Raw genomic sequence first — 56541 nt, forward strand, 5'->3', positions numbered from 1 at the left:
GACACCGAAGAGCATGTGGCCGGCCGTGAAAGCGATGCTGCATTCTGTTTACGACCAGCCTGATGCGGGGTCCGTGCACGCTCAGTTCGATCGGCTGCTGGACTACGTCGAAGGGAAACTTCCCGATGCTCACGAACACCTCGACGCCGCCCGCGCGGACATCCTTGCCTTCACCGGCTTCCCCGAAGGGCTCTGGCAGCAGGTCTGGTCGAACAACCCCAACGAACGCCTCAACCGCGAGATCCGCCGTCGCACCGACAGTGTCGGGATCTTCCCCAACCGCGACGCAATCATCCGCCTCGTGGGAGCCGTGTTGGCCGAGCAGACCGATGAATGGGCCGAAGGACGCCGCTACCTCGGCCTCGACATTCTCGCCAAGTCCCGCCTCACACTTCTTACCGACACCGGGACGGAGGAGCCCACCGACACCACACTCGAACTCAGCGCCTAACAAAGAAAAGGATCACCGACCGCTACACCACCACCAGGGACTTGACCGCGCGTGCCGCACGACGCGGTGGTCCGAGCGTTCGAGGCCGACGGTGCCGCGGCCACCTGACACACCCCGCGAATAGCACACCGACACCCGTGTGCCGAAATCGGCTTTTACGCATTCCCCACTGAATAGGGAATTCCGAGATTTCTTCCGCCCGCACCCCCTCCCGGGATATAGTCGAAACAATGGGGCTGACTATATTGACTTCGAACGACGTAGGAGAAAATGATGGCCCAGCGGGTACAGGTGCAATTGGTCGACGACCTGAGCGGTGAAGAAGCACAGGAGACTGTCCGATTCGCCCTCGATGGCACCGATTACGAGATCGACCTCACATCACAGAATGCAGAATCCTTGCGTTCTGCTTTGTCGACCTATGTGGACAAGGGTCGTAAGGCGTCCGGCAAGCAACAGTCCGGCAGCCAGAAATCTGCGTCCTCCCGCTCGAAGCGCGAGGACACGCAGCAGATTCGCAGGTGGGCACAGGAGAACGGGTTCAATCCCAGCTCACGCGGGCGGATCACGCAATCGATCATCGACGCCTACAACGAGAGCCGCTGAGGCAATCCCCCACCCCGGGTGATGCCCGAAGGCAGGCCCGGGGTGCGCACGTCGCGGCGAATCGTCATCAGTGTTTGTCCCCGTCCTTCCCGGACCCGGGAAACGCCGCGACTATGGCGACGGCCGCGTCACGGACGACAGGCCTCGGGCCCAGGCTTCCGCATCGGAGGCGTTCTCGAAATAGTGCGTCTCCGACCGCGCGTGTGCCAGGAAAGCGGCAATGACCTGATCCACCGGACCGGTGCCGACAAAGGCGATCCGTGAGGTCAGCGACCCTTCGACAATGACCATCCGGGCGGCCGGCGAGATCCCGCGCAGGCCCTGCAGGTGCACCACCATCGGCAGGACGTAGCCGTCGGACAGGCCACGAATTCCCTCGTAGGCCGCCAGGACGTCGGCGAGGGTCAGGCGCGAGCCCGGCGCCCACCACAGACCGAGCAGCCCGGCGGACCTTTCGACGCAGTGTTTGCCGGCGCAGTGCCGACGCGCGCGAGGTGCATGGCCGGGTCCGGGACACAGCCGCGACGGCGCGGGGTTCCCGAGGTCGATCTGACGCAACGGTGCCTCCAGGGTGTGATATCCGCTCCCCAGCGACCGCACGATCCAACTCTGGCACAGGGCTACGATCGGTCCTTTCGTCTGCGGAAAAAAGGGGTAGCCGGCCCTGTACAAAACGAGTGGCCGATGGCATGGTCCCAAGTGACACGCATCACACGCGCGGTCGTTCCGGCCGCTCTCATGCACCGGGGGAAGCCATGCCAGCACCAGGAACGACACTTCTCGCCATCGGCACGAAAAAAGGCCTGTGGCTCGCGTCGAGCACCGATCGGCAGCAGTGGACACTGTCCGGACCGATGTTCCTGATGGAGGAGATCCCGAGCGTCGCGATCGACACCCGCGAGGGCCGTACCCGCCTCTTCGCCGGCCGGATGTCGTGGCATTTCGGCCCCTGCATCGCCCATTCCGACGATCTCGGGGAGACCTGGGCGGAACCCGTCGAGGGCGGCATCCGGTTCGGGGAGGATGACGGCACCGCCCTCGAGCGGGTCTGGCAGATCCAGCCGGACGCGGAGACCCGTCCCGGTGTGGTGTGGGCCGGCTGTCAGCCGATCTCGGTCTGGAAATCCACCGACCACGGGGAGACGTTCACTCTCAATCGCGGCCTGTGGGACCACCCTCATCGCAGCGACTGGGGTGCCGGCTTCGGCGGCGCGGCAGCCCACACCGTCCTGCCGAGCCCCGCCGACGGTACGCTCCACGTCGCGATGAGCACGGGTGGCGTCTACCGGTCCGACGACGGCGGGGCGTCCTGGGAACCCCGCAACAAGGGCATCAGTGCGTACTTCCTGCCGGATCCCGACCCGGAGTTCGGCCAATGCGTGCACAAGGTGGCGCGCGACGCCGTCGACCCCGACCGCCTGTTCGCCCAGAACCACCACGGCGTCTATACGAGCACCGACCGCGGCGACTCCTGGCAGTCCATCGCGGAGGGACTGCCGGCCGACTTCGGCTTCGTCATGCTCACGCACCCGCACCGCAGCGGCACGGCGTGGGTCATCCCCCTCAAGGCCGACGGAGAGCGCATCCCGCCCGACGGGCGACTGCAAGTGCATCGGACGGACGACGGCGGGACCACCTGGGAGGCCGGCGGCGCCGGACTACCGGAAGCGGAGTACAACGCGGTGCTGCGCGATGCCGCCTGCGTGGACACCGCGGAGGTGGCCGGTGTCTACTTCGGGACGCGCGGAGGATCCGTCTACGCGAGCGCGGACGAGGGGCGCACCTTCCAGGAAGTGGCGAGCCACCTGCCCGACGTGCTCTCCGTGCGCGCCGCCGTCCTGCCCGGCTGACCGTCGTGGTTCCCATTCCCGCGACGCCCCCCATGCCGTCGGTCATCGTCCTCGTTCCCACGCTCCTGCGCCAGTACGTGGACGGGCGCAGCACGGTCAGCCTGAGCGTGACCGAAGGAGGCGACGTGGCATCGCTGCTCGACCGGTTGGGCGAGGGTCGCCCCCTGCTCGACCAGCGGATCCGCGAGGAGACCGGCGCGCTGAGGCGATATGTGAACATCTACGTCGACGGCGAGGACGTGCGCCGGATGAACGGCCTCGCCACGGCGGTTCCGGCCGGCGCGACCGTCATGATCATGCAGTCCGTGGCCGGAGGCTAGCGGTTCCGGCCGGCCTCGCAGCGCCACGCCCGGCATGCACGCGCGTCAGGGCTCGGAGCGGAAACCCGTCAGCTTGTGGGAGCCGTCGCAGTAGGGCTTGAGCACCGACGCACCGCACCGGCAGAGGGCTACGGTGCGCCGGGTGCGGGGCAGTTCCGCCCCGTCCGCGCCGAGGAGCGTGAAGTCACCGCGGACGAGCAGCGGTCCGTTGGGGCACGCGACGACGGATACGGGCGCTGCGGATCCGGAGTTCAGCGGGGGGTCGGCGCGTGCGTCGTCGGCGGCCCGGTCCGCATCCATCAGGCCATCACCTGCGCGGCCCGCAGTGAGGATCGTTCCGACTCCCACGCGTCCATGATGTGCACCGCCATGAGGGTGTCGATCGCCAGACCGGCGGCAGCACCGAACAGGACGTCCTCGAGCAGGCGCGGGTCCGACTCCACCAGGCCGCCGGCCATGTCCCGTCCGGCGATCTGCTCGTGGACGGCGTCGGCCTCGACGTGCTCGTCGAAGTACTCCGTGACGTCGGGGCCGTACCCGTGACGTGTGAAGCCGCGGGAGTACAGGCGGTTGGGCTGGGAGGAGGTCATCTCGTAGGCGGCGAGGTGCCCGACGATCGCGCCCCGCAGCCGCCGGTGGAGGCCGAAGAGTGACATCAGGTTGTTGACGGCCAGCGTGATGGCCGGCACGGCGTCGAGGTAGCCCCCGTAGGTGTCGTCCAGGCCGACTCCGCGCATGGTCCGGGCGAAGAGCGCGGAGTGCATGCGCGCCAGCAACCCGTTACCGTATTCGTCGGCCTGAATCTCCACCAGTGCTGCCTTCGAGCGGCCGGACAGGCGAGGGATCGCGAACGTGTGCGGATCTGCTTCCCTCAGCTGACTGATCGACTTGTGCACGAGGAACTCCCGCAACTGGTCCTGCGTGGCCGACTTGGCCGCGAAGCGGGACATGCTGGGCCCGCCGGCCTCCCCGGTCAGCCGGAACAACTCCGCGCAGACCGCTTCGCTCGTGGGCTCGGGAAGGACTCCGACGACGGTCTCGTCGCGGACCCTCCGCTCGAAGGCAGTTTCGAGGCGGTGTCGGACCCGCAGGAGGCCCGGATCCCATTCCCAGTCGTCGCCCGCCCCGTCGATCCCGCTGTAGTGCAGTTCGTACAGGCAGAAGAGGGAGAGCTGCAGGTCGTCGTCCTGCAGGATGTCCGGCGTTCGGGAGATCACCTCCGCGGCGAGGGCGTCGAGCCGGGAGAGGGCATCCTGCCCGGATTGCACAGTGCCTGCGATCACGGACAGGACGAGGGCGCTGAGTTCTCCGCGCGGGGAGGGCTGCTGCATCAAGGGCCTCTTCTGTAGGCGGACCCGCCACGGTGGGCTGGAACGGGTAATACTCAGCATACTTCGCGTCCGCGGTGGTGCACGGTGGCGGCCCCTGCCGACACACGACGACGCCGACCCGGCCGGCGCCCGGGGGCCACCCGCCGATCCGACGTCGTCGTTTCCTGTCTTCAGAGCACTATGCCCTTCCGGGCGGAAGAACGCGCTCAGACGCGCTTCGTGCCCGCCCGGGTGTCGCGGCTGAGGATCAGTGCGAGCGCGATCATGCCGATCGCGAGCACGAAGTGCAGCCAGTTGTCGGCGCTGTTGACCGGGACGAAGTTCGCTGCCGACTGCTGGTCGATGATCAGCCCGTAGATCCACAGGATCGCGTAGACCACGCCGCCGCCCAGCAGGTAGGTGCGGGCGCCCGAGACGGTCTTCGCCATCGCGAGGCCGGCGATCCCGAAGAGCAGGTGGACGATGTTGTGGAGGATCGACACCTGGAAGATGCCGAGCAGCAGGGCCTCCGACTGGTGTCCGGCGAACTGCATCGTGTCGTAGCGAGTGGTAACCCCAGGGATGAACCCCAGGATGCCGACCAGCAGGAAGACGACGCCCACCGCCTGGGCGGCGCGCTGCAGCGTGGTACGACCGTGGTCGACCGTACGGTTGTTCGTGTTCGTCATGGGAATACCCTCTCTTTCGGTAGGCCGCGAACGCCTATTCGCGGTTCAGCTTGTCCTGCACGGTGCCCGCCATCTTCTCGACGGAGTTCGGGATCTCGGTGGTTCCGTAGAACCGCGCGTCGGGGTGGGTGGCCGGCGGCATGGGAGCTCTCGTGGTGGGGCCGTCGTGGTAGGTGAACTGGCCCTTTCCGTCCGGCGTGGGACCGGAGGCCCAACTGCCCGTCGATGCCGCCTCGCCGTCGGAGAAATTGAGGTACTGGTACGCGACGCTCCGCTCCTCCTTCTTGAGGGGGAAGTTGCTCGGTACGGGGAGCTCCTCCATCTTCGACTCCTGCAGTTCCCTGGCGGCAGCCAGCCACTGGTTCTGGTGCATGGTGTCGCGGGCGAGGAGGAAGGAGAGCATGTCGCGGATCCCGTGGTCATCGGTCATGTGGTACAGACGCGCCACCTGGAGCCGGCCCTGCATCTCGGCGTTCGCGTTGGCCGTGAAGTCCGCGAGGAGATTGCCGCTGGCCGTGACATAGCTGCCCTGCCAGGGGTTGCCCATGCTGTCCACCGGCCGCGCCCCGGCGCCGGCGACGATGGCGTGCTGCATGTCCGTGCCACCGAGGACGGCGGCGACGGCCGGGTCGGACTGCACGGCGTCCTCGGTGATCCCGAGCGGCGCCTTCTCGAGGAGCTGGGCGATCATTGTCGCGAGCATCTCGACGTGGCCGAACTCCTCGGCGCCGATTCCGAAGAGCAGGTCCCGGTACTTGCCGGGGATGTGCGCGTTCCAGGCCTGGAAGCTGTACTGCAGGGCCACGGTGATCTCGCCGTACTGACCCCCGAGGACCTCCTGGAGCTTGCGGGCATAGACGGCGTCGGGCTTGTCGGGCGTCGCTTTGTACTGGAGCTCTTGCTTGTGGAAGAACACTGGGCTTTCCTCTCCGCGTGGAACCCTCCGGGTGGATCCGCTCCTTCTGGAAGCGGCCGCTGGAGGTCCTCTCGTGTCGACGCTAGCGGCGCGCCTGCTCGTTCCGTAAGATGCTAAGTCTACTTGTGTTTCTCGTGAGTTTCTGTAGAAAGAGCTTGCGGGATTGATGCTAAGCATGCTTAGCTTCAGGGAGAAGTCCAGCACGAACTGCCGGACTGTCGCATCGAGAACACGATGGAGCATCCGCTTTAACGGCAATATCAACGTTAGGAACAACCATGACTACGCAGAATTGGCCGCAGGATCCCCTGGTTCCCTCCACGACGGGTCCCGAGTCGTCCACCGCGGACCTCGGCACCCACGAGCTCGGCACCTCGGAGTTCTCCGGCGGCACCGACTCCAGCGACTCCAAGAAGTCAGCAGCGAAGGACCAGGCCAAGAAGGTCGGGCAGGACGGCAAGGACGCGGCGAAAAACGTCGCCGGTACCGCCGCCTCCGACGCCAAGGATGTCGCCGGCACCGCCGCTTCCGAGGCGAAGAGCGTCGCAGCCGAGGCCGGCTCGCAGGCGAAGAACCTTCTGGGCACCGTGACGTCCGAGGTCAAGAGCCAGGCCGGGAGCCAGCAGCAGAAGATCACCGAGGGAATTCGCGGCGTCTCGGACGAACTGCGATCCATGGCCGACAAGTCGGACAACAAGTTCGTTTCGGGCATCGTCGAGCAGGCATCGCAGCGCACGGGTTCGGCAGCAAGCTGGCTCGAGAACCGCGACGCCTCCGACATCCTCGAGGACGTCAAGGCATTTGCCCGCCGCAAGCCGGGGACCTTCCTCGCCATCGCGGCAGGCACCGGCCTCGTCGCCGGTCGCCTGACCCGCGGAGCCAAGGGCAACAACAGTTCGGCCGACACTTCCGGCCGCGGTCAGGACCTTCCCTCCGGCAGGACCTCGACGGGCACGTACACGCAGGTCGGCTCGGATGCCTACAGCGGCACCCCCGCCTCGACGGGCTTCGGGGAGACGACCGGTGGACAGCACGTCGCCGGATCCAACCCGGCCTTCGTCGACCCGACGGATGACTACCCGACCATCCCACCGGGAACTCCTCCCGTGGGCACCCTTCCGAAAGACGGGGGCCTGCGCTGATGAGTGAGGCATACACCGGTGGCGCCCACCAGGCCGCCGCACCCCTTCCGACGGAGGCAGAGCAGCGCTCCGCGAACTCGTCGGTCGGAGAACTCCTCGGGGAGGTGACGAAGGACCTCTCCAAGCTGATGCGTCAGGAAGTGGCCCTGGCCAAGGCCGAGGCCACCGAGTCGGCAAAGAACGCCGGCAAGGGCGCGGGTATGTTCGCCGGCGCAGCCGTCGGCGGCCACTTCGTCCTCCTGTTCCTCTCGATCGCCCTCATGTGGGGTCTCGGAGCGCTCATGCCTCTCGGCTGGGCCGCCGTGATCGTCGCTGTTCTCTGGGGCATCATCGCCGCAGTGCTGGCAGCAATGGGCAAGAAGGAAATGAAGCAGGTCAAGGGTCTCCCCCAGACAGCGGAGACCGTCAAAGAAATTCCGCCGACACTGAAACCAGGTGAGCACACACGATGAGCCAGACGCCAGATGAAATCCGCGCAGATATCGAACGCACCCGCCAGGAACTGGGAACCGACGTCGACGCCATCGCCGACAAGGTCAACCCGGCGAACATTGCGCAGCGCCAGACCGACAAGGTCAAGCACAGCTTCAGCAACGTGAAGGAGACCGTCATGGGCAAGGCCGAAGACGTCAAGGATTCCGTGCTCGGAAAGGCCGAGGATGTGACCGATTCGGTGAAGGAGAAGGCCGGTCACGCCAAGGACAAGACCGGCAGCGGCTTCGACAGCGGACTCGGCAGTGCACACTCAGCCGCTGGATCCGCTCGTGACAAGCTGCAGCATGCGGGCCAGACCGTCCAGGGGGCACCCAGCCAGATCTCGAACAAGGCCGCGGGGAATCCGCTTGCCGCCGGTCTGATCGCCTTCGGCGTGGGTCTCCTCGCGGGATCGCTGATCCCCGCCACCCAGAAGGAGCAGCAGGCCGCCGCTCAGCTCAAGGAGCAGGTTGCACCCCTGAAGGAAAAGGTCACCGAGGCCGCCAAGCAGGTAGCCGAGGAAGTCCGCGAGCCTGCTCAGGAAGCCGTGCAGTCCCTGAAGGAATCGGCAGCCGATTCCGTGCAGACCGTCAAGGCTGAGGGCCAGGACGCCGTCAAGGATGTCAAGGGCGAGGGCCAGAAGGCCGCCGGTGATGTCAAGAACAGTGCCCAGGGCGCCAAGCAGAACGTTCAGCAGCGCTAATCGTATCGGGTGCAGCTGACGGTGGCCATCGGATCTCCTATCCGGTGGCCACCGCCGTCGTTCCACCCTGCACCAGGCGGTGGCCGACCTCCACTCGGACCTGCAGCATCAGGCGAACAGCGCCTCGGCCTCCACCCGGCCGAGGACGGGCTGCCGATACCCCACGGAGATGATCTCCAGCATGGCGTCGGCGTACTCCTCGTTGGTGCTGCCGATCGCGGCGCGAGCGTACGTCACGTGGAAGTCGTGGGCAAAGGCGTCGGCTCCTGTCTGCGCAATGCAACTGTGCGTCGACACCCCTGCGAGGACGAGCCGGTCCACGCCTTCGTCGTGGAGGCGAGCGGCAAGATCGGTGCCGAAGAAGGCACTGTCGCGCGTCTTCGTCACGACGTCCAGTTCCCCTGCGTGGAGGCCCGCGACGAACTCCGCCTGATGGCTGCCCCGGAAGATGAAGCCCTGGCCGTCCTCGAGCATGGACCGGGTCCAGGTGGATCCGTCCCGCAGGTGCTCGGTACGGATCAGGAACACGGGAGCGTGGCTGCTCCCTGCGGCATCGATCAGTCCGTTGCAGGCACCTACGAGACGCTCCTGCTGCCCTGCGAGGGCCTTGTCCTCGAAGAAGGCGTTCTGCATGTCGATGATCAGCAGCGCGACCCTGCCCCCGTCACCGGTGGCACCGGCATCCACCTCAGATCGCAGCATCCGACTCCCCGACCGCGTCCGCGGTCAGGTCTATGAAGGTTCGTCCCTCATGGCGGTCCAGGCCGTGCCCCAGGGACGGGTCGAGACTGATCAGCGAGGCCTCCTGGACCTCGACGGGCGGGGGCGGCAATTCCACGCCGCCAAGGACATCGGGTCCCGCAGCGGGAGCTTCAGCGAGTCGTCGCACCTCGACTTCGGTGAGGTTGGCCGCCAGTCCTATCTCACCGTGCGTGAGGCCCGTGGCAAGTGCCTCACGGATCGCCTCGCCGCAGGCGATCACCAATCGGTCGCGCTCGAACTCGGCGTTCTCGAGGTCCGCGGCAGCGATCATGACCTCATGGATGTATGGGGGACGCGGTGCTGGCATGAGTACCCTTTCACGGGGTCTCGTCGAATCGGCCGGCCGCAGGGCGATGGGTGCTCAGGATCTCGCTGTGCCATCCAGGGCTCGGGAGTGCCCGACCGGCGCCCGAAGCTGACGACTGCAGCGGATTCTTCGCATCGCCCGCGCGCGGGTCGAGTCGAGAAGTGTTAGGCCGGTGGCTGGACCCTCGTCCATCATACGGAAGCCGCCGCCGCCGTGGAAGCTGCCACCCGCCGCGGCCATCCGGGAGAACAGCGCCCTGTACCGGCGGATTCGACGGGAACGCTAAGCCTGCTTCCCATTTGGTACTAAGTATGCTTACTCTAGAGGCCGGTGGTCTCGGAGGCTCTTGCCTCCGGTGGAACCTCCCGGTGGAACGCACAGCCGAGAAATCCATACCCTCACAGTGAGATTACTCAGAAGGAGAAGGAAATGATTACTCAGGAAAACATCGACACCATGCTCGGCAACGGCGGCAACGTGCTCGGTTCGGATGGCGAGAAGATCGGCTCGATCGGCCAGGTCTACCTCGACGACCAGACCGGCGAGCCCAGCTGGGTCACGGCGAAGACGGGCCTGTTCGGCACCTCCGAGTCCTTCATCCCGCTCCAGGGCGCAGACGTCGAGGGACATGACGTCCGGGTTCCCTACAGCAAGCACCAGGTGAAGGATGCCCCGCGCATCGAGTCCGACGGCAATCTCAGCCCGGAGGAAGAGGACCGCCTCTACCGCCACTACGAGATCGGCGGCGGCACCAGCGACTACACCGACACGACCCGCACCACGACGGGCACTGCAGGCACCAACGACCGTGACGTCGACCTCGACACCACCGGTCGCCACACAGGCGTCGATGACACCGACCGCGGAACCGTGGGCCACGACACCTCCGGCCCCACCACGGACGATGCGATGACGCGCTCCGAGGAGCAGCTGCGCGTCGGGACCGAGCGTCGTGAGGCCGGCCGTGCCCGCATGCGCAAGTACGTCGTCACCGAGAACGTGACGAAGACTGTCCCCGTCAGCCACGAGGAAGTCCGCGTGGAGCGCGAGCCCATCACGGAAGCCAACCGCGGCGACGCACTCAGCGGCCCGGCCATCAGCGAGGAAGAGCACGAAGTGACTCTCCACGCCGAGCGCCCGGTCGTCGACAAGGAAGCGGTTCCCGTCGAGCGCGTGCGCCTCGACAAGGAGACCGTCACCAGCAACGAGACCGTCAGCGAAGAGGTCCGCAAGGAGCGGATCGAAGTCGACGGCGAAGAAGGCACCCGCCGGGGCAACAACCTCTAGCATGTGCTGAGCCAGGAGGGCCCGGGGCATCGCCCCGGGTCCTCCTGCCGTTCGGCCCACCGCGTCGGACCGTCCGGAGATGAACGGACGAAACTTGCCCGGTGTGCAGCAATTATAATAAGCCTGCTGTCTATTTCGGGTATTGTTATCTACAGTAAGTAGCAGGAACGGGCGGATTCGCCGCTGACGAGCGAGGGAAGGACACCCAATCGTGCCGGAATTGAACGACTGGTCGACCAGTCGGCTGTTGACGACAGCAGCCCGCATCGTCGAGCACTCCTGGAACGAGAAGCTTCTGGGAATCGGCATCACCCACGCCGGACTCACCACGCTGGGAGTCCTGGAGCGGGAAGGCACCCTCACCGGTGTGCGGCTCGCCCAGCTTGTCCACGTCCAGGCGCAGACCGTGGGGCGGACGCTCGACCGTCTTGAGAAGCGCGGCCTCGTCACCCGGCTGCGCAACTCGGCAGACCGTCGCAGTCAGCGCATCACGATCACGTCGGCCGGATTGAAGGCGCTGGAGCGGGCGAAGAACATCGAGAACGAATTGATGGCCGAGGACGGCCTCGCGTCCGAGGACCTGCGTAATCGCCTGAAGACAGTCATCACCGAGCTCGGTCCCAAGAAGGACTAATAGCCTCCACCGTCCGCGGCCATGTTGTTGAAGCGCGAATAGTGGCCCTGGAATCCGACGACGAGAGTCTTGGTAGGACCGTTACGGTGTTTGGCGACGATGACGTCAGCCTCACCCGCCCGCGCCGACTCCTTGTCGTAGACGTCGTCCCGATGCAGCAGAATGACCATATCGGCGTCCTGCTCGATCGATCCGGACTCACGCAGATCCGAGACCTGCGGGCGTTTGTCGGTCCGTTGCTCCGATCCGCGGTTGAGCTGCGACAGGGCGACCACGGGTACGTTGAGTTCCTTCGCCAGCAACTTCAGGGCTCGTGAGAACTCCGAGACCTCCTGCTGACGTGATTCCACCCGCTTGCCGGAGGACATGAGCTGCAGGTAATCCAGCACCACGAGCTTGAGGTCGTGTCGCTGCTTGAGCCGCCTGCACTTGGCCCGGATCTCCATCAGTGACATGTTCGGGCTGTCGTCGATGAACAGCGGGGCATCATTCATGCGCCCCATCGTCGTCGCGATCTTTCCCCACTGCTCGTCCTTGATCGTGCCCTTGCGGAGGTCCTGCAGCCCGATGGTGGCCTCGGCGGAGAGGAGGCGCATCGCGATCTCGTTGCGGCCCATCTCCAGGGAGAAGAAGACCGTGGTCATGTTGTGCTTGATCGCCGCCGAACGGGCCCAGTCCAGGGCGAACGTCGACTTGCCCATGGCGGGCCGGGCCGCGACGACGATCATCTGGCCGCCGTGGAGGCCCTGCGTGAGTTCGTCCAGTTCGTAGAAACCGGTGGGCACGCCCGTCATGCCCTCGCCCTTGTGCCCGGCGGACTCGATCTCGTCGACCGTACCCTCGATGATGTCCTTGAGCGCCACGTAGTCTTCCGCGGTGCGGCGTTCCGCGACCGCGTACACCTCGGCCTGCGCGGCATTCACGAGGTCGTCCACCTCGCCGTCGTTGGAGTACCCGAGCTGCACGATCCTGGTGCCGGCGTCGACCAGTCGGCGCAGGACCGCACGTTCCCGGACGATCTCGGCATAGAACCCGGCGTTGGCGGCGGTCGGCACGGACTGGATCAGCGTGTGGAGGTAGGCCGGGCCGCCGATACGGGAGATCTCGCCGCGCTTGGTGAGCTCGTCGGAGACCGTGACGGCGTCGGCGGGCTCGCCTCGCCCGTAGAGGTCGATGATCGCCTCGTAAATGCTCTCGTGGGCGGGCCGGTAGAAGTCCAGACCGCGGAGGACCTCGACACAGTCCGCGATCGCATCCTTGGACAGCATCATGCCGCCGAGCACGGACTGCTCCGCCACGAGGTCCTGGGGCGGGGTACGCGAGAATTCGGGGCTCCGGGTGTCCGATGATGAGTCTGCATGTGCCAGGGACACTGAAGGGCCTTTCTCCTACTGTCGAAGCGGTTGCGCCGGGGCGTCGACCGGACACCCGGGGCGGGGTCCGACAGGAACAGGCCTATCACCCGACACCCTCACTTTCGGGAATCTGTCGCAACGCTAGCCCCCTCCCGGGACGCCGCAAAGCGCTGCATCAACAGGGGCTGTGGGTAAGTGTGAATAAGCTGTGGATTGCACGGCGTGTCTTGTGCACAGGATGGGGACAACCCTGTGGACAAGAAAATAGTTCACGAGAGAAAGCGCCTCTGACCTGCGGAAACGTTATCCCCGGCCTGTGGACCGACATTACTTGTGAGACCTCGGTCATCCACAGGACCGCTGTTGACAAGTCCGCCCCGGACGCTGCGGAACCCGGGGTAGGTCCGTATATGCCGGTGCTGCCACCCTTGCCGAGTGCGGGATCCGCGCCGATCCGCGCCGGACGACGGCATATACCGTGCGGTGCACTTCGGGGGTGTCCCAGATCGACCTAACGGAGTCGCCGGCAGGCATGGATCGGGAGTCCCATGGAAGACATACCGAGGAGTGGATGGCCGGATCAGGCGCCTTAAACGGCAAGGAGCCCCCGCTGTGACGCGGAGGCTCCTAGAGGGATCCGGTGGTGCTGGTGCTACCCAGCGCTACCTAGCGCTACCTAGCCTGCCCCGAACTCGCTTCGCTCGTCCGGGGACCCCTGGCTACCTAGCTGGCGACGACGTCCAGGTCGATCACTGCAGCGACGTCCTCGTGCAGACGGACGTTGGCCTGGTACGAGCCGACCGACTTGATGTGGGCCGGGAGTTCGACCTTGCGCTTGTCGATCGTGCCGAGGCCTGCGGCCTCGACGGCCTTCGCGACGTCGTCGGCCTTGACCGTACCGAACAGGCGGCCGGAGCCGCCCGCCTTGACGGTCAGGGTGACGGGCTTCGCCGACAGTGCGGCGGCCTGGCGCTGGGCGTCCTCGAGCGATGCGTGCTCGCGGGCGGAACGGGCGGCCTTGATCGACTCGACCTGCTTCTCGCCGCCCTTGCTCCACATCAGGGCGAAACCGCGGGGCAGAAGGTAGTTACGTGCGTAACCGTTCTTCACCTCGACGACGTCGCCTGCGGCACCGAGGCCGGTGACTTCCTGGGTCAGAATGAGCTTCGACATAGTGTGTCCCTTTCCTAGCCGCGGCCGGCGCCGGAGTACGGCAGGAGGGCGACTTCGCGGGCGTTCTTGATGGCCTGAGCGATCTTGCGCTGCTCCTGGACGGTCACACCGGTGACGCGACGGGCACGGATCTTTCCGCGATCGGAAATGAACTTACGCAGCAGGGCTACGTCCTTGTAGTCGATGACGGTGACGTCAGCGGCCTTCAGGGGGTTGGACTTTGGTTTGGGCTTACGGAGTTCAGCCTTAGCCATCGTGGTGCTCCTTTGTATCGTGGAGCCCGCAGAACGATTCTGCGGGATGGGACGTGCCAGTCGCCTGTCGGCGACTGCGGCAGGAGTTCCGGGAACGGAATCGCTGCCTGGAGGGTGCTAGAAGGGAGGCTCGGAGTCGGGGCCGTTGCCCCAACCCTGCGAGTTTCCACCCGCGGGCGCTCCCGAAGGGGCACCCCAGGGATCATCGGCGGGCTGCTGGGCCTGCTGGCCCCCACCCCAGCCGGAGCCGGAGTTCGAACCGCCGGAGTTGCCCCCGGAGTTTCCACCGAAGCCGCCACCGGAGTTGCCCCCGAAGCCGCCGCTGTTCCCGCCGCCGGAGCGCTGGGTACGGGTGACCTTCGCGGATGCATAGCGCAGGGATGGACCGATCTCGTCCACCTCCAGCTCCATGACGGTGCGCTTCTCGCCCTCTTTGGTGTCGTACGAACGTGACTTGAGTCGGCCCTGGGCAACCACGCGGGTCCCCTTGGTCAGGGTCTCGGCAACGTTCTCCGCAGCCTCACGCCACACCGATGCCCGGAGGAACAGCGTTTCGCCGTCCTTCCAGTCGTTGGTCTGCCGGTCGAACGTGCGAGGAGTGGACGCGATGGTGAAGTTGGCAACCGCCGATCCCGACGGTGTGAACCGCAGCTCGGGGTCGTTCGTGAGGTTGCCGACCACCGTGATGACTGTTTCGCCTGCCATGGTGCCTCCTTGAGTTCCTTCCCGCCGGAGCGGGGTGGATGGATGACGGATCTACCGAGATTACTCGGCCGAAACCTTCTGCTCCTCGGGGCGGATGATCTTGGTGCGCATGATCGTCTCGTTGAGGCTCAGCTGGCGGTCGAGCTCGGAAGCCACAGCCGGGGTCGCGGTGAAGTTGACGACGGCGTAGATGCCCTCGGTCTTCTTCTGGATCTCGTAGGCAAGGCGCCGGCGTCCCCAGATATCCACCTTGTCCACGGTGCCGCCGCCGTTGCGGACGACATTCAGGAACTTCTCGAGTGTTGGGTCGATGGAGCGTTCCTCGACGTCGGGGTCGATGATTACCATCAATTCATATGCACGCATGTGTGAACCCACCTCCTCTGGGCTGAGCGGTCGCGGTCTTTCCGCAACAGGAGGTTCTTTTGCGTTGGTCCGGCCGCCGTCCCCGGTACTGACCGGTGACTGGCTCTGGCACAGACGTCCCAATCCTACCGGACGGACCGGCCGGGACGAACTCGTGGGGAAGTCCCCTACTGCCCGCCCCGGAAGAACGCGGCAGCGGCCTGCGCGAGGAACCCGGGATCGTCGACACCGCAGAGTTCACGCGCCGAGTGCATGGACAGCAGTGGTACGCCGACGTCGACCGTCCGGATCCCGAGCCGGGTGGCGGTGAGCGGCCCGATCGTGGAGCCGCACGGCATCACGTTGTTGGACACGAACTCCTGGTACGGCACGCCCGCCGCCCGGCAGAGCGCCGCCCAATAGGCGGCGCCGGGGGCATCCGTGGTGTACCGCTGGTTGGCGTTGATCTTCAGCAGCGGACCACCGTTGAGGATCGGCTGATTCGCGGGGTCGTGCCGCTCAGCGTAGTTGGGATGGACGGCGTGACCGGCGTCGGCGGAGACGCAGAACGACACCGCGAGGGCCCGCAACCGCTCCTCGGTCCCCGCGCCGAGTCCCAGCGAGATCCGCAGCAGCATGTCCTCGAGGAAGGGGCCACTCGCCCCGGACCGCGAGCCACTGCCCACCTCCTCGTGATCGAACGCCGCGAGGACCGCGATCGGCCCGTGCGCGGGCCCTTCGGACGACGCCCCGATGATCGCCGCGAGCCCTGCATGCACGGAGGAGAGGTTGTCGAGCCGCCCGGCCGCGAAGAACTCGCCCTGCGCGCCGAAGACCCGGGGGTCCTGCGTATCGGCGACGACGACGTCGAACCCGCCGATCCGGTGCGGGTCGACGCCCGCACCTGCCGCGAGGAGTCCGAGGAGATCGGCACCCGCCGGCTCGCCGAGGCCCCAGACCGGGTTCATGTGGCGCTGCTTGTCGAGGGCCAGCCCGTCGTTGACGGAGCGGTCGAGGTGGATCGCGAGCTGGGGGAAGCGCAGGATCGGCCCGGTGGACACGAGGTGCTCGGTGCCGTCGTGCAGAGTGAGCCGGCCGGCGAGCGCGAGCTCGCGGTCCAGCCAGGAGTTCAGGAGGGGCCCGCCGTACACTTCGACGCCGGCCTGGAGCCAGCCGTGCTTCCCGGTGGTGGGTCGTGGCTTGAGCTTGAAGGTGGGCGAATCGGTGTGGGCGCCGAGGATGTGGAATCCGGTCGTCGGCCCCGCCTCCGACGGCACGGTCCAGGCGATCAGGGCGCCGTCGCGGAGAACGAAGAAACTGCCCGGGCCACCCTCCCACGCGTCCTGTTCCGCCAACCGGCGGAAGCCCGCGGCCGAGAGCCGCCGGCCGGCCTCCGCCACGGCGTGGAAGCTCGACGGCGACGCCGAGACATAGGCTCCGAGGTCCTGGATGTGCGCGGGTGCTGGGCTCATCCCCCGATTCAACCAGATGCCGCACGCACCGCTGCGTTCCCTGCCCGAGTGCAGCGGGACCGGAGGGTGTCCGGCGTCAGTTCGGGGGCCCGGGCACCACGATCGCGTTCTCGTAGGCGTACACCACGGCCTGCACCCTGTCCCTGAGCTCCAGCTTCGTCAGGATCCTCCGCACATGCGTCTTGATGGTCGCTTCCGACAGGAAGAACCGGGTTGCGAGTTCGGCGTTGGACAGCCCCTCGGCGATCGCCTCGAGCACCTCCCGTTCGCGCGGCGTCAACTCGGACAGGCGGCGGTCCGGTACCGTCGTCGTTCGCTGCGCCGGCGGGAGGGACCGCACGTAGGTCTCCAGGAGCCGCTGCGTGACGCGCGGGGCGACGACGGCGTCCCCACTCGCGACGACGCGCACCGCCTGCACCAGGCCCTCGGGCGCCACGTCCTTGAGCAGGAACGCCGAGGCGCCCGCCTGCAGGCCGGCGAAGGCGTACTCGTCCAGGTCGAAGGTCGTCAGGATGATGACGCGCGCCGGCGACCCCGAAGACGTGATCTGCCGCGTCGCCTCGATGCCGTCCCCCTGCGGCATCCGGACGTCCATCAGCACGACATCGGGCGCCAGGTCGGCGGTGAGCCGGACGGCCTCGGCCCCGGTGGACGCCTCACCAGCGATCTCCAAGTCCGGCTCGCCCTCGAGGATGAGCCGGAAGCCCATCCGCAGGAGCGGCTGGTCGTCAGCGAGCAGAACCCTGATGGGACTGTCCGGCATGCTGTGCTGCGTGGTCATCGTCCTCTTTCCCCCGTTGGTTGCCCGATCCGCCGGCGGCGTCCGGAACTGTCAGCGCGACCTCGACGAGCCAGCCACCCGAGGGGCGGGCACCGCACTCGACGGTGCCCGAGTAGATGGCGGCACGCTCCCGCATGCCGGCGATACCCTGGCCGGAGCCGAGGGAGGTCATGGGCTCCATGGCACCGCGCCCGTCGTCCGCCACGCGGAGCTCCACCTCGTCCCCGGTCCGGGCGATCACGACGTCGACCAGCGTAACGCCCTTGCCGTAGCGCAGGACGTTCGTCAGGGACTCCTGCAGGATCCGGTACACGGTGAGCTGGAACGCGGGATCGCCCGGCAGCATCGGCCCCGTCGTCGTCACCCTGAGCGGCAGGCCCGCCGCGCGGAAACCGTCGAGCAGTTGCGCCAGCGAACTCGACGCCGGCAGCGGCCCGAGCGATCCGCTCACGGCCTCCGTCCGCAGGACGCCGAGGACGCGGCGCATGTCGGCGATGGCCGTGCGGCCCGTCGCCGACAGTTCGCCGAGTACCGCCGTCGCGCGCTCCGGGTCGCGTTTCAGGACGACTGCGGCGCCGTCGGACAGCGCCACCATGACGGTCAGGGAATGCGCGACGACGTCGTGCATCTCCCGCGCGATCCGGTTGCGCTCGCCGGCGGACGCCAGGTCGGCATTCCGCGTGGCCCATTCACGCAGGACGCTCTCGTGGTCGCGATCGCGACGCACGGTGAGGCCCGCGCCGACGGCGATGGCCAGGAACATCACGATGAAACCGCTGAGGAGCCAGATCACGCCCGGTGCGTCGCCGAAGGTGCTGACCGGGATGAGGAACAGGGCACTCACCGACAGGACGGTCGCCACCGCGGCGGCGACCAGTGCCTGGCGCAGCGGATAGGCCACGGCCACGGCGTAGAGGGCGAACATCGTCGCCACCCCGCTGCTGCCGGCGCCCTCGGTCAGGATGCTGATCGGGATGTCGAGGACGGCCACGAACGCGAGGACGGTCAGCGGACGGTCACGGCGGAACGCCAACGCAGCGGCGGCAAGAACCACCCCGGCCACGCCGAGCCAGTTCTCGTCGTCGAGGACGACGAACAGTGCGTTGGGGAAGGCGAACAGGAGGAACACCACGATGACGACGGCGTCCATGGCACGCGGGTGGCTGCGGAAGAACCGCCGGAGGGGTCCGAGCCGGCGGGCATTGAGCTCGGTGAAGGAGACCGCGCCCGTTCGCTCCGCGGTCTCCCCCACCAAGGGTCTGTCAGTCATGGCTGCGCGTCACCGCAGCGCTCGGGCGTGCTAGACATCCCGCTTCTTGGTGACGAGCAGGGAGATGACGAGGAGCACGAGCGCCCAGGCCCCCATGACGAGGCCACCCTGCAACTGGGTCAGCGCATCACCCTCCGTGGAGATGGCGATCAGCTGGTTCCCCGCGTTCGTGGGGAGGAAGCGGGCGGCGTCGGGAATCCAGTCGGCCAGCCCGGCCAGCAGGTTCACGATGATCACGGGAACCACGAAGAACAGTGCGACCGCCGTGACGACACCGCCCGCCGTATTGCGCAGGAGGGTCCCGATGCCCATCGAGATGATCGCGATGAACGCCAGGTAGCTGCCGGCGTTCACGATGCTGGGCAGGACGCCGTCGGTCGTGAGGGCGAAATCCAGGTCCTCTCCGGCGAGGATCGGCTGGGCCACCAGGTAGGAGAGGAAGGCGGACACGACGCCGACGACGAAGGCGACGAGCGCGATGATCACGTTCTTCGCGAGGAGGGCGGGGGTGCGCTTGGGGACCGCGACCATGGTGGACCGGATCATGCCGGTGGCCCACTCGGAGGCGATGAGTACCACGGCGAGGGATGCGATCAGCAGTTGCCCGAAGATCAGCCCGGATGCCGGTATCTCCCACGCCTCGCGTGCGGGGTCGAATCCGTCGGGGGGCCCTCCCGGCCCGCCCTGTGGTTGGGGCGCGCCGGAGGAGTCGAAGTTCTGCTGGGTGACGACGATGGCCCAGGCGGCGAGGGCGGCCAGCCCCACCATGACGATGACCGTCGAGACGATCAGGATGACGGTCGAGGGGACGGTGGTCACCTTGATCCACTCGGATTTCAGGGCGCGGCCGAAGTTCACGCCGGAAGAGGCCGCGTCCTGCCGGTGTGCCCGCTGTCCGGAGGGTGCAGGAGGGGTCGAGGTTGTCATGATCAGCGTCCTTCCACGAGTGCGGGGTTATCGCCGACGGCGGGCAGGGCATGCGAGTGGTACTCGACCTCGGTCTGCGTGAGCTCCATGTAGGCGTCCTCGAGGGAGACCTGCAGGGGCGTGAGTTCGTACACGAGGACGCGCTCCCGCAGGGCGACCTCCGCGATGCGGCGAGGCTCGACACCGGTGATCTCGACGAGCTCGGGCTCGAGCACCTGGGAGCTGACTCCCTCGCCGGCGAGGCCGGCGAGGAGGTCCTGCGGGCGGTCCGCCCGCACCCTGACCCGGGCCTTGCCCTGCCCGTCGATGATCGACTGGATGGGGGCGTCGGCGATGATGCGGCCGCGGCCGATCACGATCAGGTGGTCCGCGGTCAGTGCCATCTCGGACATGAGGTGCGAGGACAGGAAGACCGTGCGCCCCTCGGACGCAAGCCCCTTCGCCAGGTGGCGCACCCACTGCACGCCCTCGGGGTCGAGCCCGTTGACGGGCTCGTCGAGGATGACGGTGTGGGGATCGCCGAGGAGGGCGGCGGCGATCCCGAGTCGCTGGCCCATGCCGAGGGAGAACCCGCCGACCCGCTTCTTCGCCACCGGTCCAAGCCCGGTGAGCTCGATGACGTCCCTGACCCGGCTGTTCGGGATGCCGTGCGTGGCGGCCATGGCCCGGAGGTGGTTGTAGGCGGAGCGCTTGGTGTGGACGGCTTTCGCGTCGAGGAGCGCACCCACCTCCCGGAGCGGCGCCCTGTGGTCGGCGTAGTGCCGCCCGTTGACGGTGACCCGGCCACCGCTGGGATTGTCCAGGCCGACGATCATGCGCATCGTGGTGGACTTCCCGGCGCCGTTCGGGCCGAGGAAGCCGGTCACCTTGCCGGGCTGGACGGTGAACGAGACGGCATCGACCGCCGTCTTCGCGCCGTACCGCTTCGAGAGGGCCTGTGCCTCGATCATGGCTGCGTCCTTTGCAGAATTCCGCGTCCGGGATGCCGCGGGTGCGGCTCCCTGTCAACAGTAGGCCTGGGGCCGGTGCGGGTCACCGGCCCCAGGGATGATCGCGGGGGAAGGGGCAGTACCTCTTTCGGACGACCCGGTGCCGCCTCGCCCGTCAGCGGCTGCTGATCGATGCGAACTTCCGCACGCAGAGCGGGACGAAGACGACGAGCATGAGCACCGCCCCGATCAGCACGGTCAGCACGGCATTCTGCATCGGCCAGACATCGGGCGTCGGGACGGTCCCGGTGTTGCCGAACAGTTCACGGACCGCCTGGACGAGGGCCGAGACCGGGTTCCAGTTCGCGAAGGTCTCGAGTGGCCCCGGGAGGTTCTGGGACTGCACGAACGCGATCGAGATGAACGTGAGCGGGAACAGGATCATGAAGGAGGCGTTGTTGATGACCTCCGGGCTCTTCACCGACATGCCGAGCAACGCCATGACCCAGCTGAAGGCGTACGAGAAGAGCAGGAGCAGGCCGACGCCGGCGAGCACGCTGGTCAGCGGGGTGTTGACCCGCCAGCCGACCAGGAAACCCGTGCCCATCATGATCATCACGGAAAGCGTGTTGAGCACGAGGTCGCTGTTGGTCCGTCCGACGAGGACGGCCGACGAGCTCATGGGCAGGGTCCTGAAGCGGTCGATGATGCCGTCCTTGAGGTCCTGGGCCATTGCCGAGCCGGAGAACGTCGATCCGAAGATCACCGTCTGGGCGAAGATGCCGGCCATCAGGTACTGCGTGTAGTCGCTGCCTTCCACCTGGATGGAGCCGCCGTAGATCTGGCTGAAGAGCAGCACGAACATGATGGGTTGCAGGACGGCGAAGACCAGCATGTCGGGTGAGCGCTTCAGTTTGATGAGGTTCCGCTTGGTGACGGTCCACCCGTCGGACAACCACATCGCGAGGTCGGACGGTTGGTCCGCGGCGGTGCGCCGTTCCTCGGGTGCGAGGACGCTCATGCTGCTGCCTCCTTCTGGGATGCCTGCTGGGCGCCGTCCTCTGCGCGGTGTCCCGTCAGCTGCAGGAACACGTCGTCGAGGCTCGGGCGCCGCATGCCGGCGTCGTGCAGATCGATGCCCGCCTCCCCGAGGGCGGAGAGGATGTACTGGAGAGCCCGGGGGCCCTCGGTGACGGCCACCTCGATGCTCCGTCCGTCAGCGGCGACCACAGCCGTCCCTTCTCCGTGGCGCCCGAGGATCTCGGCGGCAGCGCCGGCGTCGGCGGCCTCCACGAGCGACACCACCACGCGGTGTCCGCCGATCTGCGCCTTCAGTTGGTCCGAGGTGCCCTCGGCGATGGTCCGGCCACCGTCGATCACGGCGATGTCGTCCGACAGCTGGTCCGCCTCCTCGAGATACTGGGTGGTCAGCAGCAGGGTGGTGCCGTCCTTGACGAGGTCCTGAATGATGCCCCACAGCGAGATCCGGCTCCGGGGATCGAGCCCCGTGGTCGGTTCGTCGAGGAAGAGGATCTTCGGGTTGATGACCAGGGCTCCGGCGAGGTCGATCCGGCGTCGCATACCGCCGGAGAACCCCTTGACGGGACGGTTGCCGGCCTCCGTCAGCTCGAACTGGTCGATCAGCTCCTGCGCCCGGCGTCGCGCCTCCCGGCTGCCGAGGTGGTACAGCCGACCGACCATCTCGAGGTTCTCGAGTCCGGTGAGGTTCTCGTCCACGGCCGCATACTGGCCGGAGACCCCGATGATGCGGCGTGCTGCCTTGGGGTTGCGTCGGACATCGATGCCGTCGATGTGTGCCGTGCCCTCCGTCGGTTGGATGAGGGTGGTCAGGATCTTGACCACGGTGGTCTTTCCTGCGCCATTCGGGCCCAGGAGGGCCTTGACTGTTCCCTGGGGAACGGAGAGATTCATGCCGTCGAGCGCATGCACTGGCCCGCTCTTCGACGAGTAGATCTTCTTAAGGCCTTCTGCCTCGATGATTGCCATGGGGAAAAGGGTAGAACCCGGTCCGCGGCGTGTTCTAGGGGATTCGGTCAGGACTTGTCCGCAATGTTTCGGTGACCGCTGTCCTCTCGCGGGCGACGGGCGCGACCAGGAAGGAGGCCAGCACGGCGACCCCCACGGCGAGCAACGCCGTCCGGATCCCGACGGCGTCGCCGAGGAAACCGAGGAGCGGCGGACCGGCGAGGAACGCCGTGTATCCGATGGTGGACACCACCGAGACGCGTGCCGCGGCGTGCTCGGGCTCGTCCGCCGCGGCGGACATGCCCATCGGGAAGCCGAGGGCCGCCCCCGCGCCCCACAGGACCGCGCCGACGGCGGCCAGCGGCACGGACGGAGCGACGACGAACAGCACGAGCCCCGCGAAGGAGGAGCCCAGGCCTGCCTGGAGCACGCGTACCCGGCCGAACCGGTCGATCAGGGGGCCGCCGACGAAGCGCAGCGCGGTCATCGCGGCCACGAAGACGGCGAACATGACGGCCCCGGTGCTCTCCGTGGTCCCCAGGCCGTCCACCGTGGCCTTCGCCACCCAGTCGTTCGCGGCGCCCTCGGTCAGCGCGGCGCCCAGTACCACGAGACCGATCAGGAGCGTCCGGGGCTCACCCCACGCACCCAGGCCCCTGCTGCGGGACCGTGCCTGCTCCGTACCGGAGGCGGACTCGCTGCCCACGGCCTCCGGCAGGAAGTACCGCGGCGTCCACAGCGACACGGCGAGGCTGAGGACGGCGACGGCGACGAGATGCGTGGAGAGCGGGATGTCGAGCGCCGACAGTCCCGCGCCGATCAGGGCACCGACGAAGGCGCCGCCGCTGAAGGCCGCGTGGAAGCGCGGCATGATGGTCCGCCCGACCCGGCGTTCGACGTCGGCCCCCTCGATGTTCTGTCCCACGTCCCAGAGTGCGATGCCGCTCCCGAAGAGGAACAGCCCGGCGGCGACGACGGGCACCGAGACGGTCACGAGGCCGAGCGCGACGGCGATGGCGGCCACGCCCGCCGCGGTTCCCCCGAGACGGACCGTGTTCCCGGTGCCGAAGCGGGCGGCTGCGAGTCCCGCCAGTGGCAGGGCGAGCACCGAGCCGATGGCCCCGATGAGCAGGAGGGTCCCCGTCTGGCCGGAACCGAGGCCGAGGGTGCTCGACGCGGCCGGGATCCGGGCCGCCCAACTCGCGAACACGAGGCCGTTGAGTCCGAAGATCGCATATGTGGCGAACATGGCTGCTCGGACGGAGGGCTTCATCCTGCAACCGTAGGGTGCACCGCCGCGCATGCCAAACAGGCGCCGTCCGCCGACATCCCCGGGCTGCCGCTAGTTATCCACCGGTTGGGGATAACCCTGTGGACAGCGTGTGGAGGACGTGTGGACGAGGCGTCCTACCGGGAGCGGACGACCCTGCTCTCGTCCCATACGGGCTCCTTCGTCTCGTACACCTTCCCGTCGGAGCCGAACACCAGGAAGCGGTCGAAGCTCCGGGCGAACCAGCGGTCGTGGGTGACGGCGATGACCGTCCCCTCGAAGGCGTCGATGGCGTGCTCGAGGGCCTCCGCCGAATGGAGGTCCAGGTTGTCCGTCGGTTCGTCGAGCAGCAGGAGGGTGGCGCCGGAGAGTTCCAGCAGCAGGATCTGCAGCCGGGCCTGCTGGCCCCCGGACAGGGAGTCGTACGGCTGCTCGGCCTGCGGCGCGAGCCCGTAGCGGTCGAGCACGGCGGACGCGGCCTCCCGTCCGAGGCCGGACCGGTGCTCGTCGCCGCGGTGCAGGATGTCCACGAGGGTCCGGCCGAGGAGGTCGGGGCGGGAGTGCGTCTGCGCGAAGAACCCGGGGCGGATGCGCGCCCCGAGCTTCACGGAGCCCTCGTGCGGCACGGCGGCGATGTCGACGTCGGACACCGGCTGGTGCTCCTTGTCCGGGTCGGACCCGCCGGCCGCCAGCAGCCGCAGGAAGTGGGACTTGCCCGAGCCGTTCGAGCCCAGCACGCCGACCCGGTCCCCGAACCAGATCTCGCTGCTGAAGGGCTTCATGAGGCCTGTGAGTTCGAGCTTCTGGGCGACGACGGCACGCTTGGCGGTCCGGCCGCCGGCCAGCCGCATCGACACGTTCTGCTCGAGGGGGATCGCCTCCGGCGGACCTGCCTCCAGGAACTTCGCCAGCCGCGTCTGCGCCGCGTGGTACCGGTTCGCCATGTCGGAGCGGAACGCCGCCTTGTTCTTGTACATGTTGACGAGTTCCTTGAGCTTGAGGTGCTCCTCGTCCCAGCGCTTGCGGAGTTCCTCGAACCGCGCGTTGCGGTCCTCCCGCGCTTTCAGGTACGTCCCGAACCCGCCGCCGTGGGTCCACGACGACGCCCCGAGGACCCCGGGCTCCAGCGTCACGATGCGGGTGGCCGCGTTGGCGAGCAGCTCGCGGTCGTGGCTGACGAACAGCACGGACTTCTTCGATTCCCGCAGCTTCGCCTCGAGCCATCGCTTGCCGGGCACGTCGAGGTAGTTGTCGGGCTCGTCCAGGAGCAGGAGCTCGTCGGGACCGGAGAACAGGGCCTCCAGCACGAGCCGCTTCTGCTCCCCACCCGAGAGCGACGACGCCGCGCGGTACTGCGCGCGGTCGAACGGGACACCGAGGGCAGCCATCGTGACCTCGTCCCACGTGGTCTCCAGCTCGTAGCCGCCCGCGTCGCCCCAGTCTGCGATCGCCTGCGCGTACGTCATCTGCGTGGGTTCGTCGTCGGCCTCCATCATGGCGAGTTCGGCGTCGTCGATCCGCTTCGCGGCGGCAGCGAGCATGGGCGGGGCGGCGGAGACGAGGAGGTCGCGGACCGTCGAGTCGTCGCGTACCTGGCCGACGAACTGCCGCATGATGCCCATCGCCCCCGATCGGCTGACCGTCCCCTCGTCGGGTGACAGGTCCCCGGAGACGATGCGCAGGAGGGTCGTCTTGCCCGTGCCGTTCGGGCCGATCAGCGCGGTCTTGTGTCCGTCGCCGACCTTGAAGGCGACCCCGTTGAGCAGTTGCCTGCCGTCGGAGAGGAAATAGTCGATACCGGATACGTCGAGATGAGCCACGGTCCAAGTGTTTCATCCGGCGACAAGCCGGCGACGCCGCCGGGGGCCGGGCTCGGGGTGCGGGTGTCGGCGAGGCTCAGCGCCGCGCGTCGCCGGGCATCATCCGGTAGCCGACGCCGCGGACCGTGCGGATGAAGCGCGGGTTGCTCATGTCCTCGCCCAGTTTCTTGCGCAGGTTGCGGATGTGCACCTCGACGAGGTGGTGGTCCTGGCTCCAGCCGTCCCCCCACACGCGGTCGAGGAGAGCCTCCCGCGTCCAGACGCGCTGCGCGCCGGTGAGGAGTGTCTCGAGCAGGTCGAACTCGATGCGGGTCAGCGCCAGCTCCTGGCCGGCCAGGGTCACCATGCGCCCCTCAACGTCCATGGTGAGCCCGTCGTGCCGCAGCAGGCCGTCGCCCGGCGCCGCCTCGGGTTGCTGCGCCGGGTCGGTGCGGGGTCGGCGGAACATCGCGGAGACACGCGCCGATAATTCCCTCGGACTGAAGGGTTTCCCGATGAAGTCGTCCGCCCCGATCTCCAACCCGATCAGCCGGTCGATCTCGTCCTGGCGGGCGGTCACCATCACGATGTACGCGTCGCTGACGGCACGGCACTGGCGGCAGACCTCGACGCCGTCGAGGTCCGGCAGGTTCAGGTCGAGGGTGACGAGGTCGGGGCGGTGCTCCTTCACGGCGGCCAGGCCCTCGAGCCCCGTGGCAGCTTCGAGGACCCTGAATCCGTTCATGCGGAGGGTCGTCGCCAGCAGTTCGCGAATATCCGGATCATCCTCGACGATGAGCGCGGAGCGCTGCGAGGTGGGAACGGACATGGGTCAAGACTTCCATAGAATGCCGTGCCTCGGGGCAGGGGATCGAGCGGCCCGTGAACGGGACGTGGTGGCGAGGAGTGGCCGTAAACTGCCGGGATGCAGTCGACCACGCTCCGGACCGTCCAGGTGGGACGCTTCACCCTCCGCATCCGCACCACCCCCGGGCCCGTGTCCCCCGCTTCCCCGCGCAACCCCTATGTTCTCGTGCACGGGCTCGGCATGACCCACCACTACCTCGACCGCCTGCGGGCCGAACTGGCGGAGGACGCCGCCGTACATGCGGTGGATCTCCCCGGGTACGGCCCGGACCCGCGGCCCCGGACACCGCTCGGTGTCGAGGACCATGCTGCGCTGATCGTCGAGGCGCTCGGTCTGCTCGGGATCCGCTCCTGCACGCTGATCGGGCACTCGATGGGTGTGCAGTTCGCCACGGAGGCCGCCCTGCAGTCGCCGGCCCTGGTGGAGCGCGTCGTCCTGATCGGGCCGGTGGTGGACCGGCTCCGCCGCACCGTCCTGCAGCAGGCCGTCTCCCTCGCCCATGACACGCTGCGCGAGAGCCCGTCCGCCAACCTGATCGTGGGTCGCGACTATCTGCAGACCGGAACACGCTGGTACCTCCGCCAGGTGCGTCCCATGATGGCCTACCCGTTGGAACACGCCGTCGAGCGTCTCCAGTGCCCGGTGCTGGTGATGAGGGGCAGCCGGGACGTGGTGGCACGACGGCGGTGGTGCGAGGAGTTGGCGACGCGCGCCCGCGACGGCGAGCTCGTGGAGATCCCCGGCCAGCCGCACGTGGTGCAGCACTCCGCGGCGCGCCGGGTCGCATCCGCGATCGTCGCCTTCAGCAGGCGTGGAGACATGGTCTCCTCCGCTTTCTTGCCCGAAGCTTCGGACGATGCGACGGGAAAACTTGAAGATCGCAGCGCATAGTGGGTCTAAGCCAGTCGATCCCGTCCCAGAACAACCGGTCGGCTGCAACGACACCACGCCTCGCCGGCGCTGCCCAGCACCAGCGGGTGTCCCCACATCTTCGGGAGGAAGATCGCATGTCTGAATTGGAAGAGTGGTCGACGAGTCGCCTCCTCACCACCGCCGCCCGCCTCGTGGACCACGCATGGAACGAGAGGCTGCTGGACATCGGGATCACCCACGCGGGATACACCACCCTCGGCGTCCTGTCCCGTCAGGGCACCATGACGGGCGCCAAGCTCGCGCTCGCCGTGCACGTACAGGCGCAGACGATCGGCAAGACCATCGAGAAGCTCGAACGCCAGGGCTTCATCTCCCGCATCCGCGACAGCGTCGATCGCCGCAGCCAGCGCATCACGATCACCCAGGCCGGCATCGAGGCGCTCGCGAAGGCCGAGGACATCGAGCGTTCCCTGATGATCGGTGAGGGGCTCGAATCCCTCGAGCTCCGCAGGCTCCTGCGGGGCATCATCGGGGAACTCGCCCCGCAGCGGCAGAAGCCCGCCGCCGCGGCCGTCTGACGCCGTCCCCCGCCGGGAAGCACGCTGAGCGACCGCCCGTCCGGGTGGTCGCTCCTTGCGTCCTGCCCCGCGGGACCCGGTTGGAGAAATCCGTGGACACTGCGACCAGGTCGGCTTCCTGCCCTGGCCATCACGCCCGGGGCGGCCCCATGCCTGACCGTTCGAGCCCTTCGAGGTCGTTGAAGCTGTACAGGTGGATTCCCTCGTAGCCCGCACCGTCGAGCGCCGCCACCAGGGGCGCCGGGTCGTACGACGCCGAGGACAGCAACTGCCTGACCACGGACCCGGCGTCGGCCCCACCGGCCGAGCGCCTGAGGAAGCCGACGGACTGACCCACCCCGATCGTGCCGGCCAGGCGCAGCAGGCGGCTGATCCGGACCGGTCCGGGAACACCCGCCCAGATCGGCAGCGTCACCCCGTCCTGCCGCAGCCGCGGCACGAAGGCGCGCAGGGTGTCAGGGGAGAAACAGAGCTGCGTGACGCCCCAGGATGCGAGGACCTGCTTGGACAGCAGCGTCCCCAGGAGTTCCTGGTCCGTGCTGGCCGGATGCCCCTCGGGGTAGACCGCGACGCCCTGCCCCAAGGTCCCCCCGGAGAGCTCCGCGAGATCCTCCATGAGCGGACCGCTCCAGGCGTAGGGTCCCGCAGCCTCGGTCCGGTCCCCCCCGATCACGAAGACGTCCCTGATCCCGGCGTCCATGCATTGTGAGGCATACTCTGCGAGTTCGGACCGCCCGGGCACGGAGCGCGCGGCCAGATGGGGGATGGCGGTGTACCCCGCCCCCGCGAGCCGCACCGCGGTCGCGATAGTCTCATCGGGGCCGTGGTGCGGCAGGCACGTCACGGTGACGACGGCGGGCGCGGGCAGGTGAGCCCGCAGCCGGTCCTCGAGACCAGCACCGGGGATGACCTCGATACGGACCGGGATGTCAGGCACTCTGGTTCAGCACTCCACGACGTTCAGGGCCAGCCCGCCGCGCGCGGTCTCCTTGTACTTGTCCATCATGTCGGCGCCGGTATCGCGCATGGTCTTGATGGCGACGTCGAGGGAGACGTGGTGCTGCCCGTCCCCGCGCACGGCCATTCGGGCGGCAGTGATGGCCTTCATCGCCCCGACCGCGTTCCGCTCGATGCACGGAATCTGGACGAGCCCACCCACGGGGTCGCAGGTCAGCCCGAGATTGTGTTCGATCCCGATCTCGGCGGCGTTCTCGACCTGTTCCGGCGTGCCGCCGAGCACCTCCGCCAGCGCCCCGGCGGCCATCGCGCACGCCGAGCCGACCTCACCCTGGCAGCCCACTTCCGCGCCGGAGATGGACGCGTTCTTCTTGAACAAGGAACCGATCGCGGTTGCCGCGAGCAGGAACCGGACGACGCCGTCGTCGTCGGCTCCCGGGACGAAGTCCACGTAGTACTTCAGGACCGCCGGGATGATGCCCGCGGCACCGTTGGTGGGTGCCGTGACCACCCGCCCGCCGGCGGCGTTCTCCTCGTTGACGGCCAGCGCGAAGAGCGTCACCCATTCCATCGTGCCGAGGCGGTCACTCGGATCGTCCGCCTTCTCCAGCAACTGACGCTGCCGCTCCGCCCTGCGCCGCACGCTCAGGCCGCCGGGCAGGATGCCGCCCGTCGTCGTGCCGCGCCGGATGGTGTCCTGCATGACCGCCCAGATCTCCAGCAGCCCCTCCCTGACCTCGGCCTCCGGTCGCCACGCCAGTTCGTTGGCGAGGACGACGTCCGAGAAGGACCGGCCGGTCCGCCGGCAGAGGTCCACCAGTTGGTCGGCCGTGTCGAACGGGTGGGACACCGGGACGGGTTCCACGGCCGCTGCTTCCGAACCGATCTCGTCCTCGTCCAGGACGAACCCGCCTCCCACGGAGAAGTATTCTCTGGAGAGGATCAGTTCGGCATCGTCGGAATATGCCGAGAAGCGCATGCCGTTGGTGTGGTAGTCGAGGCGCTGGCCGCGGTGCAGCAGCACGTCCGTCTCCGGGTCGAAGGCGATCCGGCGCTGCGCCGCGAGGTTCAGCGTCTTGCACTCCCCGATGTAGGCCACGCGGGCGTCCGCCGACGTGGGGTCCACAAGGTGCGGCTGATCCCCCTCCAGGCCGAGCAGGACGGCCTTCACCGTCCCGTGGCCGTGTCCCGTCACGCCGAGGGAGCCGAACAGGTCCACCTGCACGCGCTGCACGCGGTCGAGCAGTCCCTCGGAGCGGAGCCGGGTGGTGAAGAGGTAGGAAGCGGTCATCGGTCCGCCGGTGTGCGAGCTGGAGGGACCGATCCCGATCTTGAAGAGGTCGAAGGCGCTGATCGTCACTGCGGTGCACCCGCGGGCTTCTCGCGCCGGTAGAACGGCGTCGGGATCACGGAGAACAGTTCCGGGCGGCCGCGGAGGTCGACCTGCACCTCCGCGCCGACGGCGGCGAAGGCAGCGTCCACATAGGCAAGCGCAATCGGGTAGCCGAGGGTGGGGCTGGGCAGCCCGGAGGTGACGGTCCCGACGACGGCACCGTCGACGACGACGTCGTACCCGGCGCGGGCGGAGCGGCGCCCGAGGGCGCGCAGGCCCACGAGGCGGCGCGCGGGCTCGGCGGCCTTGAGGGGTTCGAGTACGGCGCGGCCCACGAAGTCGTCCGCCTTCTTGGTGCTGACCACGGGGCCGAGGCCGGCCTCGAAGGGGTTGGTGTCGAGGCCGAGTTCGTGCCCGTACAGCGGCATGCCGGCCTCCAGGCGGAGCGAGTCCCGGGCCGCCAGGCCGCACGGCAGCAGGCCGTGGGCCTCGCCGGCCTGCAGCGCGGCGTCCCACAGGCGCACCGCGAAGCTGGTGCCGATGAAGATCTCGAAGCCGTCCTCCCCCGTGTACCCCGTGCGGGCCAGCAGGACCGGGAGTCCCGCGAGTTCCACTTCCACGGCCGCGTAGTACTTCAGCGCGCGGATGGTTCCCGCGTCCTCGGGGCGTGCCAGCTCGAGCAGGACCGCTTCGGCGGTGGGGCCCTGCACGGCGATGAGCGCCATGGTGTCGGACTGGTCCTCGACGGCGACGTCGAAGCCGGCGGCGCGCTGCCGCAGTTCCTCGGCGACCACGTCCGCGTTGGAGGCGTTCGGCACCACGAGGAAGGAGTCCTCGGCGAGCCGGTAGGTGATGAGGTCGTCGATCACCCCGCCCTCGGCGGTGCAGATCAGCGAGTACTTGGCCTTGCCGACGGCAATCACCGCGAGGTTGCCGACGAGGGCGTAGTTCAGGAACGCCGCGGACCCGGGACCGCTGACGAGGATCTCGCCCATGTGGGAGAGGTCGAAGAGGCCGGCGGCCCGCCGCACCGTGTGGTGCTCCTCGAGTTCGCTCCGGTACTTCAGGGGCATCTGCCACCCGCCGAAGTCCGTGAAGGACGCCCCGTGCGCCTCGTGCCGGGTGTACAGGGCCGTGTGCTTGCTCTGCTCACTCATGGGGTTCCTAGTCTTCGAAAGCTTCGATGGGCGGGCAGGAGCAGATCAGATTTCGGTCGCCGTGGGCGCCGTCGATCCTGCGCACCGGCGGGAAGTACTTGTCGTGGTGCAGCGAGCGCAGCGGGTACGCGGCGAGTTCGCGCGGGTAGGCCTGCGTCCACTGGTCACCGACCAGGACGCGGGCGGTGTGGGGCGCCTGCCGGAGCGGGCTCTCCTCGATGCTGAAATCGCCGGCCGCCACCCGGTCGATCTCACCCCTGATCGCGATCATGGCGTCGACGAAGCGGTCCAGTTCGGCGAGGTCCTCGGACTCCGTCGGTTCGACCATCAGGGTCCCGGCCACGGGGAACGACAGCGTGGGTGCGTGGAACCCGTAGTCGATGAGGCGCTTGGCGACGTCCTCGGCGGTGACGCCGGTGGCGGCCGTCAGGGGCCGGAGGTCGAGGATGCACTCGTGGGCCACGAGGCCCTGCACCCCGGTGTAGAGCACGGGGAAGTGCTCGGTGAGGCGGGCCGCGACGTAGTTCGCGGCGAGCAGGGCGTGGGCGGTGGCGCTGGTGAGTCCCTCGGAACCCATGAGCGCGATGTACGCCCAGGAGATGGGCAGGACGCCGGCGGAGCCGTACATGGACCCGGAGACCGGCGCGCCGCCCTCGGTGCCCGGTGCGCCGTCGGTGGCGATGTCGCGGTTCGCGTCGCCGGGCAAAAACGGCGCGAGGTGCGCGGCGACGGCCACGGGGCCGACGCCGGGCCCGCCGCCGCCGTGGGGGATGCAGAAGGTCTTGTGCAGGTTCAGGTGGGACACGTCGCCGCCGAATTCCCCCGGCTGCGCGAGCCCCACGAGCGCGTTGAGGTTGGCGCCGTCGATGTAGACCTGGCCGCCGGCCTCGTGGACCTTCTCGCACACCCAGCGCACGTCCTCCTCGAACACCCCGTGGGTGGAGGGATAGGTGATCATGATCGCGGAGAGGTCCGCGGCGTGCTGCTCGATCTTCGCGAGGAGGTCGTCGTGGTCGATGTTGCCGTTCGCGGCCGTGCCCACCACCACCACCTTCATGCCCGCCAGCACGGCGGAGGCCGCATTGGTGCCGTGGGCCGAGGACGGGATGAGGCAGATGGTCCGGTTCTCGTCGCCGCGCGAGCGGTGGTAGCCGCGGATGGCGAGGAGACCCGCGAGTTCGCCCTGCGAGCCCGCGTTGGGCTGGAGGGACACGCGCGCGTACCCGGTGATCTCGGCGAGTCGCTCCTCGAGGTCCGTGATCAGCTCACGCCACCCCTCGGTCTGGCTCTCCGGCGCGAACGGGTGGATGGACGCGAACTCGGGCCAGGAGATCGACTCCATCTCGACGGTCGCATTGAGCTTCATGGTGCAGGAGCCCAACGGGATCATGGTGCGGTCCAGGGCGAGGTCCCGGTCCGAGAGCCGGCGGAGGTAGCGCAGCATCGCGGTCTCCGAGCGGTGCAGCGAGAACACCGGGTGCGTCATGAAGTCCGACGTGCGGCGCAGGTCCGCGGGGATGCGGTCCCCCGTGGTCTCCGCCGCAGCACCTCCGAAGACGGCGGCGACGGCGGCGACGTGCTCCGGCGTGGTCGTCTCGTCGCAGGAGATGCCGAGGTGGTCGGCGTCGATGCGGCGGAGGTTGTACCCGGCGGCCTCGGCCATGTCGGCGAACTCGGCGGCCCTGCCGGGAACCCGGATCAGGAGGGTGTCGAAGAAGGCATCGTGCACCACGGTCGCCTCGGAGTGCTCGAGGGAGGCGGCGAGGGAGGCGGCGCGGGCGTGGGCGGTGCGCGCGATGGCCTTGAGCCCCTCGGGGCCGTGGTAGACGGCGTACATCGAGGCGACGATCGCCAGCAGCGCCTGCGCGGTGCAGATGTTGCTCGTGGCCTTCTCGCGGCGGATGTGCTGCTCCCGGGTCTGCAGCGCCAGGCGGTACGCGGGGGCGCCGTCGGCGTCCTTCGAGACGCCCACGAGGCGTCCCGGCAGCATTCGTTCGAGTCCCTTGCGGACTGCCATGTAGGCGGCGTGCGGACCGCCGAAGAAGAGGGGCACCCCGAAGCGCTGTGCGGACCCGACGGCGATGTCCGCGCCCTGCTCGCCCGGTGCGGTGATGAGCGTCAGCGCCAGCAGGTCGGCGGCGACAGTGACGAGGGCTCCGCGCTCCTTCGCCGCGCCGATGACGGCCGCGTGGTCACGCAGGGCACCGGAGGCGCCAGGCTGCTGGAGGACCACGCCGTTGATGTCGCCGTCGGGCAGGCCCGCCGAGAGGTCCGCCACCTCGACGTCGAACCCGAGGGCCTCGGCGCGGCCGCGGACCACGGCGACGGTCTGCGGGAGGGCGTCGGCATCGATCACCGTGCGGCCCTTGCTCTTGCCGGAGCGGCGCATGAGGAGGACCGCCTCGGCGACGGCGGACGCCTCGTCGAGCAGGGAGGCGTTGGCGATGTCGAGGCCCGTGAGGTCCTGGACCATGGTCTGGAAATTGAGGAGGGCCTCGAGGCGGCCCTGGGAGATCTCGGGCTGGTAGGGCGTGTACGCCGTGTACCAGGCGGGCGACTCGAGGACGTTCCGGCGGATGACCGGCGGCGTCACGGTGTCGAAGTAGCCCTGTCCGATCATCTGCACGGCGGTCCGGTTCCGGCCGGCCATCCGGCGGAGCTGCGCAAGGACCTCGGTCTCGCTCAGGGCCGACGGGAGGTCCAGGGCCCGGTTCAGGCGGATACTGGCGGGGACAGCCAGGTCCACGAGCTTGTCGAGACTCGGGTAGCCGAGGATCTCGAGCATGTGCCCGGCGTCCGAGGTGCGGGGGCCGATGTGGCGGTCGGCGAAGGTCGACGCGATGTCGGGGGTGGCAGTCATGGGAACTCCGTACGTCGGATGAGGTGCGCGGGCGTGCGCGGGCCTGGTCGGGTTCCTCCCCGCTCTGTAGGGGACCTGAGAGTTTCCGCAGGGCTCCGTGCCTGCTTGCACCGTCGGTGAGCGCCGGACGCCGTCCGGGGCTGCTTTCCAGAGTTGCCTAGCCGCAGCGGTACTTTCGCCTGAGAGATTCCCGGGGAGGAATTGCTCCTACGGCGCCTGCCGGTGTGTGGGTCACCAGCAGAACTCTCCCGCTGCAGATCGATGGCGTATTCAGTTGGGTCGTGCGGTATGTGAGCCGTCCCACAGCGTACCGCGCGCGCCGGATCGGAGGCAAAGGGCGCCGTAGGCGGGACGGTACCCTACCCGTCGTCCCGCTTCCGCGGAAGAGTCGTGCGGACCGCACCGCCGGGGAACGACCGCACGGGACACCACCGGGCTAGCGTGGCGACCACAGTCTCATCCGCATCAGGAGCATCAATGACGATCCCCCGCCTCCGTTCCGCCCTCGCCTCCCTGGCCCTGCTCGCCGCCGTCGTGGTGCCTGCGTCCCCGGCCGCCGCAGCGCCCGCTTCGTACGTCGCCCTGGGCGATTCGTACTCGTCGGGCACCGGGACGCGCGCCTACCTGGTGGACGGGACGACGTGCCAGCGTTCCGTCCACGCGTTCCCCGCCCTCATCGCGAGCGCCCGGGGCTACGCCCTAGACTTCCGCGCCTGCTCCGGCGCCACCATCAGCGACGTCGCGGCCGCTCAACTGGGTGCGCTGACACCGACGACGTCGTACGTGTCCGTGAGCGTCGGCGGTAACGACGCAGCGTTCGCCGCCGTCCTGACCGAGTGCGCCAAGCCGGCGTGGATGAGCAACTGCACAGCGGCGATCGACCGCGCCCAGGCCGTCATCACCGGGCAGCTCCCCGGGCGCCTCGGCTCGCTGTACGGCCAGATCCGCGCCCGGGCGCCCCAGGCTTCCATCACCGTGGCGGGTTACCCGCGCATCTTCAACGGCGAGGACTGCAACGCGGCCACCTGGTTCTCACCCACCGAGGAGGCACGCCTCAACGCCACGGCGGACCTCCTCAACCGGACGACGGCGACGGCGGCCGCCGCCGCGGGATTCACCTTCCGGGACCCGTCCGCGGTGTTCGGCGGGCACGCGGTGTGCGACGACGTCGAGTGGCTGAACGGCCTGTCCAGCCCCGTCTCCGATTCGTACCACCCCAACCGCTCCGGTCACGCCGTCGGCTACGCGCCGCTGATCGGCCCGGCGCTGACGGGTGCCCCGGTGACCGTCACCGCGTCCACGGTGCGCGCCGCGGAACGATCCGGCCCCGCCCTGGCGCGCGACCAGCGCGCGTATGCCGCGCAGGATGCCCGGATCACCCCGGAACGCTTCGTCCTGCCCGACCTGAAGTCGCCCGCTGCACGGGCGGCCGCGGCACGGGCCGGTGTCGACCTCGCGGATCCGGCGAGCATCGCCCGGGCGGACCGCGCCGCCGAAGTCCGGCAGACCGCCGGGCGGTAGTCCGGGACCATCACAACTAGATACATATGCATGGAATAACCACCGGGTGGAGCCCGTTCCACCAGCAGGCCCAGGGCGGGCCCGGACGTCGATCACGGGAGCATCACCATGGCACGCGAACTGGAACTCGGCCTCGACACCTTCGGGGACGTCACACGCGGTGAGGACGGCAACCCCGTCCCCTACCCGCAGGTCATCCGCAACGTGATCGCCGAGGCGGTCCTCGCCGACCAGGTGGGCGTGGACTTCATCGGTCTCGGCGAGCACCACCGCGACGACTTCGCCATCTCCGCACCGGAGACCGTCCTCGCGGCGATCGCGGGGCAGACGACGCGCATCCGCCTCGGGTCGGCCGTCACCGTGCTCAGCTCCGACGACCCCGTGCGGGTCTACCAGCGTTTCGCCACGCTCGACGCCGCCTCGAACGGCCGCGCCGAGGTCATTCTCGGGCGGGGCTCCTTCACCGAGTCCTTCCCGCTGTTCGGCTACGAACTCTCCGACTACGAGCGGTTGTTCGAGGAGAAGCTGGACCTGTTCTCGGAGCTCATCACGGAGCAGCCCGTCACCTGGTCCGGCAGCACCCGCTCCGGCCTGAAGAACCACGACGTCTACCCGAAAACCGAGGGCGGCCGCCTGAAGACATGGATCGGCGTCGGCGGCAGCCCCGAATCCGTGGTGCGCGCAGCCCGGTACGGCATGCCGCTGATGCTCGCGATCATCGGTGGTGACCCTGCACGGTTCGCCCCCTACGTGGACCTGTACCACCGGGCCCTCACCCAGTTCGGCCGGCCCACGCTGCCCATCGGCGTCCACTCGCCCGGCTACATCGCCGATTCCGACGAGCAGGCGCGGGAGGAACTGTGGCCGGACAACCGGATCATGCGCGACCGCATCGGCCGGGAGCGCGGCTGGGGTCCGACGACGCGCGAGGAATTCGAGCACGAAGCCGACTTCGGTTCCCTCTACGTGGGGTCGCCCGAGACCGTCGCGCGGAAGATCGCCGCGACGGCGCAGACCCTCGGGATCGACCGCTTCGACCTCAAGTACAGCGCGGGTCCGCTGCCCCACGAGAAGCTCATGCACAGCATCGAGCTCTACGGCTCGAAGGTGATCCCGCTGGTCCGGGAACTGCTCGCGTAGGCCCGGGACGGGACGATCCGGCCTTCGCCTTTTCTTCGGTCTTCCTTCGCACTTCGGCCACGGCCTGGTTGAACGGTGGCGGTCAGAGTGGGACGCAGGAGCACTCCTCCGCGGTCTTCCCGCCGGTTCCGGTCCGTCCACCGGAGCCGGTGGGCAGCGTCGACCGGCAGCCGCTCCCGCCCAGCGACCGACAGGACCGACGTGTCACAGCTTCCCGCCCTCGACCGGCGGACACTCGCGAACCTCGGAGAGGAACTCTCCGACCCGAAGGGCGCCCTGGAGTTCCTGCAGACGTTCGTGCGCATGCTCCCCCGCCGGATCGACGCCGTCGAGGCGGCTTTCTCCGCACGGGCCGAGGAAGACGCCGTCGTCGCCCTGCTCAGCCTCAGGGCGAGTGCATCGATGGTCGGCGCGTGCCGGCTCGCGGAGGAATCCGCCACGGCCCTTGAGCTGGTCGGAGAACCGGCGGTGCACGGACCGGAGATCGCGCGGCTGCGAAGTCTCGCGACCGACTTTCAATCGGCGTCGGGCGGCATCATCCTGTAGCCGACACCGCGCACCGTCCGGATGAACCGCGGCGCCTTCGTGTCCTCGCCCAGCTTCTTCCGCAGGTTGCGGATGTGCACCTCGACGAGGTGCTGGTCGTTGACCCACCCGTCACCCCAGATGCGTGACAGCAGGGTTTCGCGCTGCCAGACCCTGCGGGGCCCCGAGACGAGCGTGGCCAGCAGGTCGAACTCGATCCGCGTCAGCGGGACCTCGACGCCGTCGAGCAGGGCGATCCGGCCCTCGGTGTCGATGCTGAGCGCTCCGTGGACCAGCATCCCCGCCACCGGCTCCGGCGTGACCGATGTCGGCGCCGGCTCCGCCGGGTCCACGCCGAGGAGCGGCTGGGAGATGTTCCGGACGGTGCTGCGCGGGCGGCGGAACATCGCATTCACACGCGCCCCGACCTCGCGGGGACTGAACGGTTTCACCACGAAGTCGTCGGCACCGATCTCGAGGCCGATGAGGCGGTCGATCTCGTCCTGCCGCGCCGTGATCATGATGACGTAGGCATCCGTCAGCGGACGGATCTGACGGCACACCTCCACGCCGTCGATGTCGGGGAGGTTCAGATCGAGCGTCACGAGGTCGGGCCTGCGCTCCCGCACGAGGGCGACACCCTGGCGCCCGTTCTCCGCCTCGATCGTGGTGAATCCGTTCATGCGGAGCGTCATGACCAGCAACTGGCGCACATCGGCGTCATCCTCGATGATGAGCGCGACACGCGCGTCGGGGTCAGAAGTCATGGCTAACACACTGCCAGATGTCGGTGCAGGGACCGAGTGCATCGGAAGCGTGCTGCGGACTTTCTGGTCGACGCCTCCTCCGGTGCGGCATGACAGCTCCCATCAACGGCTCCCGGCCACCAGGCGGGCCGCCAGCCATGGCCCGACGTCGGATCCCTTCAGCGGCATGGCCAGGTGGAATCCCTGCCCGAAATCGCATCCCCGGTCGAGCAGTTCCTCCCGGGTCTGCTCGCCGTTGACGCCCTCGGCGACCACCCGCAGGTCCAGGCTGTGTGCCAGGTCGATGATCGAACCGACGAGCGCGCCCGCCCGCGCGTCGCCTCCCATGGCCGTGATGAAGGAGCGGTCGAGCTTCAGTTCGTCGACGGGAAGGTCCCGGAGGTACGCCAGGGAGCTGTACCCGGTGCCGAAGTCGTCGATCGCGATCTGCACGCCCGCCGCCCGGAGCTGCGCGAGGATCCCGGCGGTCCCGGTCGGCGTGGACATCAGGACGTCCTCGGTGATCTCGAGCATGAGGCAGGACGCCGGCACGTCGTGCTGCTCGAGCAGGCCCTTGATCTCGTGCGGGAGACACGGCAGGATGCAGGAGCCCGACATGTTCACGGCCACGACGACGTCCAGTCCCTCCGCGCGCCAGCGGGAGACGCGCCGGACGGCCCGGCGGAGGACGAGCGAGGACAGCTGCGGCATCAGGCCCGCCTCCTCCGCGAGCGGCAGGAACGCGCTCGGAGGCAGCTGCCCGCGGGTGGGGTGGTTCCAGCGCACGAGGGCCTCGACACCGGTCATCTCGTGGTCGACCAGGCGGAGCTTCGGCTGGTAGTGGAGCTCGAACTGGTCCTCCGCGAGCGCTGTACGGATCTCCTGGACGGTCCTCAGCCGCAGTTCGCCGTCGTCATCGTCCGTGGTGTCGTACACGTGGAAACCGGTGCGCTGTGCCTTCGCCCGGAACATGGCGATGTCGGCCTTGCGCATGAGCAGGCTGATATCGGTACCGTGCCGGGGTGTCAGGGCGATACCGATGCTCGCGCTCACCTGCAGGACGGCGGTGTCGACCTCCACGGGGACGGAGAGTTCCGTTCCCAGCCGTTGCGCAGCGGTCACGGCCTCGTCCTCCGTCACGTCGGCGAGGAAGACGGCGAACTCGTCGCCACCGAGGCGCGCCAGCAGGTCGCCCGGGCGCACCTGCCGTCGGAAGCGACGGCCGACCTGCACGAGCAGCGCGTCTCCGACGTCGTGTCCGAGGGCGTCGTTGACGTGCTTGAAGCGGTCGAGGTCGATGATGAAGAGCGCACCGGTACTCCCACCGGCCAGCCGGTCGGGAACATCGGTCAGGAGCGCGCGGCGGTTCGGCAGTGCCGTGAGCTCATCGGTCCGTGCCAGGGCCACGAGCATCCGGTTCCGGAAGGCGAGAGGCACGGACGCCAGCCCCAGCGAGGCGGCCGCGAAGACGACGGCGAGCAGCGGGATGTCGAGCTGGGAGCCGATCACGAGCACGGCGAGTGCGGATGCCGTGGACACCAGGGGCGCCGCGAGCTCGGGGACGCCGCGGCTCCGGCGTCCCTGTCCGGATCCCGCCGCACCGTCGACCCAGGCTGCCACGGCGACCACTCCGGCCACCCAGCCGGCGTCGATGATCGATCCGGCGCTGTAGTCCTCGACGCCGAGCGCATAGGCGACATCGGCGGCGGAGAAGAGGATCATTCCGGCGATCAGGACCGGCCAGCGCGGCCCGATGTCGAGGCCCTTCGACGCCAGGACCCCGCCGACGGCCGTGACCACCAGCAGGTCCAGGAGCGGGTACGCGACCGTGATGGCCACCTCGAGGACCGTGCCCCCGGTGGTGCCGGTCCGCAGGACCGGTGCCAGCAGGAGAGCCATGAGCGAGGCGGCCGCGAGCGCTCCGACGAGGCTGTCCAGGAGGACCGGCCACATCAGGCCGCGCAGTTTCCGCACGAGCACCACCGCGAGGGCTCCGAGCATCAACGGATAGAACGCGAGGTACGGGATGTCCGCGAGGGAGGTGTACCCGAGCGAGTCGGCCCCCTCGAGGGAGATGAGGTAGTAGGCGTCGCCGGCGGTGTAGGCGATGACGGCCCCGGTACCGAGCAGGACCTGCGGTTCGGAGCAGCGGGTCCGCACGACGGCACTGAGACACAGGGCGACGGCGGCGAGTTCGGTCAGGATGCACAGCCACCCGTCGGAGAACGGGTCGAACGTCTCCGGGTCCTCCACCAGGAGGCCTCCCGTATAGACGGTGAGCAGGACCACCATCACGGCGGTCAGGACCCGGGTGGTGCCCCACAGCTCGGCCCGGCCCGCGTCCGCGTCGAGGGGCGTGTTCCGCCGCATCGAGTCCTCGTCCTTCCTCCTGGCCATGGCGTTCATGGCAAGGGCCAGCATAGGCAGGCGGCCGCGACGGGTCGGACGATTGGGCGTGCCTTCGCCCCATCCTGTGGAAATCCTTGGTTGGCCCTGGTGTGGACGGACGATCTGTACCCTCGACGTATGCTGCGAATCATCCGTCAACTCCTGATGGTGCCCGAGGTCGCGTTCCTGGCGCGGAACACTCCCCGGGACCCGACGAGGGCGTGGGAAGGGTACTGGAGCGGGGTCCGGGCGACCGGCACGCAGGGCGAGGTGCTCTGGGACACGGACATCGGCCCGGAAGCGGAGCAGTACGTGCACGCCATGGAGGCGTCCATGGACTTCACCCTCCCCGTCCTCGACGTCGGATGCGGGAACGGTCGGTGGACGCGCTGGCTCGCGTCCCGGTTCCCTGCCGCCGTCGGCGTGGATGTCGCCGAGAGCGCCGTGCAGCGGGCCCGACAGGAGACCGGCGATGAGCCTGCGGTCTCCTTCCGGACGCTCGATCTGACCGACCCCGACACCGGGCACCTCCTGCACGAGGAATACGGGGACATGAACGTGTTCGTCCGTGGCGTGTTCCACGTCCTGCGGGACCGGCAGCGTGAACAACTGGGGCGGACCCTGCACTCCGTGGTCGGTCGGCGCGGGCGCCTCCTGCTGACGGAGACGAACTATCGCGGGAACCCGCTCTCCTACATGCAGAGCCTGGGCGCCGCCCCGGGCAGGATCCCGCCTCCCCTGCGCAAGGCCATCGGCGGCATCCCGGTACCCGGCCGGTTCGGCGCGGACGAGCGACGCGCGGCGTTCCCCGAAGCGGCCTGGCAGGTGGTGGCCGACGGACCGGTGACCATCGAGACCGTACCGATGGGCGGCGACGGGACCACCGGCATCCCCGGATACTTCGCTACGATGGGGGCTCGCTGATCCTCGGTCTCACGGGGGAACCCAGGGCCGACCGGCCCGGAAGGCATCAGCGGTCTGCCCAGGAGGTCTCCGTGCCCGTACGACGTATCGACGGCGGCAAAGCCGGCCTCGAACTCCTGCCGAACGGCATCCTCCACCTGGAGTGGGATCAGGACTCCACCATCACCGCCGCCGACGCCGAGTCCGCCATGCGGGCGGTCGACTCCCTGTCCGAGGCGGCGGGCCACCCCATGCTGGTGGACATGGAGACCACGCGAACGGTGACGCGCGAGGCGCGGGCGATCTTCGCCATCCCCTGCGCGGCGTCGCGGATCGCCCTCCTGGGCTCCTCTCCCGTCGACAGGATGCTCGCCAATTTCTTCCTCGGCGTGAACTCCCCGCCCTGTCCCACGCGGTTCTTCACCTCGCGCCATCTGGCGGTCGCCTGGTTGCAGACCGGGGAGGGCGAGCTCGAGCGCCCGGAGAGCGCCTGAGCGTCACAGCCCGAGAGCCGGCACGCCCAATCCGAACTCACGCCGCAGCGCCAGCTTCGCCGCGTTGAGTCCGGCCATCCCGTGCACGCCGGGCCCGGGCGGCGTGGACTGCGAGCAGAGGTAGACCCCCTTGATCGGGGTCGCCCACGGCTGGAGGGACGGCACGGGCCGCGCGACGATCTGGCGGAGGTTCACCGCACCGCTGCTGAAGTCGCCGCCCACATAGTTGGCGTTGTAGATCTCGAGCTCGCTCGCCGTCGTCGTGTGGCTCTGCACGACGACGTCGCGGAAGCCGGGAGCGAACCGCTCGATCTGCGCGGTCACCGCCTCCGCCATGTCCCGCGTGGAACCCCGCGGCACGTGGCAGTAGGTCCAGAGCGTGTGCCGACCCGCGGGGGCGCGGGTCGGATCGAACGACGACGGCTGGGACAGCAGCACGTACGGGCTGTCGGGGTGGACGCCGCGGTTGACCTGCTTCTCCCCGGCGGCGATCTCCTCCCTCGTCCCGCCCAGATGGGCGGTTCCGGCGCGGTGGAGCTCCGGATGGGTCCAGGGAACCGGTCCCGACAGGATGAAATCCACCTTGCAGGCGGCATTGCCGTAGGTGAAGGCCTTCAGGGCCGTTTCGTAGCCGGCCGGGAGGCGCCCCCGGGACATGGCCTGGAAGGCCCTGGGGGCGACGTCGAGCAGCACCACCCGCGCGTCCGACACCTCCGCGAGGGTCCTGACCCTGCTGTCCGTGACGATCTCTCCGCCGTGCTGCCGCACGTCGAGCGCCAGGGCGTCCGCGATGGACTGCGATCCGCCGACCGGGATGGGCCACCCCACGGTGTGCGCCAGGAGGTTCAGCACCAGTCCTGCCCCGGCCCCGGTCAGCGAGGGCAAGGTGCCCACCGGGTGCGCCATGACGCCCGTGACGAGGGCCTTCGCCTCGTCGGTGCTGAAGCGCCGGTTCCACCACGGCAGGCCCTGCCCGAGGACTGCGAGGCCGAACCGTGCGGCCGCCTCCGGCTTCTTCGGGACGCGGACCACGTGGTTGAGGGTGAACGCGAGGATGTCCTGCTCGCGCTCGCTGAGCGGCCGCAGGAGGCGCCGGTATGCCTCCCCGTCCACACCGAGTCCCTCGACGGTCCTCGAGAGACTGCGGTGGGCGACGCCGGCCCGCCCGTCGTCGAGCGGGTGGGCGAAGGAGACCTCGGGGACCGCGAACCCGATGCGGCGGCTCAGTTCGAAGGCCCGGAAGAACGGCGATGCGAGGGCCATCGGGTGGACGGCCGAGCAGAAGTCGTGGAGGTGGTCCTGCTGGATGAGCTCCAGCGACCGGGACCCGCCACCGATGGTCGGCGCGGCCTCGTGGATCCGGACCGACAGGCCCGCGCGCGCCATGACCACGGCGGCCGCGAGTCCGTTGGGACCGGCGCCGACCACCTCGACATCAACCATGGCTTCCTTTCTCCGGGCGGGGTCGGTCCCCGCCCGTCAGGCTTCCGTACTCGTCCTGCCGGGCCGCCCGAGCGGGCCCGCCACGCGCCGGAGGCGCCCGGCGGCCCGCCGCGCGGCCCCCGGTCCCTTCCGCCGGGCAGCCAGCAGCGAGGCCACCACGGCATAGCGCCGAGCATCGAGCGGAACGTCGTAGGTGGTCGGCACCACCACCACGTTCTTCGAGAAGTTCCGCTTGAACGTCGTGACGTTCGCCAGCGAGGGGTAGTTCTCGCTCTCGATGCCCGTCAGGCCGCACGCGGTGTTCCCTGCAGCCTTGAGTGTCGTGAACGCCTCCCACAGGAGCAGGTAGGGGGCGAAGGTCCTGCGTGCCGCCTCCGTGCTGCCGGCGAAGTAGTACACGGCGTAGCCGCGGTACTCGGTGGTGATCAGCCAGCTCAGGGCCTGCCCGTCGGAGTAGGCGACGAGGAGGCGGAGGCGGTCGCCGAGGATGGTCAGCAGGGTCTCGTAGTAGGACGAGTCGAAGGACTGGAAGCCGTCGCGTTCCGCGGTCTCCCGCATGATCGGGTACAGCTCCTGCGCGAAGACCCGCTTCCATTCCTCCCGACGAATATGGCGGACCTCGATACCGTTGCGCCGGGCCCGGCGGATGCTGTTGCGGGCGTTCGGCCGGAAGGTCTTCAGGAGGTCCGTCTCGGACGGCGTGAGGTCGACGACGATCTCACGCTCGTACCAGCCGTGCTCGATGGGACCGGTAGCGGGCGCCTGCAGGGTGGCGACCTGCAGGCGGACGTAGAGCGGGTCGACCGCCGGGTGGTCGCGGAACTGCCGGCGCACCGTCTCCATCAGCAGGCGTTCCGCTGCGGGTGTGCGCTCCGTGAACCAGACCGGTCCGTTGACCACGACGACGGATTCCCGGAAGCGGCGCACCACGTGCACGTAACTGGCGGTCGCGACGAGCGTCCCCGTCGCGTCCCGGTAGGCCCAGATGCCCAGCGGAGTGCGCCCGAGGGCCCGCTCGAAGTCAATCCAGTCGGGGGTCTGCTCGAGTGGTATCGGCACCGCGGGATGCGCGTCGGCGAGGGCGTCGAAAGCCTGCCGGTCGAGCGGGGTGTGGGTCAGGAGTGCTGCGGTCACTGGGGGTCTCTCACTGGGGGTCCTGCACTGGTCGATGATCGGGCGCGCTGCGGGTCCGGAGGCCCGCCGGTCCAGGCCCTCCACCACCGGCCGACGGGCGACGGGGCGCGTCCGCGCGGTCCTGCAAGCCTAGCGGAGCGGCGCCCGGCGGGCCTCCGCCGCCCGGGGTGCCCCCTGACGCCCGGCGCAGGGGCCCGAGCCCACGGGCGCCCAGCACGAATCGGTCCTGCGTCCGGTCGAACGGCCCGCCCTGCGGGTCGTCCATGCCGCCACGCCGCACCACGTCGTCGCGCGGTGCGAGGATCTCGACGACGACCACGCCCAAGACGTATGCAGTTGCAAGCATATGAGCGAGGACCGCCCAGGAGTAGGTGCCGAGTCCCAGGTTGTTCGCGGCAGCACCCCCGCTCGTCGTGCCCCCAAGGTACAGCCAGACCGCAGCCCAGTGGAGGACCTCCGCGAGCTGCCAGACGAACACCACGCGCCACTGCGGGACGGCGAGCGCCACGAGCGGCACGAGCCAGAGGGCGTATTGCGGTGAGTACACCTTGTTGCAGAGGACGAATGCGCCCACGATGAGCAGGGCCAGTTGCGCCAGCCGCGGCCGGCGTTGCGCCCGCAGGGCGAGGAGCGCGATGCCCGCGCAGGCGAGCACGAACAGGACGGCGGCGCCCGCGTTGATGGCGCCCGGCGTGAGGGGGGCAGCGCCTGCCTGGCGCGCGATCGCGTTGTAGACGTACCACCCGGAGGAGAATCCGGCGTCGCGGGTCTCCGAGAAGGTGAGGAAGTAGGCCCAGCCCTGCGGATCGCGCAGGAGGAAGGGCAGGTTCACGGCGAGCCAGGCCGCGAGCGTTCCGGCCAGGGCACCGAGGAAGGGCCGGTACCGTCCCGTCCGGATCGCCAGGACCAGTACCGCCCCGAGCAGCAGGACCGGGTAGAGCTTCACCGCGGTGCCGAGCCCCCAGAGGATCCCGGCCAGGACCGGGCGGTCGCGGGCGAAGGCCAGCATCCCCGAGGTCGCGAGCAGCACGGCCCAGAGATCCCAGTTGATGGTGCCGGCCAGCACGATGACGGGCGCCGTGGCCACGATGGCCGCGTCCCAGGGGCGCCGGCCGGCGAGGTGGAGGGTCGCCAGCACGGTCAGGATCCACACCCCGGCGAGGAGCACCGCGTTGACGTCGAAATAGAGGAGGGAAGCCGCCGCGGCGTCCGCTCCGCCCGCCATCACGTCCACGAGCACCGCGGTCCCGGAGGCGAGCAGTCCGAGCAGCACCGGGTATTCGAAGAGCGCACCGGGGGTGATGAACGGCAGGACGCCGTCGCCGAAACCCCGGCTCTGGTAGAGCTCGGCCCAGTCGGAGTAGCAGGCGCGGTAGAAGTGGTCCGGTGAGGTCCATCCCTGGATCCGGCACGGGTTCTTGGCCACGACGCCCAGGACGGCCGAGCAGACCGTCATCAGGATGAGCACCCGCTGCACCGTGAACCAGCCGGGCGGGATCCGCCCGGGATCGGCGCGCCTCCCGAGCGGGCCCCCGACGCCCTCGACCAGGGGCCGCAGTGCCGGGTCGGACCGGCTCGGGACGCTGATGCGCTGGGGGCCGCGCCGGCCCGTGCCCGAGGTCATCCCCCGAGCCTAACCGCCGCCGGCCCGCGGACGGGCGGTGTTCAGGGCGCGCGACCGGGGCTGCCGGCCCGATCGAGGAATGGGGCGGCATCCGTCCGCGTTGGAAACTGAACGTACACTGGCATTCCATGCCAACCGCGTCCGGGGCGATGACGGCCGGGGCATATTCATCAGGCTTTCGAGGAGAACCGTGGGACAGAACCCCATTCGCGTGGCAATTATTGGAGTCGGCAACTGTGCCGCGTCGCTGGTCCAGGGCGTGCACTACTACCGCGACGCGGATGCGGCGGGGGCCATTCCCGGCCTGATGCACGTCGAGTTCGGCAAGTACCACGTGGGCGACGTGCAGTTCGTGGCGGCGTTCGACGTCGACGGCAAGAAGGTGGGCCACGACCTCGCGGAAGCGATCGGCGCCAGTGAGAACAACACGATCAAGATCGCCGACGTGCCGCCGACCGGCGTCATCGTCCAGCGCGGGCACACCCTGGACGGCCTCGGCAAGTACTACCGCGAGACCATCGTCGAGTCGGACGAGGAGCCGGTCGACATCGTCGCCCAGCTCAAGGCCGCCAAGGCGGACGTCCTGGTCTGCTACCTGCCCGTCGGCTCTGAGCACGCCGCGAAGTACTACGCACAGTGCGCCATCGATGCCGGCGTCGCGTTCGTCAACGCCCTCCCCGTGTTCATCGCCGGCACCAAGGAATGGGCGGACAAGTTCACCGAGGCCGGCGTCCCGATCATCGGCGACGACATCAAGAGCCAGATCGGCGCCACGATCACCCACCGCGTCATGGCGAAACTGTTCGAGGACCGCGGCGTCACGCTGGACCGCACCTACCAGCTGAACGTCGGCGGCAACATGGACTTCAAGAACATGCTCGAGCGCGACCGCCTCGAGTCGAAGAAGATCTCCAAGACGCAGGCCGTGACCTCCAACGTCAAGGCCGAACTGCGGGCCAATGACGTCCACATCGGTCCGTCGGACTACGTCGCCTGGCTCGACGACCGCAAGTGGGCCTTCGTGCGCCTCGAGGGCCGCAACTTCGGCGACGCCCCCGTGTCGCTCGAGTACAAGCTGGAGGTCTGGGACTCGCCGAACTCGGCGGGTGTCATCATCGACGCCATCCGCGCGGCGAAGATCGCCCTGGACCGCGGGATCGGCGGACCGATCCTCTCTGCGTCGAGCTACTTCATGAAGTCACCGCCGGAGCAGTACGCCGACGACATCGCCCACGAGAAGGTGGAGGCCTTCATCCGCGGCGACATCGAGCGCTAGCCGGCAGCACGCCTGCACGGGAGGCCGGGACGGATCGCCGTCCCGGCCTCCCGTGCATCCAGGCCCCGTGGGGCCGGTGTGTCAGAACAGCCCGACGGCGTTGCCCTCGGCGTCCACGTCCATGCGGAGCGCTGCGGGCTCCTTCGGCAGTCCGGGCATCGTCATCACGGATCCCGTGAGCGCCACGATGAAGCCGGCGCCGGTCTTCGGGATGAGGTCCCGCACGTGGACGGTGAACCCCTTGGGTGCGCCGAGCACGCCGGCGTCGTCCGAGAACGAGTACTGGGTCTTCGCCATGCACACGGGCAGCCCCGACCACCCGTTCGCCTCGATCTCCTTCAGCCTGCGCAGGGCCGGGACCGAGAAGTCGACGCCGTCGGCACCATAGATCTCCTGCACGATGGTGCGGATTTTCTCCTCGACGGGGAGGTCGAGCGGGTAGAGGTGGGAGAAGGTGACGGGCCGTTCCAGGGCCGCGAGGACCTCGGCCGCGAGCCCGTCACCGCCGGGCCCTCCTCCGCCCTGGCCCCACACATCGGCGACGGCGGCGGCGATCCCCTCGCCGGCGCACCAGGAGAGCAGCCAGTCGAGCTCCTCCACCGAGTCCGTGCCGAATTTGTTGATGGCGACGACGGGCCGGATCCCGAACTTCTCGATGTTCCGCACGTGCCGTAGCAGGTTCGGCGTCCCGTCCCGGAGCGCATCGACGTCGGGCTGCGCGAGATCGGCCTTGGCGACCCCGCCATGCATCTTCAGGGCTCGGACGGTCGCGACGATCACGACGGCGTCGGGGGCGAGGTCCGCGCCCCGCGCCTTGATGTCCATGAACTTCTCGGCCCCGAGGTCCGCGCCGAAACCGGCCTCCGTCACGACGATGTCCGCGAGGCGGCGGGCCGTCCGCGTGGCGATGACGGAGTTGCAGCCGTGCGCGATGTTCGCGAAGGGACCACCATGGACGAGGGCCGGCGTGCCGGCGATGGTCTGCACGAGGTTCGGCTTGAGGGCGTCCTTGAGCAGCAGCGCCAGCGCCCCCTCCACCCGCAGGTCCCGGACCGTCAGCGGCCGGCGGTCGTGGGTGTAGCCGAACGTGATGTCCCCGAGGCGTTCCTTCAGGTCCTCGGGGTCGGCGGCCAGACAGAAGACGGCCATGATCTCGGAGGCCACGGTGATGTCGAAGCCGTCCTGTCGGGGTGTTCCCTGGGTGGGCCCCCCGAGCCCGATGACCACCTCGCGCAGGGCGCGGTCGTTGACGTCCAGGACCCGCTTGAACGTGATGCGCCGCGGATCGATGCCGAGCTCGTTGCCCTGGTGGATGTGGTTGTCGATCAGTGCGGCCAGCGCGTTGTTCGCCGAAGTGATCGCGTGGAAGTCGCCCGTGAAGTGCAGGTTGATCTCGTCCATGGGCAGCACCTGCGAGTAGCCCCCGCCGGTGGCGCCGCCCTTCATCCCCAGCACGGGGCCGAGGGACGGCTCGCGCAGGGCGATCATCACGCGCTGCCCCGCCTTCGCGAGCGAATCGGCGAGCCCGACCGTGCAGGTGGACTTCCCCTCGCCGGCGGGGGTGGGACTCATGGCGCTGACCAGGACCACCTTGCCGGGAGCGCGGCCGTCCTCGGGCAGCAGCCGCGGGTCGATCTTCGCCTTGTACCGGCCGTGGAACTCGAGGGCCTCCCGGGGGATTCCGGCCGCATCGGAGATGTCCTCGATGGGCCTGACCGCGGCGGCGCGGGCAATCTCAAGATCGCTCATGCAGCCAACCTATCAGCGCCGGATCAGGCCCGCGGGAGGCCTGCCCGCCCGAGGACGTAGTCGATGAGGGGTTCGTACAGTCCCGGGGTCACGTTGTCGTCGAGCGGGACGGCGACGTCGATCTGACCCTGCGCCTCCGAGACGAACAACCCGGGGTCATTGCAGTCGGCGAACCCGACGGTCGGTAGCCCGGCACTCGCCGCGTGGCCCGCCCACCCATGATCGGCGACGACGAGATCCGGCAGGTCGTGTCCGGCACCCGTGAGCGTGTCGAGGCTCAGGCGCATGGGCTCGGGGAAGTGCGTGTGCATGAGCCCGCCGTGCTGGTGCCACACGAGCACCCCGAACACCTGGCGGATGTCCCCGGCACCGAACGGCCGCCCCTCCGGGACCTGCACCACCGTGGCGCCAGCGGCGGCCACCGCCCGGGCGAAGGCAGCATGGACGGGGAGCAGGCCCGCAGGGTGGCCCGTGGCGAAGAGGATCCGCTCCCTCCGGCGGGCGGATGCCCCCAGCCGGTCGGCGAACCGGTCCAGGGCGGCGACGCACTTCCCGGCGTCGATGGTGTCCTGCCCCTCGGTGTGGTTCCGGTCGGGGCTCGTCCCCACGCGTTCGTGCATGAGGTCGAAGACGTCGTCGTAGGTCCAGTCCCGGGTGTGTTCCACCCCGAACTCGAGGTGCTCGTTGCGCTCGAGGAAGAGCCGCATGTGCTTCAGGTTGTCCTGCCGCGGCGTGGCCACCAACCCGGTGATGCGAACGGAGTCGAGGTATGCGGCGAGCTCAACGGGATTCACGCTTCCATCCTAGGGTGCGCGGGCGGGGCGTCAGCGGGCGGCCGCCGTCAGCGCTCGACGGCGGAGCGGTAGCTCTGGGCCGTCAGCAGGGCCGTGCGTTGCCAGCCGAACGCCAGCGCGTGGGTGGCGGCCCCACGCCCCAGCGCCTCCGCCAGGCGCGTGTCGTCATGCAGGCGCTCCAGGACGTCCGCCCAACCCGCCGCGGAGTGGCCGTCCACGAGAAGGCCGCTGCGTCCGTCGCTCACGGCCTGCGGCAGCCCGCCGACGTTGGCGGCGATCACCGGGGTGCCACAGGCCTGCGCCTCGAGCGCCACGAGACCGAAGGATTCACTGAAGGAGGGCATGACCACCACGTCCGCGGCACGGAACCACTGGGCGAGGTGGGAGGCCGTGACGGGCGGGTACAGGCGCACGTCCCGGGTGAGGCCGGCGTCGTCGATGAGGGGCTGGAGGGCGAGCGCCTCGGAGCCGCTCCCCGCGCCGAGGATGCTGACGGCGAGCGCGATGTCCGGCCTCCGGCGCCGGAGTTCCGCGGCCGCGGCCACGAGGACCTGTGGACCCTTCAGCTTCTGAATCCTTCCCGCGAACACCACATGGAACTGCTCCGGCGGGAAGGCCAACGCGGCGCGCGCGGCGGTCCTGTCGCCCGGGTGGAAGGTGGACAGATCGACGCCCGGAGCCACCACGTCCACCCGGTCCGGGTCGGCTCCGTAGAGCGAGACGAGTTCGGACGCCTCGGTGCTCGTGTTCGCGATCAGGCGGGCCGCCCCTGCCACGATCTCCTCCTCACCGGCGATCCGCTCGGCCGGTTCCGCAGCGCTGAGCGCCTTCATGCGCAGGTTCTTGACCTTCGCCATGGTGTGCATGGAGTGGACCAGGGGCAGATTCATCTCCCGGCTGAGCGCGAGGCCCACCGTGCCTGAGACCCAGTAGTGGGAGTGCAGGACGTCGAAGTGCCCGTCCGCGAGGAGGTCGGCCACCTCGGTGATCGCGTCGGTGAGGGTGTCCGTCAGTCCTGGAAGGGCTTCCTTGGGAATACGGCGGCGGGGTCCCGCATCGAGGTGGTGGACCACGACGCCGTCGGCGACCACCTCGCGCCGCGGGCGTCCTGCACCGGCTTCCCGGGTGAAGATCTCGACGTCGATCCCGACGCCCGCGAGTTCGAGGGCCGTGCTCCTGACGTAGACGTTCATGCCACCTGCGTCCCCCGTGCCGGGTTGCTCGAGCGGCGAGGTGTGCAGGGACAGCATGGCCACGCGTCTGACGCCGGACACACCTTCTCCCTTCCGACCGGCGGGAGAAGGCCGGTCGCGTAACCTCACGACCCTATAACGCCGCGTTCGCGCCCCCGCATTCCGTGAACCAAACAGGACGCCCGACGGGCGCCTCACCGCCGCCGACCGCACCCGGGATCGCTGATCTGACCGCCGGATGCAGTCGGCGCGGCCCCGCCGGTCACTTGATGTACGTGGTGTGCTGAGGCAGCGTGAACCGCTGTGTCGCCTCCCACGGGTCACGGGCTCTGCCGACCCAGATCTGTCCCCACAGGGACAGCCCGTTCCTCCATCTCCTCAGCATGCGTCGCACCTCCTTCCTGCGGTGGAAGCCGGGCATGGGCTGGGGCGGGGCACCCCGGAGGTCCTGTCCCGGAGGAACGCGCGGAACAGGAGTCAGCGATCCGCTCATGATGAATTCGCCGAAGACGGGCGGTATTCCGGGAGGGTCGTCGGTGAATTGGACAGGAATGGGCTGGGAATTGGGCATGACGGACTTTCGGCAGGGCGGAATTCGGCAGGACGAGCCACGAATGGCATTACCGGGAAATAGATGGAGGGAAGCCGCGCACGGGCACGGAGGTGATGCTGGGTCGGCCGGCTACCGCCGGTGCGCCGGCTTCCTAATGAAGACGGATGACGAAGGCGGGATCGGTGAGGCGGGCAAAGGCTCCGCCGAGCATGGTATTCACGATCTCCACCTCCGTTCTATCGAGTGACCTGGGTCCTGCGGCCACGGGTCACTCGCGGTTCGCGCTGTGAACAGCTCGAGTTGGGAAGGCCCAATGGCACGTGAACAAAGCTACCGTATGGAATATGCACCGGCATAGCCCTTCGGGTTGATTTGTTCGGATATTCTCGGAAAGGGGACATCGGGTGTCGGGATCGACCGCCACGAGTTCCCGCATCGCGCAGATCGACGCCCTGCGGGGATTCGCGCTCTTCGGGATCCTCATGGTCAATGTGTGGTTCTTCGCCGATTCCTCCCACCTGACGGGAGGAGAAGACCAGTCCACTGCATCGGGGGCGGACCTCGGCATCCGGTTCGCCGTGATGACGTTCTTCGAGGGGAAGTTCTACCTGCTGTTCTCGCTGCTGTTCGGCTACGGGTCCGTCGTCCTCGCGGAGACAGCCGGCGCGGACCTAGAACGGCGTCGAACGCGGCGCCTCGTCTTCCTCGGGGTCCTCGGCATCGTCCATGGGCTGACCTTGTTCTACGGCGACATCCTCCTGACCTACGCGGTGGCAGGGACGGTCCTGGCCGCCGCCGGGTCCATCGCGCCGCGTGCGCGCCTCGGTCTCGCGGCCGGGATCACGCTGGGGATGGCCCTGCTCCTCGTCGCCGTGGCGGTGCTCCTGCTCGTCGGCGGTCCCGCAGGCCCCGATGGCCCGACCGCACAGATCAGGCCGACGGCGTCCCCCGCCGACGCTCTGGCAGTCAACGCGGCGACGTACGGCGTCGTCCTTCCGTCCGTCCTGTTCTTCCAGGGGCCGCTGGCCCTCGCGGCCTTCTTCGCGGGATCCGCCCTGGCGATGCTGGGCGTGCTCCGCCCCGAGGTGCCTCCACGCACGGTCCTGTGGCGCGTCGTCGTGCTGGCCCTTCCGCTCGGCCTTGCCGGCGCGGCGTACGCGGCGTACCTCGACGTCGGGGGTGGCGGCGGTGCGGCGCCGGTCCTCGCCACCGGGATCTCGGTGCTGGCGTCACCGCTCGTGACCGCGGGCTACGCCGCGTCCCTCCTGCTGGTGCTGGGATCACGCGCAGGACGCGCCGTCACGGCGGTGCTCGCTCCCACCGGGCGCCTGTCCCTGAGCAACTATCTCGCCCAGTCCGCCGTGCTGTGCCTCGTCTTCACGGGGTACGGCCTGGGCCTGATGGACCGGCTCCCGCCCGCCCTGGTGGTCGTGGTCGTCGTCGTGCTCTTCGCCGCCCAGGCTGCCTGCAGCACCCTCATCCTCTCGAGGTACCGGACCGGGCCGCTCGAGTGGGCCCTCCGGCGCTTCGTCCGCGGACCGCGGCCGAGGTCAGGGCCCGACAGCGCCTAGAGGTTCCAGTGCACGATGGCGGGCGTGTGCTTGTCCCAGCCGAGCGCGCACACCGCGGCCGTGCCGAGGACGAACCGGCGGCCCTCGATGCCGCCGAACTGCAGCCACCGGGCCGCGACGATCCGCAGGAAGTGACCGTGCGCCACGAGCAGCGCATGCTCCACGGGCGTCGCCCCCGGGTCCCGGTCGGCGGGGGTGCCGCACCCGGCCTGGACGCGGGCGATGACGCGGTCCGCCCGCTCCGCCACCTGATCCAGCGTCTCGCCGTCCGGCGCGCCGTCGTTCCAGATCAGGTAGCCGGGGTTCTCCTCCCGGACCGTCGCGCTGACCAGGCCCTCGTTGGCGCCGTAGTCCCACTCGTGGGCGTAGGGCAGCACCTCGGCGTCGGGGAATCCTGCGAGTTCGGCCGTGCGGACCGCACGCTGCAGCGGTGAGGTCATCACGAGGTCGAAGTCGATGCCCTGGAGGTGCTCGCGGGCGGCGAGTGCCTGCTCCTCTCCGTGCGCGGTCAAGGGCAGGTCGGTCAGGCCTGTGTAGCGCCCGTCCCTGGACCACTCCGTCTCGCCGTGCCGGAGCAGCCACAAGCGGGGCAAGGGGGTCCCGGAGGGTGTGAGGTCCGGGACTGCGGCTCCTGACAACGGCTTCATGGGGTGCTCTCCTGGGATTCGGGTTGTTCGCTCCACCAGTGGCGGAGCTTGGTCTGTGCGTCGGCGGGGTCCTGCGGTCCGTGTTCCATCCGCTCCTCGAGGAGGAACCGGTAGGCGCGACCCACCACCGGGCCGGGGCGGATGCCGAGCAGCGCCATGATCTGCTCGCCGTCGAGGTCGGGGCGGATCGAGGCCAGTTCCTCCTGGTCGGCGAGCGCAGCGATCCTCGCCTCCAGGTCGTCGTAGGCGAACGCCAGCCGTTCGGCCTTGCGCCGGTTCCGGGTGGTGACGTCCGAGCGCGTGAGGCGGTGCAGTCGCTCGAGGAGGGGTCCGGCGTCGCTCACGTAGCGGCGCACGGCCGAATCGCTCCAGCCCGCCTCGCCGTAGCCGTAGAACCGCATGTGCAGTTCCACCAGGCGCGCGACGGCCTTGATGGTGTCGTTGTCGAACCTCAGCGCCCGGAGCCTCTTCGCCGCGAGCTTCGCGCCGACGGCGTCGTGGTGCCGGAAGCTGACGGCACCCCCGGGCTCGAACCTGCGGGTCGCGGGCTTGCCGATGTCGTGCAGGAGGGCGGCCAGGCGCAGGACAACGTCAGGTCCTGGGACGGGTCCGTCCTCGCCGGACTCCAGGGAGCACGCCTGGCGCAGGACGGTGAGCGAATGCTGGTAGACGTCCTTGTGGCGGTGGTGCTCGTCCGTCTCCAGCCGCAGGGCGGAGACCTCCGGCATCACGTACTCCGCGAGTCCCGTCTCCACCATCAGATCGATCCCGGCGTCGGGCGCCTTGCCCTGGATGAGCTTGACCAGTTCGTCCCGCACGCGCTCCGCGGAGATGATAGAGATCCGCTCGGCCATGTGTGTCATCGCCTCCGTCACCTCGGGGGCGAGGCCGACGCCGAGCTGTGCGACGAAACGGGCGGCGCGCATCATGCGCAGCGGGTCGTCGGAGAACGACGACGCCGGTGTGCCGGGGGTACGCAGGACGCCCGCGTGCAGATCCCGGACACCGCCGAACGGGTCGACGAGTTCGAGGGACGGCAACCGGAGGGCCATCGCGTTGATCGTGAAGTCGCGGCGCTCGAGGTCGTCGTGGAGGTTCGTGCCGAAGGCGACCGTGGGGTTCCGCGAGGACGGATCGTAGGCCTCCGCGCGGTACGTGGTGATCTCGATCTGGTAGCCGTCCTTGCGGAGGCCGATCGTGCCGAACGCCCGTCCGATCTCCCAGTACGCGTCCGCCCACCGCCTGACGACCGCGAGCGTCGAGTCCGGATCGGCGTCCGTGGTGAAGTCGAGGTCGGGAGACACCCTGCCGAGGAAGAGGTCCCGTACCGGCCCTCCGACGAGCGAGAGCTCATGGCCCGCGGCGTCGAAGAGTTCGCCGATCTCGAGGACAACGGGAGGGAGGGGTGCGGTGAGGGTCGAGGTGTCCAGCAGGTGCGCCATAGTCCCTCAAGGGTGCCAGATCGGCACCCGTTTCCCACACCGCGGACCGGGCCGCACGATGCCGTGACACCGCAGTGGGAACGGGCAGGTGATGGGTCGGCCCGTCATCGCTCCGGGCCAAAGATCGTTACAGTGGTCTGCATGGACCGACCCGTTCCAAGTGCTCCGAAACGCACCCCGTTGACAGTGTCAATGGGAACCACGGGTATGCCTGCCGTGCAGCACCAGCTGCCCACGGTGGAGGAGGTGTCTGCGGGTGGCATCGTGGTCGACGCGTCGAAGGAGACCCTCGACGTCGCCATCATCGCCCGCCTCAACCGCGGCGGACGCCTCGAATGGTGCCTGCCCAAGGGCCACCCCGAGGGGTCGGAGGGCAACGAGGAAGCGGCCGTGCGGGAGATCGCCGAGGAGACCGGCATCGAAGGCAGGATCGTCGCCACGCTCGGCAGCATCGACTACTGGTTCACGGTCAGTGGCCACCGCGTCCACAAGACCGTCCACCACTACCTCCTGATCAGCACGGGCGGTCACCTCACCATCGAGAACGATCCGGACCACGAGGCGGTGGATGTCGCCTGGGTGCCCCTGCAGGACCTCGGCCGCCGCCTCTCCTTCCCCAACGAACGGCGGATCGCCGACCTCGCCCGCGAGGTCCTGCCCGAACACCTCTGAGCCCGCTGCGCGACCCGCGCACCCGGGCGGCGGCGCGCCCTCGTCGCCCCATCGGTGAGACGATGGGAAGCGATGTCTGACACGAACACAGCCTCGGTACCCCTGCAGGACCCCGGTCACCCGGTCCGCCCCGACCCCTCGGCGCCGCGCGGCGGCTCCACCGTCCGCGCGAGTGCGATCATGGCCGCCGGTACCCTCGTGTCGCGAATCCTCGGCCTGGTCCGCGTCGCCCTGCTGGCGACGGCGATCGGCGCCACCGGCCAGGTCTCGGACCTGTTCACCTCGGCCAACAACCTCCCGAACTTCCTCTACCTGATGCTGGCCGGGGGCGTGTTCAACGCCGTCCTGGTGCCACAGATCATCCGCGCCAGCAGGCAACCGGA

Annotated in this window: 56 protein-coding genes and 1 riboswitch (1 of these 57 only partly in view); of the genes, 20 read left to right on the plus strand and 36 right to left on the minus strand. The window is 69.0% G+C overall.

Translation table 11 applies throughout. The features are described 5' to 3' along the window. On the plus strand, positions 1 to 451 hold a 451-nt coding region (locus tag ACX80F_RS05480), incomplete at its 5' end, for a transposase (protein WP_459335385.1). A gap of 270 nt (positions 452 to 721) precedes the next feature. Continuing rightward, the gene (locus ACX80F_RS05485) at positions 722 to 1057 is read left to right on the plus strand and encodes a histone-like nucleoid-structuring protein Lsr2 (RefSeq protein WP_459335386.1); all 336 of its coding nucleotides are present in this window, start codon (positions 722 to 724) and stop codon (positions 1055 to 1057) included. Positions 1058 to 1168: 111 nt separating this feature from the next. Here the strand turns inward: ACX80F_RS05485 and ACX80F_RS05490 are convergent, their stop codons facing one another. Continuing rightward, positions 1169 to 1657, minus strand: coding sequence for a hypothetical protein (locus ACX80F_RS05490; protein WP_459335387.1), 489 nt, complete (start codon positions 1655 to 1657; stop codon positions 1169 to 1171). Positions 1658 to 1812: 155 nt separating this feature from the next. On the opposite strand from ACX80F_RS05490, the gene ACX80F_RS05495 reads away from it, so the two are divergent. Further along, positions 1813 to 2907 (plus strand): WD40/YVTN/BNR-like repeat-containing protein, encoded by a 1095-nt coding sequence (locus ACX80F_RS05495; RefSeq protein WP_459335388.1) that lies wholly within the window; start codon positions 1813 to 1815, stop codon positions 2905 to 2907. A 5-nt stretch (positions 2908 to 2912) separates the two neighbouring features. Next, a complete protein-coding gene (locus tag ACX80F_RS05500) occupies positions 2913 to 3227 on the plus strand; it encodes a MoaD/ThiS family protein (protein ID WP_459335389.1) in 315 nt (104 codons plus the stop codon). Between the two features lie 45 nt (positions 3228 to 3272). On the opposite strand, the gene ACX80F_RS05505 is transcribed toward ACX80F_RS05500, so the two are convergent. The 4 genes from ACX80F_RS05505 to ACX80F_RS05520 all read right to left on the minus strand — a co-directional run bounded on the left by ACX80F_RS05505 (position 3273) and on the right by ACX80F_RS05520 (position 6142). After that, positions 3273 to 3527 carry a CDGSH iron-sulfur domain-containing protein gene (locus ACX80F_RS05505; RefSeq protein ID WP_459335390.1) on the minus strand — a complete coding sequence of 85 codons (255 nt, stop codon included), beginning with the start codon at positions 3525 to 3527 and terminating at the stop codon, positions 3273 to 3275. Further along, entirely contained in the window at positions 3527 to 4558 is a 1032-nt protein-coding gene (locus ACX80F_RS05510; protein ID WP_459335391.1) for an iron-containing redox enzyme family protein, read from the minus strand. Before ACX80F_RS05510 ends, ACX80F_RS05505 begins: the two co-directional genes overlap by 1 nt. 206 nt (positions 4559 to 4764) lie before the next feature. Beyond that, positions 4765 to 5226 (minus strand): DUF4383 domain-containing protein, encoded by a 462-nt coding sequence (locus ACX80F_RS05515; protein ID WP_459335392.1) that lies wholly within the window; start codon positions 5224 to 5226, stop codon positions 4765 to 4767. 34 nt (positions 5227 to 5260) lie between these two features. After that, on the minus strand, positions 5261 to 6142 hold the full coding sequence (locus tag ACX80F_RS05520) for a manganese catalase (protein ID WP_459335393.1): 882 nt from the start codon (positions 6140 to 6142) through the stop codon (positions 5261 to 5263). Positions 6143 to 6420: 278 nt separating this feature from the next. On the opposite strand from ACX80F_RS05520, the gene ACX80F_RS05525 reads away from it, so the two are divergent. Genes ACX80F_RS05525 through ACX80F_RS05535 form a run of 3 tightly spaced genes read left to right on the plus strand, consistent with a single transcriptional unit; the run spans position 6421 to position 8461 of the window. Then, entirely contained in the window at positions 6421 to 7284 is an 864-nt protein-coding gene (locus tag ACX80F_RS05525) for a hypothetical protein (RefSeq protein ID WP_459335394.1), read from the plus strand. Beyond that, entirely contained in the window at positions 7284 to 7736 is a 453-nt protein-coding gene (locus ACX80F_RS05530) for a phage holin family protein (RefSeq protein WP_459335395.1), read from the plus strand. Before ACX80F_RS05525 ends, ACX80F_RS05530 begins: the two co-directional genes overlap by 1 nt. Further along, a complete protein-coding gene (locus ACX80F_RS05535) occupies positions 7733 to 8461 on the plus strand; it encodes a DUF3618 domain-containing protein (RefSeq protein ID WP_459335396.1) in 729 nt (242 codons plus the stop codon). Before ACX80F_RS05530 ends, ACX80F_RS05535 begins: the two co-directional genes overlap by 4 nt. A 108-nt stretch (positions 8462 to 8569) precedes the next feature. Here ACX80F_RS05535 and ACX80F_RS05540 read toward each other — a convergent pair whose 3' ends face one another. After that, positions 8570 to 9163 (minus strand): cysteine hydrolase family protein, encoded by a 594-nt coding sequence (locus ACX80F_RS05540; RefSeq protein WP_459335397.1) that lies wholly within the window; start codon positions 9161 to 9163, stop codon positions 8570 to 8572. Next, positions 9150 to 9530 (minus strand): hypothetical protein, encoded by a 381-nt coding sequence (locus ACX80F_RS05545; RefSeq protein ID WP_459335398.1) that lies wholly within the window; start codon positions 9528 to 9530, stop codon positions 9150 to 9152. The genes ACX80F_RS05540 and ACX80F_RS05545 overlap by 14 nt, the downstream gene beginning before the upstream one ends. A gap of 429 nt (positions 9531 to 9959) precedes the next feature. On the opposite strand from ACX80F_RS05545, the gene ACX80F_RS05550 reads away from it, so the two are divergent. Beyond that, on the plus strand, positions 9960 to 10817 hold the full coding sequence (locus ACX80F_RS05550) for a DUF2382 domain-containing protein (protein WP_459335399.1): 858 nt from the start codon (positions 9960 to 9962) through the stop codon (positions 10815 to 10817). A gap of 247 nt (positions 10818 to 11064) precedes the next feature. After that, complete coding sequence (locus ACX80F_RS05555; protein ID WP_459335400.1) at positions 11065 to 11451, plus strand: MarR family winged helix-turn-helix transcriptional regulator; 387 nt, start codon at positions 11065 to 11067, stop codon at positions 11449 to 11451. On the opposite strand, the gene dnaB is transcribed toward ACX80F_RS05555, so the two are convergent. The 15 genes from dnaB to ACX80F_RS05630 form a co-directional block, all read right to left on the minus strand. Continuing rightward, a complete protein-coding gene (gene dnaB / locus ACX80F_RS05560) occupies positions 11448 to 12824 on the minus strand; it encodes a replicative DNA helicase (RefSeq protein ID WP_459335401.1) in 1377 nt (458 codons plus the stop codon). The genes ACX80F_RS05555 and dnaB overlap by 4 nt on opposite strands. A gap of 705 nt (positions 12825 to 13529) precedes the next feature. Beyond that, positions 13530 to 13979: a 50S ribosomal protein L9 gene (gene rplI, locus ACX80F_RS05565; protein WP_104122022.1), complete on the minus strand. Its 450-nt coding sequence runs from the start codon at positions 13977 to 13979 to the stop codon at positions 13530 to 13532. A gap of 14 nt (positions 13980 to 13993) precedes the next feature. After that, positions 13994 to 14233 carry a 30S ribosomal protein S18 gene (rpsR, locus tag ACX80F_RS05570; protein ID WP_005273147.1) on the minus strand — a complete coding sequence of 80 codons (240 nt, stop codon included), beginning with the start codon at positions 14231 to 14233 and terminating at the stop codon, positions 13994 to 13996. 117 nt (positions 14234 to 14350) lie between these two features. Beyond that, positions 14351 to 14938 carry a single-stranded DNA-binding protein gene (locus ACX80F_RS05575; RefSeq protein WP_459335402.1) on the minus strand — a complete coding sequence of 196 codons (588 nt, stop codon included), beginning with the start codon at positions 14936 to 14938 and terminating at the stop codon, positions 14351 to 14353. Between the two features lie 60 nt (positions 14939 to 14998). Further along, entirely contained in the window at positions 14999 to 15304 is a 306-nt protein-coding gene (rpsF, locus tag ACX80F_RS05580) for a 30S ribosomal protein S6 (RefSeq protein ID WP_043442549.1), read from the minus strand. A 167-nt stretch (positions 15305 to 15471) separates the two neighbouring features. Then, entirely contained in the window at positions 15472 to 16755 is a 1284-nt protein-coding gene (locus tag ACX80F_RS05585) for a M18 family aminopeptidase (RefSeq protein ID WP_459335403.1), read from the minus strand. 76 nt (positions 16756 to 16831) lie between these two features. Beyond that, positions 16832 to 17536 (minus strand): response regulator, encoded by a 705-nt coding sequence (locus ACX80F_RS05590; RefSeq protein ID WP_459335404.1) that lies wholly within the window; start codon positions 17534 to 17536, stop codon positions 16832 to 16834. Further along, complete coding sequence (locus ACX80F_RS05595) at positions 17484 to 18806, minus strand: sensor histidine kinase (RefSeq protein ID WP_459335405.1); 1323 nt, start codon at positions 18804 to 18806, stop codon at positions 17484 to 17486. The genes ACX80F_RS05590 and ACX80F_RS05595 overlap by 53 nt, the downstream gene beginning before the upstream one ends. 30 nt (positions 18807 to 18836) lie before the next feature. Further along, entirely contained in the window at positions 18837 to 19733 is an 897-nt protein-coding gene (locus tag ACX80F_RS05600) for an ABC-2 transporter permease (protein WP_459335406.1), read from the minus strand. Between the two features lie 2 nt (positions 19734 to 19735). Continuing rightward, a complete protein-coding gene (locus tag ACX80F_RS05605) occupies positions 19736 to 20683 on the minus strand; it encodes an ABC transporter ATP-binding protein (protein WP_459335407.1) in 948 nt (315 codons plus the stop codon). A gap of 154 nt (positions 20684 to 20837) precedes the next feature. Next, positions 20838 to 21683 carry an ABC transporter permease gene (locus tag ACX80F_RS05610; RefSeq protein WP_459335408.1) on the minus strand — a complete coding sequence of 282 codons (846 nt, stop codon included), beginning with the start codon at positions 21681 to 21683 and terminating at the stop codon, positions 20838 to 20840. After that, complete coding sequence (locus ACX80F_RS05615) at positions 21680 to 22669, minus strand: ATP-binding cassette domain-containing protein (protein WP_459335409.1); 990 nt, start codon at positions 22667 to 22669, stop codon at positions 21680 to 21682. Before ACX80F_RS05615 ends, ACX80F_RS05610 begins: the two co-directional genes overlap by 4 nt. Positions 22670 to 22703: 34 nt before the next feature. After that, positions 22704 to 23921 (minus strand): MFS transporter, encoded by a 1218-nt coding sequence (locus tag ACX80F_RS05620; protein ID WP_459335410.1) that lies wholly within the window; start codon positions 23919 to 23921, stop codon positions 22704 to 22706. 134 nt (positions 23922 to 24055) lie between these two features. Continuing rightward, positions 24056 to 25738 (minus strand): ABC-F family ATP-binding cassette domain-containing protein, encoded by a 1683-nt coding sequence (locus ACX80F_RS05625; protein WP_459335411.1) that lies wholly within the window; start codon positions 25736 to 25738, stop codon positions 24056 to 24058. A gap of 76 nt (positions 25739 to 25814) precedes the next feature. After that, entirely contained in the window at positions 25815 to 26546 is a 732-nt protein-coding gene (locus ACX80F_RS05630) for a response regulator (RefSeq protein WP_459335412.1), read from the minus strand. 96 nt (positions 26547 to 26642) lie between these two features. Between ACX80F_RS05630 and ACX80F_RS05635 the strand changes: the two genes are divergently transcribed. Together ACX80F_RS05635 and ACX80F_RS05640 are read left to right on the plus strand one after the other, a co-directional pair. Continuing rightward, positions 26643 to 27476: an alpha/beta fold hydrolase gene (locus ACX80F_RS05635; RefSeq protein WP_459335413.1), complete on the plus strand. Its 834-nt coding sequence runs from the start codon at positions 26643 to 26645 to the stop codon at positions 27474 to 27476. A 116-nt stretch (positions 27477 to 27592) separates the two neighbouring features. After that, entirely contained in the window at positions 27593 to 28036 is a 444-nt protein-coding gene (locus ACX80F_RS05640) for a MarR family winged helix-turn-helix transcriptional regulator (RefSeq protein WP_459335414.1), read from the plus strand. Positions 28037 to 28166: 130 nt separating this feature from the next. Here the strand turns inward: ACX80F_RS05640 and ACX80F_RS05645 are convergent, their stop codons facing one another. Genes ACX80F_RS05645 through gcvP form a run of 4 tightly spaced genes read right to left on the minus strand, consistent with a single transcriptional unit; the run spans position 28167 to position 34343 of the window. Then, on the minus strand, positions 28167 to 28973 hold the full coding sequence (locus ACX80F_RS05645) for a methylenetetrahydrofolate reductase (protein ID WP_459335415.1): 807 nt from the start codon (positions 28971 to 28973) through the stop codon (positions 28167 to 28169). A 6-nt stretch (positions 28974 to 28979) separates the two neighbouring features. Continuing rightward, a complete protein-coding gene (locus tag ACX80F_RS05650) occupies positions 28980 to 30353 on the minus strand; it encodes an L-serine ammonia-lyase (RefSeq protein ID WP_459335416.1) in 1374 nt (457 codons plus the stop codon). Beyond that, complete coding sequence (gcvT, locus tag ACX80F_RS05655; RefSeq protein WP_459335417.1) at positions 30350 to 31483, minus strand: glycine cleavage system aminomethyltransferase GcvT; 1134 nt, start codon at positions 31481 to 31483, stop codon at positions 30350 to 30352. Before gcvT ends, ACX80F_RS05650 begins: the two co-directional genes overlap by 4 nt. Before the next feature lie 7 nt (positions 31484 to 31490). Then, the gene (gene gcvP / locus ACX80F_RS05660; RefSeq protein ID WP_459335418.1) at positions 31491 to 34343 is read right to left on the minus strand and encodes an aminomethyl-transferring glycine dehydrogenase; all 2853 of its coding nucleotides are present in this window, start codon (positions 34341 to 34343) and stop codon (positions 31491 to 31493) included. Between the two features lie 157 nt (positions 34344 to 34500). Beyond that, positions 34501 to 34604: riboswitch (glycine riboswitch) on the minus strand. A gap of 216 nt (positions 34605 to 34820) precedes the next feature. Between gcvP and ACX80F_RS05665 the strand changes: the two genes are divergently transcribed. The 3 genes from ACX80F_RS05665 to ACX80F_RS05675 all read left to right on the plus strand — a co-directional run bounded on the left by ACX80F_RS05665 (position 34821) and on the right by ACX80F_RS05675 (position 37550). Next, positions 34821 to 35864 carry an SGNH/GDSL hydrolase family protein gene (locus tag ACX80F_RS05665; RefSeq protein ID WP_459335419.1) on the plus strand — a complete coding sequence of 348 codons (1044 nt, stop codon included), beginning with the start codon at positions 34821 to 34823 and terminating at the stop codon, positions 35862 to 35864. Between the two features lie 108 nt (positions 35865 to 35972). Then, complete coding sequence (locus tag ACX80F_RS05670) at positions 35973 to 37004, plus strand: LLM class flavin-dependent oxidoreductase (RefSeq protein WP_459335420.1); 1032 nt, start codon at positions 35973 to 35975, stop codon at positions 37002 to 37004. A 201-nt stretch (positions 37005 to 37205) separates the two neighbouring features. Continuing rightward, a complete protein-coding gene (locus ACX80F_RS05675; RefSeq protein ID WP_459335421.1) occupies positions 37206 to 37550 on the plus strand; it encodes a hypothetical protein in 345 nt (114 codons plus the stop codon). Here ACX80F_RS05675 and ACX80F_RS05680 read toward each other — a convergent pair. After that, positions 37520 to 38296: a response regulator transcription factor gene (locus tag ACX80F_RS05680; RefSeq protein ID WP_459335422.1), complete on the minus strand. Its 777-nt coding sequence runs from the start codon at positions 38294 to 38296 to the stop codon at positions 37520 to 37522. The genes ACX80F_RS05675 and ACX80F_RS05680 overlap by 31 nt on opposite strands. A 102-nt stretch (positions 38297 to 38398) precedes the next feature. Next, complete coding sequence (locus ACX80F_RS05685) at positions 38399 to 40681, minus strand: putative bifunctional diguanylate cyclase/phosphodiesterase (protein ID WP_459335423.1); 2283 nt, start codon at positions 40679 to 40681, stop codon at positions 38399 to 38401. Positions 40682 to 40801: 120 nt separating this feature from the next. On the opposite strand from ACX80F_RS05685, the gene ACX80F_RS05690 reads away from it, so the two are divergent. After that, positions 40802 to 41587, plus strand: coding sequence for a class I SAM-dependent methyltransferase (locus tag ACX80F_RS05690; RefSeq protein ID WP_459335424.1), 786 nt, complete (start codon positions 40802 to 40804; stop codon positions 41585 to 41587). A gap of 71 nt (positions 41588 to 41658) precedes the next feature. Then, positions 41659 to 42060, plus strand: coding sequence for a DUF7793 family protein (locus tag ACX80F_RS05695; protein ID WP_459335425.1), 402 nt, complete (start codon positions 41659 to 41661; stop codon positions 42058 to 42060). Positions 42061 to 42063: 3 nt separating this feature from the next. Here ACX80F_RS05695 and ACX80F_RS05700 read toward each other — a convergent pair whose 3' ends face one another. Genes ACX80F_RS05700 through ACX80F_RS05710 form a run of 3 tightly spaced genes read right to left on the minus strand, consistent with a single transcriptional unit; the run spans position 42064 to position 46261 of the window. Then, on the minus strand, positions 42064 to 43503 hold the full coding sequence (locus ACX80F_RS05700; protein ID WP_459335426.1) for a phytoene desaturase family protein: 1440 nt from the start codon (positions 43501 to 43503) through the stop codon (positions 42064 to 42066). A gap of 36 nt (positions 43504 to 43539) precedes the next feature. Then, a complete protein-coding gene (locus ACX80F_RS05705) occupies positions 43540 to 44637 on the minus strand; it encodes a lipid II:glycine glycyltransferase FemX (protein ID WP_459335427.1) in 1098 nt (365 codons plus the stop codon). Positions 44638 to 44647: 10 nt separating this feature from the next. Beyond that, entirely contained in the window at positions 44648 to 46261 is a 1614-nt protein-coding gene (locus ACX80F_RS05710) for a glycosyltransferase family 87 protein (RefSeq protein WP_459335428.1), read from the minus strand. Between the two features lie 190 nt (positions 46262 to 46451). Between ACX80F_RS05710 and ACX80F_RS05715 the strand changes: the two genes are divergently transcribed. Continuing rightward, positions 46452 to 47537 carry an inositol-3-phosphate synthase gene (locus tag ACX80F_RS05715; RefSeq protein WP_459335429.1) on the plus strand — a complete coding sequence of 362 codons (1086 nt, stop codon included), beginning with the start codon at positions 46452 to 46454 and terminating at the stop codon, positions 47535 to 47537. 81 nt (positions 47538 to 47618) lie between these two features. Here the strand turns inward: ACX80F_RS05715 and ACX80F_RS05720 are convergent, their stop codons facing one another. The 3 genes from ACX80F_RS05720 to mshA are packed head-to-tail and all read right to left on the minus strand — an operon-like array spanning position 47619 to position 51354. Next, positions 47619 to 49286 carry a formate--tetrahydrofolate ligase gene (locus tag ACX80F_RS05720; protein WP_459335430.1) on the minus strand — a complete coding sequence of 556 codons (1668 nt, stop codon included), beginning with the start codon at positions 49284 to 49286 and terminating at the stop codon, positions 47619 to 47621. Positions 49287 to 49309: 23 nt separating this feature from the next. Continuing rightward, positions 49310 to 50080 (minus strand): phosphatase, encoded by a 771-nt coding sequence (locus ACX80F_RS05725; protein WP_459335431.1) that lies wholly within the window; start codon positions 50078 to 50080, stop codon positions 49310 to 49312. A 47-nt stretch (positions 50081 to 50127) separates the two neighbouring features. Beyond that, complete coding sequence (gene mshA, locus ACX80F_RS05730; RefSeq protein ID WP_459335432.1) at positions 50128 to 51354, minus strand: D-inositol-3-phosphate glycosyltransferase; 1227 nt, start codon at positions 51352 to 51354, stop codon at positions 50128 to 50130. An 876-nt stretch (positions 51355 to 52230) separates the two neighbouring features. Here mshA and ACX80F_RS05735 point away from each other — a divergent pair. After that, positions 52231 to 53397, plus strand: coding sequence for a DUF418 domain-containing protein (locus ACX80F_RS05735; protein WP_459335433.1), 1167 nt, complete (start codon positions 52231 to 52233; stop codon positions 53395 to 53397). Here ACX80F_RS05735 and ACX80F_RS05740 read toward each other — a convergent pair. Next, positions 53394 to 54044 (minus strand): histidine phosphatase family protein, encoded by a 651-nt coding sequence (locus ACX80F_RS05740; RefSeq protein WP_459335434.1) that lies wholly within the window; start codon positions 54042 to 54044, stop codon positions 53394 to 53396. The genes ACX80F_RS05735 and ACX80F_RS05740 overlap by 4 nt on opposite strands. Then, a complete protein-coding gene (locus ACX80F_RS05745) occupies positions 54041 to 55486 on the minus strand; it encodes a CCA tRNA nucleotidyltransferase (protein ID WP_459335435.1) in 1446 nt (481 codons plus the stop codon). The genes ACX80F_RS05740 and ACX80F_RS05745 overlap by 4 nt, the downstream gene beginning before the upstream one ends. A gap of 192 nt (positions 55487 to 55678) precedes the next feature. Here ACX80F_RS05745 and ACX80F_RS05750 point away from each other — a divergent pair, with 192 nt between their 5' ends. Continuing rightward, positions 55679 to 56158: an NUDIX hydrolase gene (locus ACX80F_RS05750; RefSeq protein ID WP_459335436.1), complete on the plus strand. Its 480-nt coding sequence runs from the start codon at positions 55679 to 55681 to the stop codon at positions 56156 to 56158. A gap of 72 nt (positions 56159 to 56230) precedes the next feature. Further along, positions 56231 to 56541, plus strand: the 5' portion of a protein-coding gene (gene murJ, locus ACX80F_RS05755; protein WP_459335437.1) for a murein biosynthesis integral membrane protein MurJ. 1417 nt of this gene lie beyond the right edge of the window; the window shows 311 of its 1728 coding nt (coding positions 1-311); it begins with the start codon at positions 56231 to 56233; its stop codon lies beyond the right edge, outside the window.

Source organism: Arthrobacter sp. TMS2-4 (assembly GCF_054511075.1).

Coding starts and splice junctions, on each gene's coding strand:
- ACX80F_RS05690 (WP_459335424.1), top strand. CDS start 40,802: ATGCTGCGAATCATCCGTCAACTCCTGATGGTGCCCGAGGTCGCGTTC.
- ACX80F_RS05575 (WP_459335402.1), bottom strand. CDS start 14,938: ATGGCAGGCGAAACAGTCATCACGGTGGTCGGCAACCTCACGAACGAC.
- rplI (WP_104122022.1), bottom strand. CDS start 13,979: ATGTCGAAGCTCATTCTGACCCAGGAAGTCACCGGCCTCGGTGCCGCA.
- gcvP (WP_459335418.1), bottom strand. CDS start 34,343: ATGACTGCCACCCCCGACATCGCGTCGACCTTCGCCGACCGCCACATC.
- ACX80F_RS05585 (WP_459335403.1), bottom strand. CDS start 16,755: ATGAGCCCAGCACCCGCGCACATCCAGGACCTCGGAGCCTATGTCTCG.
- ACX80F_RS05635 (WP_459335413.1), top strand. CDS start 26,643: ATGCAGTCGACCACGCTCCGGACCGTCCAGGTGGGACGCTTCACCCTC.
- ACX80F_RS05670 (WP_459335420.1), top strand. CDS start 35,973: ATGGCACGCGAACTGGAACTCGGCCTCGACACCTTCGGGGACGTCACA.
- ACX80F_RS05525 (WP_459335394.1), top strand. CDS start 6,421: ATGACTACGCAGAATTGGCCGCAGGATCCCCTGGTTCCCTCCACGACG.
- ACX80F_RS05680 (WP_459335422.1), bottom strand. CDS start 38,296: ATGACTTCTGACCCCGACGCGCGTGTCGCGCTCATCATCGAGGATGAC.
- ACX80F_RS05495 (WP_459335388.1), top strand. CDS start 1,813: ATGCCAGCACCAGGAACGACACTTCTCGCCATCGGCACGAAAAAAGGC.
- ACX80F_RS05510 (WP_459335391.1), bottom strand. CDS start 4,558: ATGCAGCAGCCCTCCCCGCGCGGAGAACTCAGCGCCCTCGTCCTGTCC.
- ACX80F_RS05665 (WP_459335419.1), top strand. CDS start 34,821: ATGACGATCCCCCGCCTCCGTTCCGCCCTCGCCTCCCTGGCCCTGCTC.
- ACX80F_RS05720 (WP_459335430.1), bottom strand. CDS start 49,286: ATGAGCGATCTTGAGATTGCCCGCGCCGCCGCGGTCAGGCCCATCGAG.
- ACX80F_RS05740 (WP_459335434.1), bottom strand. CDS start 54,044: ATGAAGCCGTTGTCAGGAGCCGCAGTCCCGGACCTCACACCCTCCGGG.
- ACX80F_RS05630 (WP_459335412.1), bottom strand. CDS start 26,546: ATGTCCGTTCCCACCTCGCAGCGCTCCGCGCTCATCGTCGAGGATGAT.
- ACX80F_RS05590 (WP_459335404.1), bottom strand. CDS start 17,536: ATGACCACGCAGCACAGCATGCCGGACAGTCCCATCAGGGTTCTGCTC.
- ACX80F_RS05605 (WP_459335407.1), bottom strand. CDS start 20,683: ATGATCGAGGCACAGGCCCTCTCGAAGCGGTACGGCGCGAAGACGGCG.
- ACX80F_RS05700 (WP_459335426.1), bottom strand. CDS start 43,503: ATGGTTGATGTCGAGGTGGTCGGCGCCGGTCCCAACGGACTCGCGGCC.
- ACX80F_RS05515 (WP_459335392.1), bottom strand. CDS start 5,226: ATGACGAACACGAACAACCGTACGGTCGACCACGGTCGTACCACGCTG.
- ACX80F_RS05505 (WP_459335390.1), bottom strand. CDS start 3,527: ATGGATGCGGACCGGGCCGCCGACGACGCACGCGCCGACCCCCCGCTG.
- gcvT (WP_459335417.1), bottom strand. CDS start 31,483: ATGAGTGAGCAGAGCAAGCACACGGCCCTGTACACCCGGCACGAGGCG.
- ACX80F_RS05595 (WP_459335405.1), bottom strand. CDS start 18,806: ATGACTGACAGACCCTTGGTGGGGGAGACCGCGGAGCGAACGGGCGCG.
- ACX80F_RS05610 (WP_459335408.1), bottom strand. CDS start 21,683: ATGAGCGTCCTCGCACCCGAGGAACGGCGCACCGCCGCGGACCAACCG.
- ACX80F_RS05485 (WP_459335386.1), top strand. CDS start 722: ATGATGGCCCAGCGGGTACAGGTGCAATTGGTCGACGACCTGAGCGGT.
- ACX80F_RS05685 (WP_459335423.1), bottom strand. CDS start 40,681: ATGAACGCCATGGCCAGGAGGAAGGACGAGGACTCGATGCGGCGGAAC.
- rpsF (WP_043442549.1), bottom strand. CDS start 15,304: ATGCGTGCATATGAATTGATGGTAATCATCGACCCCGACGTCGAGGAA.
- ACX80F_RS05550 (WP_459335399.1), top strand. CDS start 9,960: ATGATTACTCAGGAAAACATCGACACCATGCTCGGCAACGGCGGCAAC.
- ACX80F_RS05640 (WP_459335414.1), top strand. CDS start 27,593: ATGTCTGAATTGGAAGAGTGGTCGACGAGTCGCCTCCTCACCACCGCC.
- ACX80F_RS05600 (WP_459335406.1), bottom strand. CDS start 19,733: ATGACAACCTCGACCCCTCCTGCACCCTCCGGACAGCGGGCACACCGG.
- ACX80F_RS05615 (WP_459335409.1), bottom strand. CDS start 22,669: ATGGCAATCATCGAGGCAGAAGGCCTTAAGAAGATCTACTCGTCGAAG.
- rpsR (WP_005273147.1), bottom strand. CDS start 14,233: ATGGCTAAGGCTGAACTCCGTAAGCCCAAACCAAAGTCCAACCCCCTG.
- ACX80F_RS05750 (WP_459335436.1), top strand. CDS start 55,679: ATGGGAACCACGGGTATGCCTGCCGTGCAGCACCAGCTGCCCACGGTG.
- ACX80F_RS05745 (WP_459335435.1), bottom strand. CDS start 55,486: ATGGCGCACCTGCTGGACACCTCGACCCTCACCGCACCCCTCCCTCCC.
- ACX80F_RS05540 (WP_459335397.1), bottom strand. CDS start 9,163: ATGCTGCGATCTGAGGTGGATGCCGGTGCCACCGGTGACGGGGGCAGG.
- ACX80F_RS05530 (WP_459335395.1), top strand. CDS start 7,284: ATGAGTGAGGCATACACCGGTGGCGCCCACCAGGCCGCCGCACCCCTT.
- ACX80F_RS05535 (WP_459335396.1), top strand. CDS start 7,733: ATGAGCCAGACGCCAGATGAAATCCGCGCAGATATCGAACGCACCCGC.
- ACX80F_RS05545 (WP_459335398.1), bottom strand. CDS start 9,530: ATGCCAGCACCGCGTCCCCCATACATCCATGAGGTCATGATCGCTGCC.
- ACX80F_RS05710 (WP_459335428.1), bottom strand. CDS start 46,261: ATGACCTCGGGCACGGGCCGGCGCGGCCCCCAGCGCATCAGCGTCCCG.
- ACX80F_RS05620 (WP_459335410.1), bottom strand. CDS start 23,921: ATGAAGCCCTCCGTCCGAGCAGCCATGTTCGCCACATATGCGATCTTC.